The organism is Telmatospirillum siberiense (genome assembly GCF_002845745.1).
Lineage (GTDB): Bacteria > Pseudomonadota > Alphaproteobacteria > Rhodospirillales > Magnetospirillaceae > Telmatospirillum > Telmatospirillum siberiense.
On sequence record NZ_PIUM01000017.1, the window covers coordinates 1 to 56867 of the forward strand.

At 63.9% G+C, this 56867-nt stretch carries 55 protein-coding genes and 2 riboswitches (1 of these 57 running past the window's edge); of the genes, 24 read left to right on the top strand and 31 right to left on the bottom strand.

Features of this window, described 5'->3' with window-relative positions; translation table 11 throughout:
* The 4 genes from CWS72_RS14590 to queE form a co-directional block, all read right to left on the bottom strand.
* The coding region (locus CWS72_RS14590) for an outer membrane protein (protein WP_146002760.1) at positions 1–680 on the bottom strand (680 nt) is incomplete at its 3' end.
* Positions 681–952: 272 nt separating this feature from the next.
* Positions 953–3448: an ATP-dependent helicase HrpB gene (hrpB, locus tag CWS72_RS14595; RefSeq protein WP_241911734.1), complete on the bottom strand. Its 2496-nt coding sequence runs from the start codon at positions 3446–3448 to the stop codon at positions 953–955.
* Entirely contained in the window at positions 3421–3951 is a 531-nt protein-coding gene (locus CWS72_RS14600; protein WP_101251360.1) for a 6-carboxytetrahydropterin synthase, read from the bottom strand. Before CWS72_RS14600 ends, hrpB begins: the two co-directional genes overlap by 28 nt.
* 16 nt (positions 3952–3967) lie before the next feature.
* Positions 3968–4594: a 7-carboxy-7-deazaguanine synthase gene (gene queE / locus CWS72_RS14605; RefSeq protein ID WP_101251361.1), complete on the bottom strand. Its 627-nt coding sequence runs from the start codon at positions 4592–4594 to the stop codon at positions 3968–3970.
* 195 nt (positions 4595–4789) lie between these two features.
* Between queE and CWS72_RS14610 the strand changes: the two genes are divergently transcribed.
* Entirely contained in the window at positions 4790–5815 is a 1026-nt protein-coding gene (locus CWS72_RS14610) for a glycosyltransferase family 4 protein (protein WP_101251362.1), read from the top strand.
* Between the two features lie 283 nt (positions 5816–6098).
* Positions 6099–6857 carry a 2-dehydro-3-deoxy-D-gluconate 5-dehydrogenase KduD gene (gene kduD / locus CWS72_RS14615; protein WP_101251363.1) on the top strand — a complete coding sequence of 253 codons (759 nt, stop codon included), beginning with the start codon at positions 6099–6101 and terminating at the stop codon, positions 6855–6857.
* Positions 6858–6927: 70 nt separating this feature from the next.
* On the opposite strand, the gene CWS72_RS14620 is transcribed toward kduD, so the two are convergent.
* Positions 6928–7311 carry a cupin domain-containing protein gene (locus CWS72_RS14620; protein ID WP_101251364.1) on the bottom strand — a complete coding sequence of 128 codons (384 nt, stop codon included), beginning with the start codon at positions 7309–7311 and terminating at the stop codon, positions 6928–6930.
* A gap of 182 nt (positions 7312–7493) precedes the next feature.
* Positions 7494–8258 (bottom strand): FadR/GntR family transcriptional regulator, encoded by a 765-nt coding sequence (locus tag CWS72_RS14625; RefSeq protein ID WP_146002761.1) that lies wholly within the window; start codon positions 8256–8258, stop codon positions 7494–7496.
* Positions 8259–8534: 276 nt separating this feature from the next.
* Here CWS72_RS14625 and CWS72_RS14630 point away from each other — a divergent pair, with 276 nt between their 5' ends.
* Entirely contained in the window at positions 8535–9086 is a 552-nt protein-coding gene (locus CWS72_RS14630) for a hypothetical protein (protein ID WP_101251366.1), read from the top strand.
* A 164-nt stretch (positions 9087–9250) separates the two neighbouring features.
* On the opposite strand, the gene CWS72_RS14635 is transcribed toward CWS72_RS14630, so the two are convergent.
* The 3 genes from CWS72_RS14635 to CWS72_RS14645 all read right to left on the bottom strand — a co-directional run bounded on the left by CWS72_RS14635 (position 9251) and on the right by CWS72_RS14645 (position 12107).
* Positions 9251–10324 (bottom strand): OmpA family protein, encoded by a 1074-nt coding sequence (locus CWS72_RS14635; RefSeq protein WP_101251367.1) that lies wholly within the window; start codon positions 10322–10324, stop codon positions 9251–9253.
* Between the two features lie 272 nt (positions 10325–10596).
* The gene (gene pssA, locus CWS72_RS14640) at positions 10597–11409 is read right to left on the bottom strand and encodes a CDP-diacylglycerol--serine O-phosphatidyltransferase (RefSeq protein WP_101251368.1); all 813 of its coding nucleotides are present in this window, start codon (positions 11407–11409) and stop codon (positions 10597–10599) included.
* Positions 11406–12107 (bottom strand): phosphatidylserine decarboxylase, encoded by a 702-nt coding sequence (locus CWS72_RS14645; protein WP_101251369.1) that lies wholly within the window; start codon positions 12105–12107, stop codon positions 11406–11408. Before CWS72_RS14645 ends, pssA begins: the two co-directional genes overlap by 4 nt.
* Before the next feature lie 193 nt (positions 12108–12300).
* Here CWS72_RS14645 and CWS72_RS14650 point away from each other — a divergent pair, with 193 nt between their 5' ends.
* Positions 12301–12795 carry a hypothetical protein gene (locus tag CWS72_RS14650; protein WP_101251370.1) on the top strand — a complete coding sequence of 165 codons (495 nt, stop codon included), beginning with the start codon at positions 12301–12303 and terminating at the stop codon, positions 12793–12795.
* A gap of 17 nt (positions 12796–12812) precedes the next feature.
* Here CWS72_RS14650 and CWS72_RS14655 read toward each other — a convergent pair whose 3' ends face one another.
* Positions 12813–13766, bottom strand: a complete 954-nt coding sequence (locus tag CWS72_RS14655; RefSeq protein ID WP_101251371.1) for a LysM peptidoglycan-binding domain-containing protein — start codon at positions 13764–13766, stop codon at positions 12813–12815.
* Between the two features lie 328 nt (positions 13767–14094).
* Here CWS72_RS14655 and CWS72_RS14660 point away from each other — a divergent pair, with 328 nt between their 5' ends.
* The 4 genes from CWS72_RS14660 (at position 14095) to CWS72_RS14675 (ending at position 17888) form a co-directional block, all read left to right on the top strand.
* Positions 14095–14694 carry an LOG family protein gene (locus tag CWS72_RS14660; protein WP_101251372.1) on the top strand — a complete coding sequence of 200 codons (600 nt, stop codon included), beginning with the start codon at positions 14095–14097 and terminating at the stop codon, positions 14692–14694.
* Between the two features lie 220 nt (positions 14695–14914).
* Complete coding sequence (locus CWS72_RS14665; protein ID WP_101251373.1) at positions 14915–16135, top strand: NADP-dependent isocitrate dehydrogenase; 1221 nt, start codon at positions 14915–14917, stop codon at positions 16133–16135.
* Between the two features lie 477 nt (positions 16136–16612).
* On the top strand, positions 16613–17047 hold the full coding sequence (gene panD / locus CWS72_RS14670) for an aspartate 1-decarboxylase (RefSeq protein ID WP_101251374.1): 435 nt from the start codon (positions 16613–16615) through the stop codon (positions 17045–17047).
* Between the two features lie 25 nt (positions 17048–17072).
* Positions 17073–17888, top strand: a complete 816-nt coding sequence (locus CWS72_RS14675; RefSeq protein ID WP_101251375.1) for an alpha/beta hydrolase — start codon at positions 17073–17075, stop codon at positions 17886–17888.
* Positions 17889–17904: 16 nt separating this feature from the next.
* Here CWS72_RS14675 and CWS72_RS14680 read toward each other — a convergent pair whose 3' ends face one another.
* Positions 17905–18120 carry a SlyX family protein gene (locus CWS72_RS14680; protein WP_101251376.1) on the bottom strand — a complete coding sequence of 72 codons (216 nt, stop codon included), beginning with the start codon at positions 18118–18120 and terminating at the stop codon, positions 17905–17907.
* A gap of 150 nt (positions 18121–18270) precedes the next feature.
* On the opposite strand from CWS72_RS14680, the gene CWS72_RS14685 reads away from it, so the two are divergent.
* Positions 18271–19389, top strand: coding sequence for a tetratricopeptide repeat protein (locus tag CWS72_RS14685; RefSeq protein WP_101251377.1), 1119 nt, complete (start codon positions 18271–18273; stop codon positions 19387–19389).
* On the opposite strand, the gene CWS72_RS14690 is transcribed toward CWS72_RS14685, so the two are convergent.
* The 3 genes from CWS72_RS14690 to ubiA form a co-directional block, all read right to left on the bottom strand.
* Positions 19384–20274 carry a hypothetical protein gene (locus CWS72_RS14690; RefSeq protein WP_101251378.1) on the bottom strand — a complete coding sequence of 297 codons (891 nt, stop codon included), beginning with the start codon at positions 20272–20274 and terminating at the stop codon, positions 19384–19386. The genes CWS72_RS14685 and CWS72_RS14690 overlap by 6 nt on opposite strands.
* Before the next feature lie 252 nt (positions 20275–20526).
* Entirely contained in the window at positions 20527–21177 is a 651-nt protein-coding gene (locus CWS72_RS14695) for a class I SAM-dependent methyltransferase (protein WP_101251379.1), read from the bottom strand.
* Positions 21174–22088 (bottom strand): 4-hydroxybenzoate octaprenyltransferase, encoded by a 915-nt coding sequence (ubiA, locus tag CWS72_RS14700; protein WP_101251448.1) that lies wholly within the window; start codon positions 22086–22088, stop codon positions 21174–21176. Before ubiA ends, CWS72_RS14695 begins: the two co-directional genes overlap by 4 nt.
* Before the next feature lie 44 nt (positions 22089–22132).
* On the opposite strand from ubiA, the gene CWS72_RS14705 reads away from it, so the two are divergent.
* Both CWS72_RS14705 and CWS72_RS14710 read left to right on the top strand, forming a co-directional pair.
* Positions 22133–22915: a 16S rRNA (uracil(1498)-N(3))-methyltransferase gene (locus CWS72_RS14705; protein WP_101251380.1), complete on the top strand. Its 783-nt coding sequence runs from the start codon at positions 22133–22135 to the stop codon at positions 22913–22915.
* A gap of 9 nt (positions 22916–22924) precedes the next feature.
* Positions 22925–24289: a glutamate--cysteine ligase gene (locus CWS72_RS14710; protein ID WP_101251381.1), complete on the top strand. Its 1365-nt coding sequence runs from the start codon at positions 22925–22927 to the stop codon at positions 24287–24289.
* A 161-nt stretch (positions 24290–24450) separates the two neighbouring features.
* Here the strand turns inward: CWS72_RS14710 and tldD are convergent, their stop codons facing one another.
* Positions 24451–25884: a metalloprotease TldD gene (gene tldD / locus CWS72_RS14715; protein WP_101251382.1), complete on the bottom strand. Its 1434-nt coding sequence runs from the start codon at positions 25882–25884 to the stop codon at positions 24451–24453.
* A 56-nt stretch (positions 25885–25940) separates the two neighbouring features.
* Entirely contained in the window at positions 25941–26516 is a 576-nt protein-coding gene (locus tag CWS72_RS14720; RefSeq protein ID WP_101251383.1) for a YqgE/AlgH family protein, read from the bottom strand.
* A 152-nt stretch (positions 26517–26668) separates the two neighbouring features.
* Here CWS72_RS14720 and CWS72_RS14725 point away from each other — a divergent pair, with 152 nt between their 5' ends.
* Positions 26669–28741 (top strand): protein-disulfide reductase DsbD family protein, encoded by a 2073-nt coding sequence (locus tag CWS72_RS14725; protein ID WP_241911735.1) that lies wholly within the window; start codon positions 26669–26671, stop codon positions 28739–28741.
* Positions 28742–28928: 187 nt separating this feature from the next.
* The gene (locus CWS72_RS14730; RefSeq protein ID WP_199175697.1) at positions 28929–29450 is read left to right on the top strand and encodes an NUDIX hydrolase; all 522 of its coding nucleotides are present in this window, start codon (positions 28929–28931) and stop codon (positions 29448–29450) included.
* A gap of 4 nt (positions 29451–29454) precedes the next feature.
* Here CWS72_RS14730 and rnhA read toward each other — a convergent pair whose 3' ends face one another.
* Genes rnhA through ispH form a run of 3 tightly spaced genes read right to left on the bottom strand, consistent with a single transcriptional unit; the run spans position 29455 to position 31852 of the window.
* Positions 29455–29916: a ribonuclease HI gene (rnhA, locus tag CWS72_RS14735; RefSeq protein WP_101251385.1), complete on the bottom strand. Its 462-nt coding sequence runs from the start codon at positions 29914–29916 to the stop codon at positions 29455–29457.
* The gene (locus CWS72_RS14740) at positions 29917–30906 is read right to left on the bottom strand and encodes a homoserine kinase (protein WP_101251386.1); all 990 of its coding nucleotides are present in this window, start codon (positions 30904–30906) and stop codon (positions 29917–29919) included.
* 1 nt (position 30907) lies between these two features.
* A complete protein-coding gene (gene ispH / locus CWS72_RS14745) occupies positions 30908–31852 on the bottom strand; it encodes a 4-hydroxy-3-methylbut-2-enyl diphosphate reductase (RefSeq protein WP_101251450.1) in 945 nt (314 codons plus the stop codon).
* 373 nt (positions 31853–32225) lie between these two features.
* Between ispH and CWS72_RS14750 the strand changes: the two genes are divergently transcribed.
* The 9 genes from CWS72_RS14750 to CWS72_RS14790 all read left to right on the top strand — a co-directional run bounded on the left by CWS72_RS14750 (position 32226) and on the right by CWS72_RS14790 (position 43333).
* Entirely contained in the window at positions 32226–32765 is a 540-nt protein-coding gene (locus tag CWS72_RS14750) for a hypothetical protein (protein ID WP_101251387.1), read from the top strand.
* A 157-nt stretch (positions 32766–32922) separates the two neighbouring features.
* Positions 32923–33013, top strand: a riboswitch (glycine riboswitch).
* Between the two features lie 3 nt (positions 33014–33016).
* Positions 33017–33115, top strand: a riboswitch (glycine riboswitch).
* 57 nt (positions 33116–33172) lie between these two features.
* Positions 33173–34273 carry a glycine cleavage system aminomethyltransferase GcvT gene (gene gcvT, locus CWS72_RS14755; RefSeq protein ID WP_274540602.1) on the top strand — a complete coding sequence of 367 codons (1101 nt, stop codon included), beginning with the start codon at positions 33173–33175 and terminating at the stop codon, positions 34271–34273.
* A gap of 17 nt (positions 34274–34290) precedes the next feature.
* Positions 34291–34665, top strand: a complete 375-nt coding sequence (gene gcvH, locus CWS72_RS14760) for a glycine cleavage system protein GcvH (protein WP_101251388.1) — start codon at positions 34291–34293, stop codon at positions 34663–34665.
* A 7-nt stretch (positions 34666–34672) separates the two neighbouring features.
* Positions 34673–36019: an aminomethyl-transferring glycine dehydrogenase subunit GcvPA gene (gene gcvPA, locus CWS72_RS14765; RefSeq protein ID WP_101251389.1), complete on the top strand. Its 1347-nt coding sequence runs from the start codon at positions 34673–34675 to the stop codon at positions 36017–36019.
* Positions 36016–37506 (top strand): aminomethyl-transferring glycine dehydrogenase subunit GcvPB, encoded by a 1491-nt coding sequence (gcvPB, locus tag CWS72_RS14770; RefSeq protein WP_101251390.1) that lies wholly within the window; start codon positions 36016–36018, stop codon positions 37504–37506. The genes gcvPA and gcvPB overlap by 4 nt, the downstream gene beginning before the upstream one ends.
* Before the next feature lie 135 nt (positions 37507–37641).
* Complete coding sequence (locus CWS72_RS14775) at positions 37642–38640, top strand: ion transporter (RefSeq protein WP_241911736.1); 999 nt, start codon at positions 37642–37644, stop codon at positions 38638–38640.
* 4 nt (positions 38641–38644) lie between these two features.
* Positions 38645–40996, top strand: a complete 2352-nt coding sequence (locus tag CWS72_RS14780; protein ID WP_101251391.1) for a tetratricopeptide repeat protein — start codon at positions 38645–38647, stop codon at positions 40994–40996.
* Positions 40993–42057, top strand: a complete 1065-nt coding sequence (locus tag CWS72_RS14785; protein WP_101251392.1) for a phosphotransferase — start codon at positions 40993–40995, stop codon at positions 42055–42057. The genes CWS72_RS14780 and CWS72_RS14785 overlap by 4 nt, the downstream gene beginning before the upstream one ends.
* 4 nt (positions 42058–42061) lie before the next feature.
* Positions 42062–43333, top strand: coding sequence for an aspartate aminotransferase family protein (locus CWS72_RS14790; RefSeq protein ID WP_101251393.1), 1272 nt, complete (start codon positions 42062–42064; stop codon positions 43331–43333).
* Between the two features lie 279 nt (positions 43334–43612).
* Here CWS72_RS14790 and CWS72_RS14795 read toward each other — a convergent pair whose 3' ends face one another.
* From CWS72_RS14795 to CWS72_RS14830, 9 genes are all read right to left on the bottom strand, one after another.
* Entirely contained in the window at positions 43613–44155 is a 543-nt protein-coding gene (locus CWS72_RS14795) for a F0F1 ATP synthase subunit B family protein (protein WP_101251394.1), read from the bottom strand.
* Positions 44155–44646 carry a F0F1 ATP synthase subunit B family protein gene (locus tag CWS72_RS14800; RefSeq protein WP_101251395.1) on the bottom strand — a complete coding sequence of 164 codons (492 nt, stop codon included), beginning with the start codon at positions 44644–44646 and terminating at the stop codon, positions 44155–44157. The genes CWS72_RS14795 and CWS72_RS14800 overlap by 1 nt, the downstream gene beginning before the upstream one ends.
* A 97-nt stretch (positions 44647–44743) precedes the next feature.
* A complete protein-coding gene (locus CWS72_RS14805; RefSeq protein WP_101251396.1) occupies positions 44744–44968 on the bottom strand; it encodes a F0F1 ATP synthase subunit C in 225 nt (74 codons plus the stop codon).
* A gap of 74 nt (positions 44969–45042) precedes the next feature.
* Positions 45043–45765 (bottom strand): F0F1 ATP synthase subunit A, encoded by a 723-nt coding sequence (locus CWS72_RS14810; RefSeq protein WP_101251397.1) that lies wholly within the window; start codon positions 45763–45765, stop codon positions 45043–45045.
* A gap of 12 nt (positions 45766–45777) precedes the next feature.
* Entirely contained in the window at positions 45778–46140 is a 363-nt protein-coding gene (locus CWS72_RS14815) for an AtpZ/AtpI family protein (RefSeq protein ID WP_101251398.1), read from the bottom strand.
* A gap of 216 nt (positions 46141–46356) precedes the next feature.
* Positions 46357–49812, bottom strand: coding sequence for an AAA family ATPase (locus tag CWS72_RS14820; protein WP_101251399.1), 3456 nt, complete (start codon positions 49810–49812; stop codon positions 46357–46359).
* Positions 49809–49967 (bottom strand): hypothetical protein, encoded by a 159-nt coding sequence (locus CWS72_RS27820; RefSeq protein WP_158240665.1) that lies wholly within the window; start codon positions 49965–49967, stop codon positions 49809–49811. Before CWS72_RS27820 ends, CWS72_RS14820 begins: the two co-directional genes overlap by 4 nt.
* 13 nt (positions 49968–49980) lie before the next feature.
* The gene (locus CWS72_RS14825) at positions 49981–50577 is read right to left on the bottom strand and encodes a DsbA family protein (RefSeq protein ID WP_101251400.1); all 597 of its coding nucleotides are present in this window, start codon (positions 50575–50577) and stop codon (positions 49981–49983) included.
* A gap of 41 nt (positions 50578–50618) precedes the next feature.
* Positions 50619–51113 carry a DUF721 domain-containing protein gene (locus tag CWS72_RS14830; RefSeq protein ID WP_101251401.1) on the bottom strand — a complete coding sequence of 165 codons (495 nt, stop codon included), beginning with the start codon at positions 51111–51113 and terminating at the stop codon, positions 50619–50621.
* A gap of 196 nt (positions 51114–51309) precedes the next feature.
* Between CWS72_RS14830 and mutY the strand changes: the two genes are divergently transcribed.
* Entirely contained in the window at positions 51310–52371 is a 1062-nt protein-coding gene (gene mutY, locus CWS72_RS14835) for an A/G-specific adenine glycosylase (RefSeq protein WP_101251402.1), read from the top strand.
* 135 nt (positions 52372–52506) lie between these two features.
* A complete protein-coding gene (locus CWS72_RS14840) occupies positions 52507–53118 on the top strand; it encodes a hypothetical protein (protein ID WP_101251403.1) in 612 nt (203 codons plus the stop codon).
* Between the two features lie 540 nt (positions 53119–53658).
* Here the strand turns inward: CWS72_RS14840 and CWS72_RS14845 are convergent.
* The 3 genes in view from CWS72_RS14845 to CWS72_RS14855 are tightly spaced (at most 14 nt apart) and all read right to left on the bottom strand, a layout consistent with a single transcriptional unit that may run on beyond the window.
* Entirely contained in the window at positions 53659–55254 is a 1596-nt protein-coding gene (locus CWS72_RS14845) for an ABC transporter substrate-binding protein (protein ID WP_101251404.1), read from the bottom strand.
* A gap of 14 nt (positions 55255–55268) precedes the next feature.
* Positions 55269–56267, bottom strand: coding sequence for an ABC transporter ATP-binding protein (locus tag CWS72_RS14850; protein WP_101251405.1), 999 nt, complete (start codon positions 56265–56267; stop codon positions 55269–55271).
* Positions 56264–56867, bottom strand: the 3' portion of a protein-coding gene (locus CWS72_RS14855; RefSeq protein ID WP_101251406.1) for an ABC transporter ATP-binding protein. Its footprint extends 386 nt past the window's final position; only the last 604 of its 990 coding nucleotides appear in the window; its start codon lies off the right edge, out of view — the gene reads right to left on this strand; its stop codon occupies positions 56264–56266. The genes CWS72_RS14850 and CWS72_RS14855 overlap by 4 nt, the downstream gene beginning before the upstream one ends.

Genomic DNA, 56867 nt, shown 5'->3' on the forward strand with positions numbered 1-56867 from the left:
GCGGCGGGCGGCGGCGTGTAGGGGGCCGGGGCCTTCTCCGCTTCGGCGAACTTGTAGGTGAAGCCGACCAGAATGCTGTGTGAGGAATAGTCGCCCTTCGACTTGCCGGTCCCGTAGGATGCGTCTTCCTTCAGCGAATTCTCGGCCGTGCGGAGGTAGCGATAATCGGCCTTCAGGTCCAGATGATCGTTCAGCGCGTAGGAAACGCCGGCGATGCCCTGATAGGCCGGGGCAAAGTGATCCTTGTCCGAGAAGGTCGTGCCATTGGCGCGGATCTTGTCGGCGCTGACGTCGACACCGCCAAGGCCGGCACCGATGAAGGGCGTGAAGGCGGTTCCCGTGGCGACGTCGTAGTAGACGTTGGCCATCACGGACGCCGCATCCAGGCTGCCGCTGCCGTTGGTGGCGAACGGTTGCTTCACTTTGTCGACGCCATTGGAGCGCCATCCCAGTTCGCCTTCGACACGGACGGGGCCAAAGCCGTATCCGAGCTGACCCAGGATGGCATAGCCCGGATCCTGCGATTCCTTCCAGATCTTCGAGCCATCCTTGAATTTGGTGGTGGGGACGAGAGAGATACCCGTCTCGGCGCCAGCATACCAGCCGTTGGTTTCGGCTTCGGCGGCGGAGGCAATGCCGGCAATCAGGCCGACAGAGAGAATGCCAGTAACGATACGCATGATGTCGTTTTCCTTGTTTTTGGAAAAATCATGTGAAAAGGATCTAAATAGAGATTTTGGTGAATCAATGGCGGAAATGTGGCGTTGCTACAGTGGGGACTTTTTCCGGTAGGACATGTTGCATTTTTGCAACAATTATTTCAGATTATTTCCTGTTACCGAGTGAAATCATATCGGATTTGGTTGTGGTCGCTTTTCCCGCCGCCGCCATCGGCGGAACGCCACCCGCATTAGGATATAGTCACGGAAAATCAGCCCACAATATGACGGCGTCAGGTTCCCCGCGGCTTTGCCCGCGCCGTCGGTTCCGCCAGCATGGGGTCGTCGGGCCAGTAATGCTTGGGGTACTGGCCTTTCAGGTCGGCTTTGACCTGCTTGTAGGCGTTGGCCCAGAAGCTGGCCAGATCCTGCGTCACCTGGACGGGGCGCCTGGCCGGGGATAGGAGATGCAGGGTCAGTTTGAGTCTGCCGCCGGCGATGGCGGGCGTGTCGGCGAGCCCGAACATTTCCTGGAGGCGGACCGCCAGAACCGGTTGTTCCGCCGATTGGTAGTCGATGGGAACGCGGGAGCCGGAGGGGACGGTGAGATGGGTGGGGGCGTGCTGGTCGAGGCGTTGGCGGGCCTCCCAACTCAGCATGGCGTCGATGGCCGCCGTCATGTCGAGACGGGCCAGATGGGATTTCCGGCTGATGCCGTCGAGCCAAGGGGCGAGCCATGTTTCCAAATTGGCCAGCAGGGCTTCGTCGGAGCAGTCTGGCCATTCCGGCCCCTCGATCCGGTGCAGAAAATTGAGCCGCGCCCGCAATGTCTGCGTGGCGGCTGTCCAGGGCAGACAGCCCGGGCCCATATCCCGGATGCCTTCGAGCATGGCGGTGGTGATGGCGCCCGGTTCGGGATCGGACAGACGGCTGTCGTCGAGCGCCAATTCGCCGAACAGGCGTTGGCGGCGGGCCGCGACGATCTGTTCGCGGGCGTCCCAATGAACCGTTTCCCGTGTGACGATCTGTTCGGCGAAATGGGTTTCTATTTCGCTTTTGGTCAAGGGCGCGGCCAGGAAGATCCGGGCGTCGCGGCGATTGCCATCCAGTTCGGCGATGGACAGCGCCTCGCTGGCGGCCAAGGGGTCCGGTTGGGGAAAGAAGGCGCCGCGCCCGTTCGACAGGCGATAATGCAACCCATCGCCGCCACGGCACAGCGCGATACGGTCGGGATAGGCGAAGGCCAGCAGAAGCCCGGTATCCTCGACGCTGGTTTCCGCCGCCGGAAGTCCCAACTGCTTGCGCAACTGCCGGGCCGCCTCGCGGCATCGCTGCAAGGTGCCGCGATCGGCGGGCAGGCCGCGCGGATCGCGCAGGGCTTCCACGCGGATCCGCAAATCGGCGTCCCGGGCGCTTTTCAGGATGTCGCGTTCGGAGAGCAGGGCGGCCAGGTCGCAGCCCAGCGCGCCACATCCCAGATCCTTGGCCTTGATGGCCATATGCGCGAGGCGCGGGTGCAGCGGCAGGCGGGCCATCTCCCTGCCATGCGGGGTAATGCGGCCATCCGCGTCGAGGGCGCCGAGGCGGTGAAGCAACTCGCGCGCCTGGGTCACGGCGGCGGCCGGCGGCGGATCCAGCCAGGAAAGGGTGGATGGGTCCCGGGTTCCCCAGCGGGTCAGTTCCAGGATCAGCGGCGCCAGATCGGCCTCGCCGATTTCGGGCGTTGAGAAAGCCGGCAGTGCACGATGCGAGGCCTCGGTCCACAGGCGGTAGCAGACGCCCGGGCCCAGACGGCCGGCACGGCCGCGCCGCTGTTCCGCCGATGCCTTGGAGACCGGGACGGTGACCAGGCGGGCCATGCCGCCGTTGGGATCGAAGCGAGGCACGCGCATCAGGCCGCCGTCGATCACCACGCTGATCCCCTCGATGGTCAGGCTGGTTTCGGCGATGGCGGTGGCCAGCACGACCCGCCGGCGGCCCGGTTGCGGCATCAGCGCGAGATCCTGGGCATCCTGCGGCAGGTCGCCGTAGAGGGGGGCGATCAGGATGTCGTCCCGCTCGTCGGCCAGTCGCGTCTGGACACGGCGGATTTCTCCCTGACCGGGCAGGAAGACCAGCAGGTCTCCCTCGGGTTCCTCGGCGAGGGCCCGTCGGATCAGGGCGGTGACGGCGTCTTCGAAACGGTGCTGGGTTTCCTTGTCCAGCCAGCGGACATCGACGGGGAAGGTTCTTCCCTCGCTGGTGACGATCGCGGCGTCGCCCATGAGACGGGCCAGAGGCGCGCCGTCCAGGGTCGCCGACATCGCCAGCAGGCGCAGGTCCGGGCGGAGGCCGGCCTGGGCTTCCAGGCAAAGGGCCAATCCCATGTCGGCGTTGAGGCTGCGTTCGTGGAATTCGTCGAAGATGACCGCGCCGATACCGTCGAGGCTGGGATCGTCCTGGATCATCCGGGTCAGGATACCTTCGGTGACCACCTCGATGCGGGTTTTCGGGCCGATGCGGCTGTCCTGGCGGATGCGGTAGCCGACGGTATCGCCCAGGGGTTCGCCCAGCAGCGCCGCCATTCGCCGCGCGGCGGCGCGGGCGGCCAGCCGGCGTGGTTCCAGCATGACGATCTTATGGCGTCCCAGCCAGGCGGCATCCAGCAGGGCGAGGGGCACCAGCGTGGTCTTGCCGGCGCCGGGCGGTGCTTGCAGAACCGCGTTCGGCCCGGTCGTCAAGGCCGCCAGCAGGGAAGGCAGAACGGTTTCGACGGGAAGGTTCAGGGTTCCCGGTAGGCGGCCCGGCAATGGGGGGGCTCCCAGACGATGATTTCCTGAAGCTTGGCCACGCCGCCGCTTCGCGCCGTCACCACCGGTTTCAGTCGGTTGAACCAGTGGCGGCTCAATTGTTCCGCGGTCGGATTGACGTCGAGCACATAGAGCTTCGTCTCCATGCGCGTCTCCGTGGTCAGATGATGTCCGTCCTGGCGCACGGCCTGGCGAATGGCGCGGATCCATTCGATGGCGTCGGCGGTTTCCGGACAAAACATGTCCAGCAATTCGAAATCCTCGACATGGGCGAGGAAGCCGTGATCGCAGGGCGCGTCGATTTCAGCGGCCATCGCCTCTTTGAGAAAACCGAAATCGAACACCATGTCGGATTGTTCGCCGACATCCTGCAGATGATCGGCAAGGCAGGTTGCCTCGATGGTGTAGCGATGTCCGTGCAGATGCCTGCATTTTGAGCCATGGGTCATGACCCGATGGCCGGCGTCGATGGAGATCTGCCGCGAGACGGTGAAGGATGTCATTTTTTTGTGCTCGTCCTTAGCGAAGGCCCACGATCTTGTGCGTTTGCAGGCCGAGGTGCCATTTCGGATGTTCCAGGCAGTAATGTGCCGCCGCCTGAATGTTGGCGGCTTGGTCGGGGCCGTCCATCGGTTGCAGGGTGAAGTGGGTGAAGGCCAGGCCGGAGAACCGTTCCGGCATGGCGCTCTCCTGCGGGTAGACCAGTTTCATTTCGTCTCCCGAGGTCAGGCGCAAGGGGGCGCCGGCCTTGGGGCTGACGCACAGCCAGTCGATCCCCGAAGGGCGATCTTGCGTGCCGTTTGTCTCGACGCCGATTTCGAAACCTCTGCCATGCAGGGCGTCGCACAGCGCGGCATCGAGTTGCAGCAGGGGCTCGCCTCCGGTGCAGACGACATATGGCCGGCCGGCCGTCTTGTTCGGCCATAAATCCGCGATGGCGTCGGCCAGGGTGGCGGCATCGGTGAAACGTCCGGCGTCGGCGCCGACGAAGTCGGTGTCGCAAAAGCGGCAGGTGGCCGTGGCGCGATCCTCTTCCCGTCCGGACCACAGATTGCAGCCGGAGAAACGGCAAAACACCGCCGGGCGACCGGCGTGCGCGCCTTCGCCCTGCAATGTGTAGAATATTTCTTTGACGGAGTAGGTCATGGCCGACTGCCTAAAGGCAAGGACCATGACGCGTCAACCGGATTATGAACAACTCCCCGTTCCATCTGCGTCGCGACCATCCGGGAAGGTGGGAAGATCGGCGGATGTCGTTGTCATGGGCTTGTCACTTGCGCAGTCGGCGGCCAGCCGGTACCCCCATGGCTGGGGACGCTTTTCTGTAAGGATCGCCGCACCGTGCGCATCGCCATCGTCACCGACGCCTGGCACCCGCAGCCCAATGGGGTCGTGCGGGTGCTGTCCAGCCTTCATGAGCGCCTGCTGGCCGTTCGCCATGATCTTCTGGTCATCGCTCCCGATTCCTTTCGGACCTTTCCCTGTCCGACCTATCCCGAGATACCGCTGGCCGTCGGCGCCCGGTCGGGTGTCGCGGAACGTCTCGAGGCTTTTCGGCCGCAGGCGGTGCATATCGCCACCGAGGGGCCGCTGGGCTGGGCGGCGCGGCGCTATTGCCTGCGCCGAGGCTGGCCCTTCACCACCGCCTATCATACGAAGTTTCCTCAATATCTGCATGCCCGGACCAGGCTGCCGCTGTCCTGGTTCTATGGCCTGATGCGCTTTTTCCATGGCCCCTCCTCGGCCGCCATGGTGCCGTCCCATTCGGTCTACGAGGAACTGTCCCAGCAAGGTTTCCGGAATTTGCGGCAATGGTCGCATGGCGTCGATACGAAGATCTTCCGCCCGCAGGGCAAGGGCGCCTTCGATTTTCCCCGGCCCATCTATCTTTATGTCGGGCGGGTCACCATCGACAAGAATCTGCCGGCCTTTCTCGATCTGGATCTGGATGGGACCAAGGTGGTGGTCGGGTCCGGACCGCAACGCGACGCCCTGATCCGCCGTTATCCGGATGCGAAATTCATCGTCGCCCACGGTGATGCGCAGCTTTCCAGCTATTTCTCGGCCGGCGACGTCTTCGTCTTTCCCAGCCGCACCGATACCTTCGGGCTGGTCATGCTGGAAGCCCTGGCTTCGGGCGTGCCGGTCGCCGCCTTTCCGGTGGCCGGTCCGCGCGATGTGTTGTCAAAAGTCGCCCCCGGCCATCCGGTGGGGTTCCTCGACGAGGATCTGGCCTCGGCGGCCAGACGCGCCTTGTCTTTGTCCCCGGCCGATTGCCGGGCCTATGCCGAGCGGTTTTCCTGGGATCACGCGGTCGAGCAGTTTTTGGGGTATTTGGCGCCGATCGCGTTGTCCGAGCATCGTTGACGCGAGGACGTTCGCCGCAAAGATGGAGCGGGATTTTTCATCATCTTCATCCGAACGGCCCCGACGTACCGGCCTTGGTTGACTCGTTCATATATCTAATATACCAGTAAATCGGCCAAAAACGCCGGGTGAGGACGGCTGGGAAAGTTCAGTCCCTCGGCCTCCCCTATCGGCGTGATATCTTGGCCGACCGCTTCACTCGAAGACCGGCCGGTGGCGCAAGGAACCGCCGCGATGCGGCTGCCGCCGCCGGCCACCGTCTTCGCAAATGACAGGATGCAACATGCACAATCCTTTCGATCTCACGGGAAAAGTCGCCATCGTCACCGGAGCCAGCACCGGTATCGGCCAGGGAATCGCCATTGCGCTGGCCAAGGCCGGTGCCGACGTCGTGGGCGTCGCCCGGACCAGCGTCGAGGAAACCAGCCGCGAGGTCGTCGCGGCTGGACGCAAGTTCTTGCCGATCCAAGCCGATCTCGCGTCCACCGCGCCGATCCAGGACATCATCGACCAGACAGTGGCCTGGGGTGGCCGGGCCGATATCCTGGTCAACAACGCCGGCATCATCCGGCGGGCGGACGCCATCGATTTTTCGGAAAAGGATTGGGATGACGTTCTCAACGTCAATCTCAAGTCCGTCTTCTTCCTGTCGCAATCGTTCGCGCGTCAGCTTTTGAAACAGAAGAGCGGCGGCAAGATCATCAACATCGCATCGATGCTGTCCTTCCAGGGCGGAATCCGTATTCCATCCTATACGGCGAGCAAAAGCGGCGTCGCCGGCCTGACCCGATTGCTGGCCTGCGAATGGGCGTCGAAGGACATCAACGTCAACGCCATCGCGCCGGGCTATTTCGTCACCAACAACACCCAGCAGTTGCGTGACGACCCGGATCGCAGCGCCGCCATCCTGGGGCGCATCCCCGCCGGGCGGTGGGGTTCGCCGGAGGATCTCGGGGGCGCCGCCGTCTTTCTGTCTTCGTCCGCGTCGGATTACGTTCACGGCGTCGTTCTGCCGGTCGACGGCGGCTGGCTGGTGCGCTGAGCCTTGCGCCTCAGTCCTTCCCCTCGTCCCAACTCTTCTCCCGCGAGGGGAGAAGAGTTTCGAGCCCTACCTAACCCAGGAAATCCTCGCGGATCGGATTGAAGCTGTCGACGAGGCGGGCCGACGCCGACAAAAGCTGAATCGAATGAGGAACGTCGGGCGGAATGGCATAGAGGTCGCCCGCTGTCATGCGGACCGATTGCCGGCCTTCGCACAGGAACAGAATGTCGCCGGACGCGACATAGGTGGTCTGTTCATGGGGATGGCTATGCAGGGGGTCGGGTTCGGCCCAGGGGCCGTTGCCGAAATCGATGACCACGCTCATCAGATTTTTGGTGTGGATGATCCGTCTTTCGCAGCGGTCGCGGAAAACCTCTCCCGGAGTGGACGGACGTAAGAGGACCGAGACCTCTTTGGTACCGTCGATGACGTGGGACTGCTGCTGAGTGCTCATGCGAAACCTCGTGAATGATGAAGGTGGAACCTTATACCAACTCTCGGTGATCGGAACCGCTCACCGAGCCCTCAATCGCCGGGCGGGATACATCCGTATCCCTTGGCTTCGCGCCAACGATGGCGCGGGCCCTCAATGGGCCAGACCAAGTCTCGATGAGCCATCCTCATCGAGACTTGGTATTAGCTCGACGTCTGCGGTTGTCCGGAAAACGGCGGATAGTCGGCCATTTTACGATATTCGTTGAGAGCGCCTTCCAGGTGGGCGCGGGCGGCATCCCTGGCGCCGTCGGGATCCTGGCTCTCGATGGCCGCGTGGATTTGCCGATGCTGCTTTTGAATTTGGCTGAAATAATCGAGCCAGACGACCGGATCCTTGAGCGCCGGATTGATTTCCCGGCCGGGCCGCAAGGTGCTGCGCAGGAAGCGGATGAAACGCTCGAAATAAGGATTTCCCGTCGCCGCGGCGACGGACAAGTGGAATTCGTAATCTCCCTGGCCGACGCTGGTGCCTGTTCGCAGGTCGTCGTCGATCCGCACAAGGCAGTTGCCCATGCGTTCCAGAGTCCGCGCGGTTCTGTTCTCGGCGGCGATACCGGCCGCTTCGACCTCCACCGCCAGGCGAAGCTGCATCAGATAAAGCATCTGCGGAATCGAATGCATTTCATCCGGCGTAATGCGGAAAGGCGGCCCGAAGGGGTTTTCCGCGACAAAGGCGCCGGAGCCCTGCCGCGTCACGATCAGTCCCTCGGCCTTCAGCGACGCCAGCGCTTCACGAATGACGGTCCGGCTGACGGCGAAGCGGGCGATCAGTTCCTGTTCCGTGGGAAGCCGGTCCTTTGGTTGATAGATCCCTGCCCGGATGTCGGCGCTCAGCATTTCGACGACCTGGCTCGGTCGGGAGGCGGTCGGAACGAGCGGTGCGAGGAGATGAGGATATTTGGCCATGACCGTCTCTTGGAGCGGGACCAAGGACAAGTCAGGGGCTTGCCTCGTCTCCAGCCATAAATGTTATCGTACAACCATACCAAAGATGCCGATCCTTTGTCGCTAGTAAAGCGATGTCGGGCACCGGGAAGAGGGCTTGGCGAAGCCTGAGGGAAAAAAAGTCACCCCAGGGAGAGCGGATCGTTGCGCATGCATTGATCTTTGTCTGGAGAGAGGCGCAATATCGGGCCACTCCTAGCCTTTTCACAGACTGAATGGTGTATCTTGATAAAGCGTTTGAGTGCTTCCGTCCTGGTTATCTGCCTTGCCACCTTTGGCGTGGCGGAAGCCAGGACGACGGCCTGCTTCACGCCAGATGAAGCCAGGGCCGCACATCTTCGGATCATGCAGCAGGAATTCAATGTCGCGGCCTTGAATTGCCGTACCGTCGATCCGACCGACCCCACCTTTTCCGGCCGCTATAACGACTTCGTCGGCAAGTTCGGTGGCAAGCTGCAAGAGAATGCCGTCGCTCTGCGTCAGCATTTCAGCCGCGCCGGCGGCAACTTCGACGTTTGGATGACCATGGTCGCCAACGATGCCGGGCAACGCGTCATCACCGACGCCAGCTATTGCCAGCAGGCCTGGGACAACCTCGACAAGGTCCTGGCCATGGAGACGCAAGACGTCGAGGGATTTGCCGTAACGGCGGGAGTTTCCCACGCCAATGTACCGGCCTGCGCCCAGGCCTCGCCAAAGGTCCAAAAGGCGAAGGCGCCGAAGAGCAAGGCCAAGGCAAAGGACAAATCCGCCAGCAGCGGGTCTGCCGCCGTCGCCAAGGCGGAGTGACTATTTCCGTTTGACGCGGGCGGTCGCGGATCGCGTCGTTTCATACCGGCGGACAGGTCAAATCAACGGTTCGCCGGTTTCGAGCCGCTATGAAAAAAGCCGCAGCAGGTTTCCCTGCTGCGGCTTTTTCGCGTTCCGGGTCGAGCCCGGGACCTGGCCGTCCCTTACGGGAGGACGATCTGGACGCGGCGGTTCTGCGGCTCGCGGACGCCGTCCTTGGTCGGGACGAGCTGCTCGCTCTTGCCCTTGCCCACCACCGAGATCTCGTTGGCGGGGATGCCCTGCTTGACCAGGACAGCCTTGACGGCGCTGGCGCGACGGAGCGACAGGGCCTGGTTGTACTTGTCGGAGCCGACGGAGTCGGTGTGGCCGGTCAGAGCGATGCTGGTGGACTTGGCCGACTTCGCGGTCGTGGCGGCCTGGGCGATGATCTTGTTCGCTTCAGGCGTGATGTCGGACTTGTTGAAGTCGAAGAACACCAGATAGTTCTTGGCGATCGGCGCGGCCTGAACGGCCTTCGGAGCCGGAGCGGGGGCCGGAGCGGCAACCGGAGCGGGGGTCGGAGCGGCGACCGGCTTCGACGTCTCGCCAAACTTGTAGGTGAAGCCCACCAGGACGCTGTGCGCCTGATACTGCCCCTTGAGCTTGGTGTTGTCGCCAGCGAAGGCGTCTTCCTTCAGCGAGGTCGTCGTGGTCCGCAGGTAGCGATAGTCCGCCTTCAGGGACAGGTTGTTGTTCAGCGCGTAGGAGGCGCCGGCAATGCCCTGGTAACCGAAGACGAAGGAATCTTTGTTGCTGATGCCGGTCGTCGAGGTGCGCAGCTTGTCGGCGCTGACGTCAACGCCACCAACACCGGCACCGATGTAGGGGGTGATGGGGCTGGCGTTGTGCACGTCGTAATAGACGTTGGCGAACACCGAGGCGAGGTCGAGATTGCCCTTGGCCTTGTTCGAGGTGCCATCAGCCTTCAGCTTGTCGGCGCCGTTGGAACGCCAGCCGAGTTCACCCTCGGCGCGCAGCGGCCCGAACGCATAGCCCGCCTGACCCAGAATGGCATAGCCGGGATCGGTGGCGAGCTTTTCCGGATTCCTGGAGCCGTTGTTGGCCTTCAGCTTCAGCTGAGGGGCGATGTTGAGGCCCGTCTCCGCGCCGACATACCAGCCATCGGCATCGGCTTGAGCCGCAGCAGCGAAACCGGCCACCAAGCCGGCAGACAGAATGCCTGCAATGATACGCATAATTTTAGGCTTTCCTTTGTTGGGAAACGCAATGAGAGAATGGCGCTGTTTTAAACCAATGTATTGGTTAACTCAACGAAGAGGTGTCTTCCGGAAGATGAAGAAGCGGCCATTTTGAAACAGTGTTGCAATATTACAACAATTTCTGACCGCAGACGATGGTGTGTAGAGGTTCGCCTTCAAGTGTCGCAAGTCCCTCAGGGGGGTGAAATAGGCGACCAAATTGTGGCAAAAATATGGCGTGGCCACAGCCTCGTGATATTTATACCACGTTAACTTGTCGGTGGCGCGTCCCCGGTTGTGGTTTCCTTGGCGCGCAGCTCCGCCGCCTGGTTCTTCAATTTCCGGAAAGCCCGCGCACTGACGGGAATGCTGGCACCGTAGAATATGCCGACCAGAGTGATGGTGGTCCAGGGCTCGGTCACCAGGAATGCGGCCAGAATGCCGACCAGCAGCAGCATCGGCAGCACATATTCATGGGGCACGCGGAAGCGCTTGCCGGAATAGGTCGGGATCTTGCTCACCATCAGGAAGGAAACGGTGATCAGCACCACGGCATTGACCGACGGGCTGGCGAAGAAGCTTTCTCCATCCGATTGGAAGCTGATGACCATCGGCAGAAGGACGAGGCCGGCGGCGGCCGGGGCGGGAACCCCGGTGAAGAAGTTGTAGGCCCATGGCGGCAGATCTGGTTCGCCCAACATGGTGTTGAAGCGCGCCAGCCGCAGCGCGCAGCAGACGGAAAACAGCAGGACCAGCGCCCAGCCCAGGCCGCCAGCGCCTTGCATGGTCCAGAAATAAAGCAGCATTGACGGCGCCACGCCGAAGCTCACGAAGTCGGAGAGCGAATCGAGTTCCGCGCCGAATTTGCTGGTGCCGTGGAGCAGCCGGGCGATGCGCCCGTCCAGGCCGTCGAGCAGGCCGGCCAGCAGAATGGCGATGACCGCCTGGTCCCATTTGCCATGCAGGCCGAAGCGGATCGACGTCAGGCCGGCGCACAGGGCCAGCATGGTCAGGATGTTGGGAATCAGTTTATTGAAGGACAAGCCGTTGATGCGCGGCGGGCGGCGATGCGAAAACTTCACCGGGTTTCTCCCTGACGTTCGGGCTCGGTGCCGACGAGGTCAGCCAGCACCGTTTCTCCGGCAATCGCCGTTTGGCCGACGACGACCAGCGGCGCGACGCCGTCCGGCAGGTAGACGTCGAGGCGGCTGCCGAAACGGATCAGTCCGAAGCGTTCGCCGGTTCTGATTTCCTGGCCCTCAACGAGGTCGCAACGGATCCGTCTGGCGACGAGGCCGGCGATCTGCACGAAGGCGATGTCCCTGCCGTCGGCCAAGCCCAGGTGGACGGCCATCCGCTCATTGAAGACACTGGCTTTGTCGAGGGCGGCGTTGAAGAATTTTCCGGGTGAATAGACCCGCTTCACGACCCGGCCTCCGATCGGCGCGCGATTCACATGAACATTGAAGACATTCATGAAGATCGAGACGCGCGTCATCGGCGCATCGCCCATGGCCAACTCCAGCGGAGGAGGGGCGGGGACGATCATCTGGACGACGCCGTCGGCCGGGCTGATGACCAGGCCCTCGCGGGTCGGCGTGACGCGGGAAGGATTGCGGAAGAAATAGGCGCACCACAGAGTCAGCAGAACACCCAGCCAGCCCAGCGGCGTCCACAGCCAGAACAGCAAGAGGCTTCCTGCCGCGAAGAGGGGGATGAACCGCCATCCTTCGGGATGAATGGGGACTGCCAAGGTCGAGAGAACCGAACTTTCCTGCATCTGCACGCTGCTATCTCCTTGCGGAAAGCGTCATATTAACGGTTTGCGACGCGCTGGGTAATACCAAGTCTCGATCAGACCTGTTCATGGGAGCCTGGTATGCGCCGGCAGTCGCGTGATGTTTTTCCTGATCGTCAAGCCGTGCTACTCTCCGCGCCTCTGGAGAAGGTGACAAACGGCACGAAGGCGGCAGATGCAACATTCGTCCAATCTTATCCTTGGTGAACTGAAGCTCCCCTTTGACGAGGGGGGGGACGCCGAACTGATCGAACGCCGGGATTTCAAATTTCGTTTCGCTTACCGCGAGATTCCCTTTTTCGCTCATTTTCGCGCCGACGCATCCAGGATCGAAGTTTCCGGCGATGTCGGCCCGATGCCCTTCAGCGCCGAATCCTCTTTGGCGCGGATCGAGCTGCAGACGGTTCTTGATGCCGCCAACGCCCATCTTGGCGAAACGTTCCTCATTCGTGAAGGACGCATCGGTCTGGTGGGGGGGGCATCGGTATCCCTGCCTGTCACCGCGGTCGGACTGATCACCGCCCTTACCCTTCTCCTGATCAAGTTGCGCCCCTATCTGGAGACGATCGAGGTGTTTCTGCTGCCTCCGGGCGAAGCCCGGGCTTCGGGAGAAACAGCCCTGCGTCCAGGTTGGCGTGGGATTGGCGTCAAGCGTCATGCGCAACGCTAGGAAGGTGCCTTCTCGTTTCAGCGCGCCGTCGCCGGAATATTGAAGACCTGGCCGGGGTAGATGCGATTGGGATCGCCGATCTGGCCCTTGTTGGCCTCATAAATGATCATATAGTCGTAGCCGCTGCCGTAAGCCCGGCGGGCGATCCGCCAGAGGCTGTTGCCGTGTTCGACCGTCAGCTTTCCTTCGGACGGAATATTGCCGCTGGGGGAAAACGATACCTCGGCGCGCGCCGTCACTTTGCCGTCCGCGCCCAACTGGTCGATCCGCAGCGTATGTTCTCCCGAACGCAATTCCGCTTTCGCCGAAAATTGCCAATGCCCTTGGGCATCAGCCTGGGTCCGTCCCAGGGAGCGATCGTCGAGATAGACCTGCAGCGTCGTTTTCGGCGTGGCCTTGCCGGTCAAGGCAAGGCGTCCGCGCTCGTCGTATTTGATGCCGGCGACGGCCACGGTCGCTCCACCGTCCTTGGCTTCGGGACCCTGCAGAATCTCGATCGTGCCGTCCGGGTTGACCTTGACGGCCAGGGAGGCGTCCTTGTTTTTCGTGCGGTCCGGGACGACCAGAACCACCGGGCTGTCCGTCTCATGGACGCTTCCGTCGGGATTGGTGGCGCGCAGCGAGAGTTCCCGGCTGCCGGGGGGTAGGGGCTGGTCGGGAACGAAAACCCACTCGCCGCGGCTATCCGCGGTCACCCGCCCGATTTCCTTGCCGCCATCGAGGATCGCGACCTCGGCTTTCGGCGTGGCGCGGCCGGCGATAACGGTCTCGCCTTGCGGATTGATCCGGACGATGTCGAAGCTGGGCGTTCCCGAGGCCTGGGCAGGGACATCCCGCGCCGGCGCGTTGGCGGCGGTATTTGCCGGAGGTGTGGGTGCCAGTCCGTCACCCAGACCGGACCACAGACTCATGGCGATGGCAACGACAATGACAACGAAGCCCGCGAGGGCGATGATGACGGGCCGGGACAAGGCGCCTCGCTCGCTATGAAGGGGCGGTTGCGGCGTACCCTAATACGGCGGTGTCGGATAAGCAACCCGGCTCCCATCGAAAAGCTTTCCCTTGGATCCCATGAAAGTGTCAACATCGGGCGGTTCGGGCCGATGTTATAACCCGAGGGGCTTCGCCGCGAGTGGGCCGACTTATCCAGACGCTTGGTGCCCAAGCGTCTGGATAAGTCGGCCCACCAACGAATTGAATTGTGGTGAAAATCTGATGGATGGTGGTGGCGCCATCCGTCAGATTTTCACCACGGGGGCACGATCGCCTGGATATTTGCGTAATGTTTGGAGAATCTGAATGACCAAGGAGCCATCGTCTCAATTGAACGCCCTGTGCGTGTTCTGCGGATCTTCCCTGGGCGCCGAGCCCGCTTACCGCAGAGCCGCCGAGCAGTTGGGGCGACATTTGGCCGAGGCGGGGGTGACGTTGGTCTTCGGTGGCGGCCATGTCGGGTTGATGGGGGTCGTCGCCACGGCGGTATTGGAAGGCGGCGGGCGGGTTATCGGCATCATCCCGGATCATCTGGTGAAGGTGGAGTCTCCCTTCCGTGATATTTCCGAACTGATCGTCGTCGACAGCATGCACACGCGCAAACGCAAGATGTTCGACCTTGCCGATGCCTTCTGTGTCTTGCCCGGTGGTCTCGGGACGCTGGACGAGACTTTCGAAATTCTGACCTGGAAGCAGCTCCACCTGCACAACAAGCCGGTCATCCTCGCCAATGTCGACGGTTATTGGGACGCCTGGATGAATTTGTTCCGGGTCTCGGTGGACAAGGGATTCGTTCAACCCACGGCCGAGAAGCTGTTTTCCGTCGTCGATACGGTCGACGACGTCCTGCCCACCGCCCGGCGGGAGATCGGCGTCGGCTGGAGCGCCGAGACCAAACTGTTTTAGCGGGTCTTCGCTGATGTATCCGTAAGCCCCAGGGCCGTTCGCTTATGGCTTTCGGACGTGTGGCTTCCGGTCGTGGACGCGAGACCACCGGTGACAGTCGGAGCAATGCGCGGTAAGGTTCGCCGTCCGTCGCTTGAGCCATTTCTCCCGGCCGTTCATGTTTGGGGCGCACCCCAGCGGACATGAGGTATCGGTCCTTCTCAAGAGCAGGAAACCAGCGATGACGAAAATCAAAGTCGTCAATCCGATCGTCGAACTCGACGGCGACGAGATGACGCGAATCATTTGGAAATTCATCAAGGACAAGCTGATCCTTCCCTACCTCGACGTCGATTTGAAATATTTCGATCTCGGAGTTGAACATCGTGATCAGACCGACGATCGGGTGACCGTCGACGCCGCCAACGCCATCAAGCAATACGGCGTCGGCGTCAAATGCGCGACGATCACTCCCGACGAGGCCCGTGTCGCCGAGTTCAAGCTGAAGAAGATGTGGAAGTCGCCGAACGGCACCATCCGCAATATCCTGGATGGCACCGTTTTCCGCGAGCCGATCATCTGCCGGAACGTGCCGCGGCTGGTGCCGGGGTGGACCAAGCCCATCGTCATCGGCCGCCATGCCTTCGGCGATCAATACCGGGCCACCGACTTCAGGGTGCCGGGCGCCGGCAAGCTGACGATCAAATTCGTGCCGGCCGACGGCGGGGCGCCCATCGAGCATGAGGTGTTCGACTTTCCGTCCTCGGGCGTCGCCATGGGAATGTACAACCTCGACGAATCGATCCGCGGGTTCGCCCGGGCCTGCTTCAACTACGGCAAAGACAAGCGGTGGCCGGTCTATCTCTCGACCAAGAACACCATCCTCAAGGCCTATGACGGCCGTTTCAAGGATCTCTTCCAGGAGGTCTTCGATCAGGAATTCAAGGCCGATTTCGGCCAGCTCGGCATTACCTATGAACATCGCCTGATCGACGACATGGTGGCATCGGCCTTGAAGTGGTCCGGCGAGTTCGTCTGGGCCTGCAAGAACTACGACGGCGACGTCCAGTCCGATACGGTGGCCCAGGGGTTCGGGTCGCTGGGATTGATGACCTCGGTTCTGCTGTCGCCCGACGGACGGACCGTGGAGGCCGAGGCCGCGCACGGAACGGTGACCCGGCATTACCGCGAGCATCAGAAGGGCAAGGAGACGTCGACCAACCCGATCGCCTCGATCTTCGCCTGGACGCGCGGCCTTATCTATCGTGCCAAGTTCGACGGCACTCCGGATGTGGCTCGGTTCGCCGAAACGCTCGAAAGGGTCTGTGTTGAAACGGTCGAGGCCGGTTTCATGACCAAGGATCTGGCCATTCTCATCGGTCCGGATCAGCCTTGGTTGACGACGGGCAAGTTCCTGGACAAGCTGGACGAGAATCTGAAAAAGGCGACGGCCGCCGCCTGACGGCCCCCGTCATACCCGCGCTACAGCGGAAAAAGGTCTTCTCCCTCGCTCCTTGCGGGCTACGGCATTCACACATCTTTTTTTTGGTGGAGAAAAATCTGTCGTTTGCGAGCCAAAGACGAAGCAATCATTCAGTGGCACCGGCGTCCCTGCCGGTGTTCCGGCGGGAGCCGGAAAGGGTCCGCCTTCGGCGGATCACCGGCACGGAGGCCGGTGCCACTGTTTTATCCAAGGCTGGCAATGCACTGATAAAACTACGAAATTTGAGATATGTGAACCCGATAGCCCCTTGCGGGAGAGGGAGGGGGCCGCGATAGCGGGAGGGTGAGGGGATAAGTCGCCAAGCTTCAGGATTTTCCTCCGCCTGTCGGCGGAATCCCCCTCATCCCAACCCTTCTCCCACGAGGGGAGAAGGATTTATGCCCCTCTTGCGACTCAGTCCGCCAACTAATTGAGTTCCTTATATTTTCCAGAGCGATGATGGAAGCGACGCGCGATTACATGTATGGCAAAATTCACCGGTGCACGGTGACCGATGCCGAACTTCATTACGTCGGATCGATCACAGTCGATCCGGTGCTGCTTAAAGCCGCAGGCATCCTGCCGCATACCCGTGTCGACGTGGTCAATATCGCCAACGGGGCCAGGCTTTCCACCTATGTCATCGAAGGCCCGCCGGACAGCGGCGTGATCTGTCTGAACGGGGCCGCGGCCCATCATTTCTCGAAGGGCGACCTGGCGATCATCATGGCCTATGAGCAGGTCCCCGTCAGTCAGATACCGGGGCGGACCTCGCGGGCCGTCCATGTGGATGGACAAAACCGCATTCTTTCGGTTGACTCCCATGTGACGCCGCGCCTGGAGGATTTGGGGTTGCCCGAAAATAACCGTTACGCCCAGGTTTTCATCTGACGGAAGGCCGCCGGGGAGAGATGCCATGCGTCGGTTGCCATTGTCGTTGCTTACCGTCTTGGCACTGTTTGGCCGGATCGCCGATGTCCGGGCCGACGAGACATTGGTGCGTCTGCCCACGCGAACCGAGGTCACCCAGGGCTTCCTGTTGGAAATTCCGGCGCAACCGAAAGCCGCCGTCTTGTTATTTGCCGGTGCCGCCGGATATCTCGGGCTGGACTCGGCCGATGGTCGTCCCCGACTGGCCAACGGCAACAACTTCCTGGTTCGCTCGCGCCATCTCTTCGCCCAGGCGGGGTTGATCGTCGCCACCTTGGACGCCCCTTCCGACGAGGAGGGGGGCATGGATGCGGCCTTTCGTCTGAGTCCCGAACATGCCGAGGACGTCGCGGCGGTGGTCGCCTATTTGAAAAAGCAGGCGCCCGTGCCGGTTTGGCTGGTCGGAACCAGTCAAGGCACGCTGTCGGCGACCCGGACCGGCGCGCGACTGGGCCATGAGGTCGACGGCGTGGTGCTGACCTCGTCCATCAGCCGCCCGGGAGGCCGCCAATCCTACCATGGCGCGGTCGCGCCGCAGGGCGTTCTGACGCTGGGCCTGGAGGATCTCTCCGTTCCGGTGCTGGTCGTGGCCCATGGCCAGGACGCCTGCGCGGTAACGCCCCCCGACGACGCGCCCCGCCTCCTTGAACGCCTGGAGCATTCACCGCGTAAGGCGCTGAGGATTCTGCAAGGGGGCGATCCGCCGCGATCCGGCCCCTGCGACGCATTGTCGGCGCATGGCTACCTGGGCATCGAACCCGAGGCGGTCCAGGTCATCACCGACTTTATCCTGGGACGCTGAGGCACGCCCGAAACCTTTAATAATGCGGCGGCGGCTTGTCGTCCTGCGGCGATCTGTCCGCCCCCAGTTCGACGTCCTTCAGGCGATCTTGCAGGCGGCGTATTCGCGCGGTCAGCAGATCGATGGCGCGCTGCTGGTCGGTCAGCACGTCGGACATCTCGTCGGCCATCCTCTCATGATGGGCAAGCCTGCTTTCCAGGGCGATGAGACGGTCTTCGAGGGCGGAATCCATGAGCGGCGGGTGTCCTGATTTTGATGGAAAGCGCGGAAGTCTGCCCCCAAAGCGCCGGCGAAGGCAAGAGAAGGCATGGCACGGCAGCGGTTGACCTGCTGATTTCCCTTTGATTCAATGATATTTTCCCCTTGAAAGGGTGGCTTCCCGGTGACGACGCAGGTCAATGTCTTCCAGACTCCCGCCGATGTGGCGGTGGTGGTGCAGACCGTGCTGCGGCCCAGTTTGCTGCAAGCCGTCCGTTCGGTCTTCGCCCAGGATTTTGATGGACGGATCCATCTGCTGATCGGCGTCGACGTCCAGCGGGGCGAGGGGGCTCTCCTCGACCGGCTGGCCGGGGAATGTCCGTCCCATGTGATGATGACCATCCTGGACCCCGGCTATTCCACGTCGCGCCGGCATGGCGGGGGCTATCCCAACTATTACGGCGGAAGTCTCAGGACCGTTCTCAGCTATCTGGCCAACAGCCCGCTGGTTGCCTATCTGGACGACAACGACTGGTACGGCGGCAATCATCTTTCCCTGTTGTCATCGGCCATCAAAGGCAAGGATTGGGCCTGGTCCGGGCGCTGGCTGGTTCATCCGGAGACGCTTCTGCCCATTTGCCGCGATGAATGGGATTCGGTGGGCGGCCGTCCGGGGATCAACGACCGGTACGGTGGTTTCGTCCAGCCGAGCGGCCTGATGATGGACCGGGAGGCCTGCCATTTCGTCATGCCGTTCTGGTCGCTCGCCGCCTTTCCCGACGGTTCCGGTGAGGATCGCCTGATCTTCAACGAGCTGAACAGGAATTTGGCGGGCGGGGCGACGAACCAGCATAGCTGCTTCTGTACCTTGTCCGACCATGCTTTGCACGGGGAGCATCATCAGCGGGAATTTGCCAGGCGTGGTTTGGGCTGGGTTACCGACGCGGCGCAGATCGAGCGGATCTCGGTCCTGACGGAGAAAGCCCGGGCGGCGGCCGGGGCGGGGGATTGGGCCGCCGTCAAAAGCGCGGCGGCGTCGGTCTTGAAGATCCATCCCCATCATCCCGAGGCGCATTTTCTGATGGGACGGCAGAGCCGGGCCCTCGGGCGCAAGGATGAAGCCGTCAAATCCTTCACCACGGCCATCGCGATCGACGATTCCCGTCCCGAATGGCTCGATGCCCTGGCCGATCTTTTCGAGAGTTGCCACAAGCGGAAAAGCGCGGAGAAGTTGCGGGAAACGCGGCGGCGGCGTTTCCCATCCCATCCTGGTCGGCCGCCTGGGGATCGGGCAGGGTCATGATGCGGATCCGGTTTGCGGACGTGGCGTCGGGGTGATCGCGGCGTCGGGGACGGGGCCTGTCCCCCTGAGCTGGACGAAACGTTGCAGCAGATCGAACCAGAATGGAGCGCCGAACAGCAGGGAGATGGCCGTCATCAGCAGGCCGAAAACGGTATCGAAGGGCTTGTATCGCAAGGTATCGAAAATGTCTTTGGGCCAGCCGAAGGGAAAATTCGTATTGAGGAGATCGTGCAGGGCTTGGGGCGCAGGAGTGCCAGGCGTGACCATGTGGATCTGCTCAACCAACGTCGGTTGGAGCCAGAAGGCGCGTGTGATGTCGAAGGTGTTGGCGTTGAGGGCTGCCGTAATCGCCAGGCCGATCAGGAACGACACCAGTTGGATTTGCCGCTTGTAGTCGCCGCTCAGCCGGTCCATCGCCGCATCGAACCAAGTGGCGAGATGGGCGTGAAAACTTTCGAGGTCACCTCCTGTTCGTTCATAGAAGCCTTGGAGCAGGCTTCGCAACTGCGCATCAGGGATACCGGCGATGGCCGCCTTCAGGGTGAGATTGACCGTCGGATTGGTGGGCGGCCTCTGGATGACGTCGATCAGGGCCGCCGCGAACTGCGGCGCGGGAATATAGGACGGGCGCAGTGCATAACTGGTGGCCGTCGTGACATCGGTACCGGAGCCGCGCGGGTTGATTGCCGCGTGATTCAGGATATCGCGCGCCAGTCCCGTCAGGTTGGGATCGTTGAGAAGGGTCTTCAATCCCGCAAGCAGGGTGTTGGCCCGCCATTTGAAAATCGAGGCGATGGCTTCGGTGATGGCGCTGACGACCAGACTCAGCGTCGCGTAGGTCAGGGCCAGGCCGATGAAGACATTGACGATGTCGCCGAGAAGCATGGGGGCCTCCGTTCAACTGGCCCAGGCGATCAGCGGCTGACGGATGGAACCAGCCGGCCCGCCCGTCCGGTCCGAAGAGATCGATCCGCCCCACTTACCCCGGGCGCCCTCAATTTGTCGGCCACTCAGGCCCAAATTCCGGGTGGTTTCCCCGGATAGGAGGCATTGGAATCGGAGGACTTGTCCATAGGCCGGACGTCACAGGCGGAGTAAGGGGGGATGGGGCGGGGTTAGCCTATCCGAAAGATGTGCCTAACCGACCACCTTGTAGACCACGACGTCGCGGCTGGTCCGGTCCTCCAGCTCCAGGCTGCAGGCGATGGTGTATGCCGCCACCTTCATCAGCCCGGTGCGCGGCAGGTAACTTCGGCCGGGGTCGGCCATCAGAATGTCGCATCCGGCCGTCGCGCAACGGCGCATCCAGGCGAACACTTTTTCGGCCATGGGCCGCTCATAGCAGACATCGCCGGCCAGCACGACGTCCCATGGGCAATCGGGCCGCTCCAGAACGTCGTCGAGCAGAACCTCGACAGTGACGGCGTTGGCCGTGGCGTTGAGGCCGATGGCCTCGGCGGCGACGGCGTCGATTTCGGCGGCATGGGCGCTGCTCGCCCCGGCCATGACGGCGGCGATCGCCGTCATGCCGCAACCCGCGGCGAAGTCGAGAACGCGCTTTCCCCGGACCAGGTCGGGGGTGTCGAGCACATAGCGGGACAGCGCCTGTCCGCCGACCCAGGGGAAGGCCCAGTAAGGCGGCGGCAGGTTGTTGCCGTGCAGGAAGTCCTCGGTGGCCTGCCACAAAGGCGTGATTTCGGTGGCCAGATGCAGCCTGATTTCGGGACAGGCGGGCGGGCTCGCGAGTTCGGTATGGGCGCGAATGAAGGCCGGGCGGTCGGTCGTCACATTATTTTTCCGGTGACGATGGCGAGCATCATCAGCCAGCCGAAGACCCTGTTCGACTTGAATTTGTCGAGGCAATCCTGGGTATTGTCGATGTCGAGCGCGCGGATCTGCCAGAACAGTTGCCCGCCGGCCACGGCCAGCAGCGGATAGAACGGCCAGGAAAGGCCGGCCGCCCATCCCGTCGCGGCGAACAACGCCAGGGCCAGGCTGTAGAAGCCGACCAGCCAGGCGGGAGTGGCGGCCCCCAGGCGAAGCGCGGTGGACCGTATGCCGATCAAGGCGTCGTCCTGCTTGTCCTGATGGGCGTAGATGGTGTCGTAGCCCAGCGTCCAGAAAATACCACCGGCGTAAAGCAGAACGGGGGACCAATGCTCGCCGCCGCCGGCCGCCGCCCAGCCGAGCAGCGCGCCCCAGTTGAAGGTCAGCCCCAGCCACGCCTGCGGCCAGTAGGTGATGCGTTTCATGAAGGGATAGGTGAATACCAGCGCCAGGGAGGCGGCGCCCAGGATCACCGAGGTCCGGTTGAATTGCAGCAGGATGATCAGGCCGACGGCCAATTGCAGGGCGAGGAAGGCCGAGGCTTGCAAGGGGTTGACGGCGCCCGAGGGAATGGGGCGCGCGGCGGTACGCGCGACGCGGCCGTCGAAATCGCGGTCGACGATGTCGTTGAAGGTGCATCCGGCTCCGCGCATGACGACGGCGCCGATGCCGAACAGGACCAGCAGTCTGAGATCGGGCCAGGTGTCGGCCCCCAGGGCGATGCTCCACCATCCGGGCAGCAGCAGCAGCCAGGTGCCGATCGGCCGGTCGAGCCGCATCAGACGCAGGTAGGGGCGCAACGTCAGGGGCGAAAGGCGATCGATCCAATCGCCGACCGGAATGTCTCCGAGCACTGTAGAGCTTGTCTTCATGACGCTATACATTAGGGGCCCTTACGCAGACTGCAAAGGCCGGAATGGACATATCCCCCAAACTTCGCCTGTTCGTCGAGGGCCCCCTGGCCGAAGGGGAAAACCTCGATCTCGATCAGAAGCAGATCCACTACTTGTTGCATGTCATGCGGCTTCAGGCAGGAGGCGAGGTCGCCCTGTTCAACGGCCGCGACGGCGAATGGCTGGCGCGCGCCGGCGAGGTTTCGAAACGCGCTCTGGTGATGACCGTCGAACGCCGGTTGCGACCGCAGGCTGCGGAGCCCGATCTTTGGCTGGTGTTTGCCCCGGTCAAACGCGCGCGTATCGATTTCATCGTCGAGAAGGCGACGGAATTGGGGGTTTCCGTCCTGGCGCCGGTGTTTACCCGCCATACGGCGATGACCCGGGTCAATGAGGAACGCTTGCGCGCCATCGCCACGGAAGCCGCCGAACAGTGCGAAAGACTGAGCGTGCCGGAGGTGCGGCCCTCGGCGTCGCTCGATTCCGTGCTCGCCGCCTGGCCCGAAGGGCGGCGATTGATCCTGTTGGACGAGGGGGGCGGCGGAGCGCCCATCGCCAGTGCCCTGGCCGGCGGGAGTATTGGGCCGGCGGCGGTCCTGGTCGGACCGGAAGGCGGCTTCGCCAAATCCGAGCTTGACGCTTTGCGCGCGCTATCGTTTGCTACGCCCGTCGGCTTGGGTCCGCGGATTTTGCGGGCCGACACCGCCGTGATCGCTGCCCTTTCCTGTTTCCAGGCCCTTTGCGGCGATTGGCGAGCGCCATCCACCGTTTGTTCCACTCCCCCCCAAACTCTCTCAAAGGGATAAGCCAGCTCCATGTCCGCCCCCGCACAGCCAAGCGGCGAGCCCGTCACCAGCAAGGCGCAGCTTGTCGAATATGCGGCCGCCGGCTGCAAACCAGCCGAATCCTGGCGCATTGGCACCGAACACGAGAAATTCGCCTTCCGCTGCGACGATCTGCGGCCCTTGACCTATGAGGGGCCGCGCGGCATCCAGGCCGTCTTGCAGGGATTGGAAGCCTTTGGCTGGGAGCCGGTCGAGGAGGCCGGCCACGTCATCGCCCTTCTCAAGGACGGCGCCAGCGTCACCCTGGAGCCCGGCGGCCAGTTGGAATTGTCCGGCGCGCCGGTGGAGACCGTGCATCAGACCTGCCGCGAGGTGAACGAGCATCTGAAGCAGGTCAAGGAAATCGGGGGCCGGCTGAACGTCGGTTTCCTGGGCCTCGGCTTCAATCCCAAATGGGAGCGGAAAGACGTTCCCTGGATGCCCAAGGGCCGCTATGCCATCATGCGCCGTTACATGCCCCTCAAAGGGCAGCTCGGGCTCGATATGATGCTGCGCACCTGTACGGTCCAGGTGAATCTCGATTTCGCCTCGGAAGCCGACATGGTGAAGAAATTCCGTGTCTCGCTGGCCTTGCAGCCGTTGGCGACGGCGCTGTGGGCCAATTCCCCCTTTGTCGAGGGCAAGCCGTCCGGGCTTCTGTCCTATCGCAGCCACATATGGACCGACACCGACAGCGACCGGACGGGTATCCTGCCTTTCGTCTTCGAAGACGGCATGAGTTTCGAGCGTTATGTCGACTACGCCCTCGATGTGCCGATGTATTTCGTCTATCGGGACGGCGCCTATATCGACGTGGCCGGATCCTCCTTCAAGGATTTCATGGCCGGAAAGCTGGCGGCCCTGCCGGGTCAACTGCCGACGCTGGGCGATTGGGTCGATCATCTGACCACCATGTTTCCCGAAGTCCGCCTCAAGCGCTTTCTGGAAATGCGCGGGGCCGACGGTGGGCCTTGGCGGCGACTGTGTGCCCTGCCGGCGTTCTGGGTCGGCCTGCTCTATGATCAGACGGCGCTCGACGCGGCTTGGGACATGCTCAAGGACTGGACCATTGAGGAACATTCGGCTCTGCGCGATGCCGTGCCGACGAGCGGTCTGGCCACCAGGTTCCGTGGCGGTACCGTGCGCGACCTCGCCGTGCAGGCCCTGGCGATCGCCGAGGATGGCCTGAAACGCCGGGCCCGGCTCGATGCCTATGGCCGGGACGAAACGATCTTCCTGCAGACACTGAACGCCATCGCCCAGTCCGGTGTCACTCCCGCCGAGGATATGCTGCGGGATTTCCACGGGCGTTGGGCGGGGAACGTCGACGAGGCGTACCGCGACTATTGCTACTGAGGCCGGTTTCGGAGGCCGCGCGATCCGAAAGAGGGTAACCCCCGCCGTTTCAGGGCCTCATGGCTGGAGAAGATTGAACCACCAAGACGCCTTGGTGGTTCAAAACTTCAAAGGAGTCCCAATAATCCGGCGAGGTGGCGGAAGTAACGGGACAAGCCCCGTCACACCGCCGTGCCGCCGACCGTCAGACCGTCGATTTTCAGCGTCGGCTGACCGACGCCGACGGGAACGCTCTGGCCATCCTTGCCGCAGGTGCCGACGCCGTCGTCCAGGGCCAGATCATTGCCGATCATGGTGACCTTCGTCAGCACGTCGGGGCCATTGCCGATCAGCGTCGCGCCTTTCACCGCCGGTCCGATCCGGCCGTTCTCGATCAGATAGGCCTCGGTGGCCGAAAAGACGAATTTTCCGCTGGTGATGTCGACCTGACCGCCGCCGAAATTGACCGCGTAGATGCCCTTTTTCACCGAGCTCAGGATCTCTTCGGGCGAGTGCGCCCCGGCCAGCATGAAGGTGTTGGTCATGCGGGGCAGAGGCTGGCTGGCATAGGATTGCCGCCGGCCGTTGCCGGTCGGCCGGGTGTTCATCAGCCGGGCGTTCATCCGGTCGAACAGATAGCCTTTCAGAATTCCGTCCTCGATCAATACGGTGCGCGACGACGGGGTGCCTTCGTCATCGATGGAGATCGAGCCGCGGCGGTCGATCAGGGTGCCGTCATCGACCACGGTGACGCCGGGGGCCGCCACCCTTTGGCCGATCATGCCCGAGAAAGCCGAGGTCTGCTTGCGGTTGAAGTCGCCCTCCAGGCCGTGGCCGATGGCCTCGTGCAGCAATACGCCGGGCCAGCCGGGGCCCAGCACGACGGTCATATCGCCGGCCGGCGCCGGAATGGAATCCAGATTGACCAGGGCCTGGCGCAGCGCCTCGTCGACCGCGGGACGCCATTGTTCCGGTTGCATCAGCCCTTCGTAGGTCACCCGGCCGCCCATGCCGTGACTGCCGGTTTCCATGCGCTCGCCGTCGGCCACCATGACCGACACGTTGAAGCGGACCAGCGGGCGGATGTCCGATGAATGGGTGCCGTCGGCACGTACGATGCGCACCGCCTGCCAGGATCCGGCGATCGACGCCATGACCTGCTTTACCCGGGGGTCGAGACCGCGGGCGTAGGCGTCTATTTGTTCGAGCAGATCGACCTTGGCGGCAAAGGGGACCAGGGTCAGCGGATTGAGATCGGTATAGAGCTGGGCGTTGGTTCCCGAAGGGCCGATGGCCAGGCTGCCGCTATGGCCGGTCCGCACGGCCCGAACCGTTTCCCCGGCCCGCTTGAGGGCCGCTTCCGACAGTTCGCTGGCATGGGCGTAGCCGGTGGCTTCGCCGGATACGGCCCTGAGGCCGAAGCCCTGGGCGGTGTCGAAGCTCGCGCTTTTGATCCGACCGTCGTCGAGGCCGATGCTTTCCGACTGGCGGTATTCCAGGAACAGCTCGCCGTCGTCGCTGCCGGCGAGGTTGTCCTTGACGATGGCCTCGATCCGCTGGCGATCCAGTCCGGTTTTTTTGAAGAAGAGCTCATCGGTGGTGGCGCTGTGCGGCATGGGAACTCCTTGAAATCGGAACTTGGGGCCTGGGCGGTTTTTAAGGAACGAAAAGCTCAGGCGTGTCCGGCCTCGCCGGACAGCATGCCGAGATCGGCGCCGATGCGGCCGATGGCGCGTTCCCACTTGCGTTCGATCTCCACGCCGAACAGCAGATCCTCGTCGGCGGGGACGGTCAGCCAGGCGTTCTGCCGGATTTCGTCATCCAACTGACCGGCGCCCCAGCCGGCATATCCCAGCGCGAGCATGCTCTGGCGCGGACCGCGCCCCTCGGCGATGGCCTTCAACACATCGATGGTCGCGGTCAGGCCGACATGGTCGTCGACCATCAGCGTGGTGTCCTGGACATAGTCGTTGGAATGCAGTACGAAACCGCGGCCCGCCTCGACCGGTCCGCCGAAATGGACGCGGATCGGGTCGCAGACCGGCGTCGGTTCGATGTCGAGCTGCTGGAGCAGATCGGGAAAGCTTAAGGAATTGAACAGGCGGTTCACCACCAGGCCCATGGCCCCCTCGGCCGTGTGCGCGCAAAGATACACCAACGTCCGCGAGAAGCGCTGGTCTTGCATCCTCGGCATGGCGATCAACATCTGTCCGGCGAGATAGCCGATGGATTCATGTGCGTGTGGCATACCTGATGAGATATGCCGAAGGCGACCGGAACGCAAGGCTCGCCCCTCGATCAAAGGTACGGTTGTGATCGGCTTGGGATTGACAGCCGGCCGGCTGAGCGGGCACTGATGGGCGGAGCTTTGGAAAGCGTGGCGCTTTAGGGACAAAACAGATGGGCTTGGGCAGACGGCTTTTCGCGGCGATGACGGTCTTTCTGGGGCTGGGCTCCCTCGCCTGGGGCGCCCCGGCCTCCGCCTCCTCGGACTGGTCGCACAACGATCAGGGCGCGGTGCGCCTTATTTCCGCGGTGACCGCCGTCGGCGATTCCGGGCGTTTGCAACTGGGACTCGAATTCCACCTGAAGCCGGGCTGGAAAATATATTGGCGCTCGCCCGGCGATGCCGGCTTTCCTCCCTCCATCGACTGGAAAGGATCCGACAATCTGGCCGATGCCATGATCGCCTGGCCGGCGCCGCACCGGTTCAGCGTCTCGGGGCTTGAGACCATGGGATACAAGGACGAGGTGGTTCTGCCCATCGTCGTCCGGTTGAACGATCCGGCCCAGCCGGCGGCCCTGAAGGCTTCGGTCGACTATCTGACCTGCGATGTCCTGTGCGTTCCCGGCCACGCCGATCTGGCGCTCGAGCTGCCGGCCGGCGCGGCCGAGGCTTCGCCCCAGGCCCATCTGATCAGCCGCTTCCTGGCGCAAGTCCCTTCTGACGGCGCCTTGCAGGGACTGTCGCTGGTGACCGCCCAGGCCACCGAGGGCGGCGGGCTCAAGGTCGTGGTGACGGCCAATCCTCCGCTGTCCAATCCCGACCTTTTCATCGAGCGGGCCGATCAGATGTTGTTCGGCAAGCCGAGAATTCGCCTACAGCAGGGCGGAAAACGGGTCGTTTTCGAAACCTTCCCGGTTCCCAAGACGGGCGAGGGCGATCTTTTTGACAAGCCCTTGACCCTGACCGTGGTCGACGGCAGCCGTGGCATGGAGGTGGTGTCCGACGTCGCCCAGGCCGAGCCGGGGTCCAGGCTGTCCAAGATCGTCGGCATGCTGGGGGTCGCCTTCCTGGGCGGCTTCATCCTCAATCTGATGCCCTGCGTGCTGCCGGTGCTGTCCTTGAAGGTGCTGGGCCTGATCGGCCATGCCGGCGCCGAGCGGCGGGTCATTCGCGCCGGCTTCCTGGCGTCGGCGGCGGGCATCATGGTCTCCTTCGCCGGTCTCGCCGCGGCGGCCGTCGCCGTCCGCTCGGCCGGCGCGGCGGTCGGCTGGGGCATTCAATTCCAGCAGCCGTTGTTTCTGGTGGCGATGGTCGTGCTGATCACCCTGTTCGCGGCCAATCTGTTCGGTTTTTTTGAAATTCCCCTGCCGCAATGGGCGGCCGAGGCGGGGAAGGGGCGCGGCGATTCCCATGGCATGGCCGGTCATTTCGCTGCCGGCGCCTTCGCCACCTTGCTGGCCACCCCATGCTCGGCGCCATTCCTGGGCACGGCCGTCGGTTTCGCCCTGTCGCGCGGCACACCGGAAATCTTCGCCATTTTTCTGATGCTGGGCTTGGGGATGTCCTCCCCCTATCTGGTCATCGCCGCCTGGCCGCAGATCGCCCAGCGTCTGCCCCGGCCCGGCCGCTGGATGATCGTCCTGCGCCGCCTCCTGGGGGGCGTTCTGGTGGCGACCGCCGGCTGGCTGCTGGCCGTTCTGACCGCGGAAGCCGGAACATGGACGGGATCGGCGGTGGGGGGGCTGATGCTGGCGGTCTTGCTGATTCTCGGCTTCGGCAGGCGACTTCCGGCGATCGCCCGGGGGGCGGCGGTGGTCCTGCTCGGGTTCGGCGGGCTGGCCTTGGCGAATGGCGGACCCTCGCGGCCGATCCAGGGCGCGCCGTCCGAGATCAAAGGGCTCTGGGCGCCGTTCAGCAAGGAGGCCCTGGCCAAGTCCGTGGGCGAGGGAAAGGTGGTCTTCGTCGACGTCACCGCCGATTGGTGCATTACCTGCCAGGTCAACAAGGCGACGGTGGTTTATCGGGGCAAGGTGGCAGACAGCCTGCGTGCCCCGGATGTCGTCGCCCTTGAGGCCGACTGGACCCGTCCCGACGACGATATCGCGGCCTATCTGGCGGGATTTGGCCGTTACGGCATTCCCTTCAACGCGGTTTATGGTCCTGGCGCGCCGGACGGCATCGTGCTGCCGGAACTGCTGACCGACGAAGCCGTGCTCGATGCGCTGGAAAAAGCCAGAAGACCCTAGCAGGCTGCGGAGCGACCTTTTCGTCCCGGAGCCTTAAAAGCGGGCGAACTCGTGCACGCCTGATATTCAACCCATGAGAAAACAATATCGGTTCGATATCGTTTTTGGTTGATTGTTACCGTTTTATGACAATATGTAGTGGCCTGACGTCGCCGCCGGCATGGCTGGCCGAGCAGGAGTGTCATCGTTGAAAGGCAAGCCTTTCGTCAAGGATAAGCAAGGAAAAATCTCAAGACCCGGTCCGCGTGGCTCGCATCGGCAGGCGGGCGTCATTCCTTACGTCATCGAGCAGGGCGAGGTGAAGATCCTTCTGGTGACCTCGCGGGACACCGGACGTTGGGTCATTCCCAAAGGCAATATCGGCGGAGGGCGTTCGGCCGCCGAGGCGGCCGTCAAGGAGGCGGAGGAGGAGGCCGGTGTCAAAGGACGAATCTCCACCCCGCTGCCGCTCGGTTTCTTTCCGTATTTCAAGCGGCTGGCATCAGGCGAGGCGCGGGCCACCACCGTCGAGGTCTACCCCCTTCTGGTGACTGCGACGCTCGAAACCTGGCCCGAAAAGGATCAGCGCCGGCTGTGCTGGGTTTCGGCCTGGGAGGCCGCGAGAATGGTCGATGAACCCGGATTGGCCCGCATGATGATCAGACTGGTGGAAATCATCCAGGCGGAGCCACGGGAGGCTTCCGATCCGCTTCGCCCCGATCGGGAGTGACCTTTCAGGGCTGTTGGGCGCGCCGGGCCTCGGCCGCTTCCTTGAGACCCTTGCGGGCCAGGGCGTCGGCCCGTTCGTTTTCGGGATGTCCGGCGTGACCGCGGACCCAGGTCCAGGTCACTTTGTGGCCAGCCACCAAACCATCGAGGATGCGCCACAGGTCCTGGTTGGCCACCGGATTGGGGCTGTCCTCGGCCAGGCGGCCCTTTTTCCGCCAGGTGTGAATCCACTGGCTGATGCCCTTCTGGACATATTGGCTGTCGGTGTAGACGGTGAGGACGCAGGGGCGCTTGAGCGCCCGCAGACCTTCGATGACCGCCATCATCTCCATGCGGTTGTTGGTGGTCGGCGCCTCGCCGCCCGAAAGCTCCTTCTCGACGCCCTTGGCGCGAAGGATGGCGCCCCAGCCGCCCGGTCCGGGATTTCCGGAACAGGCGCCGTCGGTGAACAGTTCGACCTCCGTCACCTACTGTTTTCCCGCTGCCGGCGCGTCATGGTGAAGGCCGTAGGCCTCCGCCCCCTCGATGCTGGCGTGGAAACGCAGTTTGCGTTCGTATTCCAGCGGATCCTTCCGTTTGACGAAGGCGCCCGCCGGCGTGTTCAGCCAGTCGTAGAGCCGGGTCAGCAGGAAACGGATGGCCGATCCGCGCGCTAAAATCGGCAAGGCCCGGAATTCGGCGGCGGACAGCGGACGGACCTGCTGGTAGTTCCACAAAAGCAGATGGGCCTTGGTGATGTTGAAGCTGCCGTCGTCCTCGAAGCACCAGGCGTTCAGGCAGATGGCGATGTCATAGGCCAGAAAGTCGGTGCAGGCGAAATAGAAGTCGATCAGTCCCGAGACCTCGTCGCCCTGAAAGAACACATTATCGGGGAAAAGATCGGCATGGATGATGCCTATGGGCAGATCTTGCGGCCAATGGCGCTCCAGATGGTCGAGTTCGTGACGCAGAAAATCGGCGAGCCCCGGCTTGACCTCGTCGGTCCGGTGGGCCTCCTGCTCGAACAGGGGGCGCCAGGCCTTGGGGCCCAGCGAATTGGGCCGGCTGCCGGCGTAGCTGAGCCCCTTCTGATGCAGGTCGGCCATGGCGCGTCCCAAGGCGGCGCAATGTGCCGCGGTGATCCGCCGCGGCCACAGGCCTTTCAGGAAGGAGACGATGGCCGCGGGCCGGTCGCACAAATGGCGCAAGGCGATGCCGTCGCGCCCGGCGACGGGGGTCGGACATCGCAGGCCTTGCCGCGCCAGATGTTCCATCAGCCCGATAAAGAACGGCAGGTCGGTCGGATTGACCCGCTTTTCGTAAAGCGTGAGGATGTAGTTGCCGCGATCGGTCTGCAGCAGATAGTTGGAGTTCTCGACGCCTTCGGCGATGCCTTTGCAACTGACCACGGCGCCGATGTCATATTCTCCGACGAAGGCTCGCAGATCCTCGTCAGCCACCTCGGTATAGACGGCCATGTCAGGTGCAAAGCTCCGCCGGCAGTTTGAAGGTGACGGTTTCGCGGGTGACCGAAATTTCCTCGATGGTCACCTCGAAGCGCTGTCGGCAGGCTTCCAGCACTTCGTCGACCAGCACCTCGGGGGCCGAGGCCCCAGCCGAAACGCCGAGCCGGTTGATGCCGTCCAGCCAGGACCAGTCGATCTCGCTGGCCCGTTGCACCAGGTAGGAGCGATGGCAGCCGGAACTGGCGGCGACTTCCACCAGCCGACGTGAATTGGACGAATTGGGCGCGCCGATCACCATGACCGCGTCGCAGCGCGGCGCGATCGCCTTGATGGATTGCTGACGGTTGGTGGTGGCGTAGCAGATGTCTTCCTTGTGCGGCCCCTCGACATCGGGGAAGCGCCGCCGCAGCACGGCGACGATGCCCGCGGTGTCGTCGACCGACAGCGTGGTCTGGGTGATATAGGCGAGCGACTGTCCGGGTGTCGGCTGTACCGTTTCTGCCTGCTCCAGGGTTTCCACCAACAGGATGCTGCCGTCGGGAACCTGTCCCATGGTGCCGACAACCTCCGGATGGCCGGAATGCCCGATCATGATGATCTGCCGTCCGTCGAGGACATGGCGGGCCGCCTCGTGATGGACCTTGGTGACCAGGGGGCAGGTGGCGTCCAGATAGAACATGCCGCGTTTCTCGGCCGCCGCGGGAACCGTCTTCGGCACGCCGTGGGCGGAAAACACCACCGGCCGGTCGTCGGGAACGTCGTCCAATTCCTCGACGAAGACGGCGCCTTGCGCTTCGAGGGACTGCACCACATACCGGTTGTGGACGATCTCATGGCGGACATAGACGGGGCGCCCGTATCGTCGCAAAGCTTCCTCGACGATATGGATGGCGCGATTGACTCCGGCACAAAATCCGCGTGGATTGGCCAGAAGAATGGTAAGCGGGCGTTTGGTCATGATCCCCATGCAGCAGGGGTGGAACGACGGAACTCGATTACGGCAGCTTGTGTGCCGTCCCGTGGTTCACTACAGTCGCCAGCAATAGCAGAATTGCGTCGCGTGCAAAAGGTTAACTCATGCATGGGCGGGTCATCGAACGTGGGAACCTCCGTATGGCGCCGGTCGGCGTCCGGCGGAACTCCGCCGATTTACGACGCCGCCGGATCGCGGTCCCGCATGTTTTGCGAGAGAGAACCACGCATATGGGGTGCTCGCCCCACGTTTTCACCGCCGAGGAGGCTGGCGGCGTTTTTTGGGTCCGGCCTGATGAAAGAAGGGCTGCCCGGCGCGAACCTCTTCGGCAATGGCAGTCCTGGACGGAATTGACATTATGAATTTTGCCAAGCGCAGTATCGTCTTGTTTTCCTCTCTTCTCGCCTTGTCCGCCTGCAAGGCGTTCGACAAGGAAGAGCCGCCGCTGTGCCCTCGGGTTTCCGCCCTGGCCGATTCGGTTACCTTGACCAAATTCAAGCCCGGTCCGGGACGAGATCTCACCGACGTCGAGTTGAAGGCCGAGATGACCAGTTACCACGGGTCGTGCCATTACGACGCCGAGGCCAAGCAGATGCATGTCCTTTTGGAGGTCGGAATCGACGCCGAGCGCCGGCCGGGATTGGCCGGGCGCACCGCCCAGGTCGCCTATTACATCGCGGTTCCGACGTTCTATCCCGACCCGAAGGCCAAGCAGATTCTTCCGGTGACCCTGCAATTCGCCGACGATTCCAACCGTTTGCATTACACCGACAGCGAGGTCGATATCGCCATCCCGATGGCCAACTTCAAAGACCTGACGAAGTACGAAGTGTTCGTCGGTCTGCAATTGACGCCCGACGAGCTGGCCTTCAACCGTCAGCAAAAACGCGGCAGGTAACGACCTCTCGGAAGGGGGGCTTTGGGACTCCGGGGCGAAATAATCGCTTCGGGGTCCTTCGCGGCCGCTCCGCTTCCGGCGGAGCCGATCGTCGGCACCCCGTCATTCAGGGGCTTGCCCTTTCCCGCCGGCTAGGTAAACTGGCGCTCACATACAGATGATCCCCGTGGGAGAGATCGGCCGCGAGGCCGGCGCCGAAGGAGCAACCGCCCCTGGAAACTCTCAGGCAAAAGGACCGCGGGGGGATGACGCTCTGGAAAGCAGGCGACGGGTTTTAGCGTTTCCGTCGTCTCACCGAAGATGAAAGCTGGCCGTTTCCGCCGGTGAATCTTTCAGGTCACAGGACAGAGGGGGGCTGATCGCTTTCGATTTTGGAAGCGGTATGGCTCATCCAGGGAGGTCCTCGCGTGGTTCCAGATCATGCCCGAACGCCGCTTCATGCCTTGCATCTCGAACTCGGCGCCAAAATGGTGCCTTTCGCCGGCTATGACATGCCGGTCCAGTATCCGGAAGGCGTGCTGGCCGAACATCATCACACGCGTCAGGCCGCCGGCCTGTTCGACGTATCGCACATGGGCCAGGCGGTTATCCGCGGCGAGGCCCGCGTCGCGGCGCTGGAAGCGCTGCTGCCCGGCGATCTTCAGATCCTGGCCGAGGGACGCATCCGCTACAGTCAATTGACCAATGAGCTGGGCGGCATCCGGGACGACCTGATGATCACCAACGCCGGCGATCATCTTTTTCTGGTGGTCAACGCGGCGTGCAAGGTCGCGGATTTCGCCCATCTGCGTTCCGAACTGAAGGGCTGCGTCCTCAAGGAGTTGGAGGACCGCGCCCTGTTGGCCCTTCAGGGTCCCCAGGCGGCGGATGTTCTTGGCCGCCTGTCGCCGCCGGCCGCGGCCATGCCCTTCATGAGCTGTCTGGCGCAAGACATCGCCGGCGTGCCCTGTCTGGTCAGCCGGTCGGGCTACACCGGCGAGGATGGTTACGAAATCTCGCTGCCGGCGGATCGGGCCGAGGAATTCGCCCGCCGCCTGCTGGCCGAGCCGGAAGTGCGTCCGATCGGTCTGGGCGCCCGCGATTCCTTGCGCCTGGAGGCCGGGCTTTGCCTTTACGGTTCCGACATCGACGAGACGACGACGCCGGTCGAGGCGGCCCTGGTGTGGAGCATCTCCAAACGGCGGCGTGAGCAGGGGGGCTTCCCCGGAGCCGCGATCATCCAGCACCAGTTGCGCGAAGGGCCCGCCAGGCTTCGGGTCGGTATCCGCTCCCTGGACAAGGCGCCGGCCCGCGCCCATACGCAAATCGTCGACGGCGAGGGACGGGTGATCGGCGAGGTGACCAGCGGCGGTTTCGGCCCCTCGGTCGGTGGACCGGTGGCCATGGGCTATGTCCAGTCCGCGTTCGCGGTTCCCGGCACGTCCGTCAGTCTCATGGTGCGGGGCACCCCGCGCGAGGCCGTCGTCGCCGACATGCCGTTCGTTCCCCATCGTTATCGCAAGTCCTGACGGGTAGAGGATTCTTCATGAGCACATATTTCACCAAAGAGCACGAGTGGGTTCGCGTCACCGGCACGGAAGGCGTGGTCGGCATTACCGATTACGCCCAGCACGCCCTGGGCGATGTCGTGTTCGTCGAACTGCCCGAGGTAGGAAAGCTCTTGACGAAGGGCGGCGAGGCGGCTGTCGTCGAATCGGTCAAGGCGGCGTCCGAGGTGTTTTCCCCAGTCTCCGGCGAGGTTTTGACGATCAACGCGACCGTCGTCGATCAGCCGGCCCTGATCAACGATTCGCCCGAGGATGGCGCCTGGTTTTTCTCGGTTCGTCTGACCAACCCGGCGGAATTGGACGGCCTGATGGATCGCGCCGCCTACGACGCCTTCGTGAAAAGCCTGGAGTAGACGCCCGATGCGCTATCTGCCGCTCACCGAAGCCGACCGGCAAACCATGCTGGCGGCCATCGGCGTCGCCAAGGTCGATGATCTTTTCGCCGACGTGCCCGCGGCGGCGCGGCGGGAGGCTCCCGTCGATCTGCCGTTCAGCGCCGGGGAAATGGACGTCGAACGCCGGCTCTCCGCCTTGGCCGAAAAAAATCTTCCGGCCGGACGTGCCCCCTTCTTCATCGGGGCGGGGGCCTATCGCCACCATGTTCCGGCGGCGGTGGATGCGCTTATCCAGCGCGGGGAATTCCTGACCTCCTACACTCCCTACCAGCCGGAGGTCAGCCAGGGCACCTTGCAATATCTCTATGAATTCCAGACCCAGGTGGCCTTGATCACCGGCATGGATGTGGCCAACGCCTCGATGTATGACGGGGCTACCGCCACCGCCGAGGCCGCCGCCATGGCCTGTCGCGTCACCAAGCGCAAGACCATCCTCCTGTCCGGCAATCTGCACCCCCACTATCGCAGCGTGACGGCGACCTCCCTGCAATATAGCGGGCTGGTGGTCGAGGCGTTGGACCCCGATCCGCTGGACGTCGAGGATTTGCTGGGCCGCATCGGCCCCGACATCGCCTGCGTGGTGGTGCAGAACCCGGGATTCTTCGGACGGGTCAAGGATCTTTCGGCCCTGGCGGCGGCCTGTCATGCCGAAGGGGTACTGCTGGTGGTCGCCGTGACCGAGCCGGTTTCCCTGGGCCTGATCGCGCCGCCCGGCGCCATGGGCGCCGACATCGTCGTCGGCGAGGGGCAGAGCATCGGCAACGGCCTGAACTTCGGGGGCCCCGGCCTGGGTCTGTTCGCCACCGCCGAAAAATATCTGCGTCAGATGCCCGGGCGGTTGGCCGGCCAGACCGTCGACGTCGACGGACGCCGTGGCTGGGTTCTGACGCTGTCGACCCGCGAGCAGCATATCCGCCGGGAAAAGGCGACCAGCAACATCTGTACGAATTCCGGCCTGTGCGCCCTGGCCTTCACCATCCATCTGTCGCTGCTGGGCGAAACGGGATTCCGCCGCCTGGCCGAGATCAACCACGCCAAGGCGGTAACCCTGGCGGACAAGCTTCGCCGGGTGAAAGGGATCCGCGTGCTCAACCAGACCTTCTTCAACGAGTTCTCGGTGCTTCTGCCGAAGTCGGCCGCTCCGGTGGTCGAGACCTTGGCCGGGCGGGGCATCCTGGCCGGCGTACCGGCATCGCGCTTCTATCCGTCCTATCCCGAACTGGATGAGGTCCTGCTGCTGACCGCCACCGAGACGACGACCGAGGACGAGATGGATCGTCTCGTCCAGGCCCTCTCCGAGGTGCTGTCATGAGCGGCGATATCGGCGCAAGCCGTGGGATGTTCCTCGAAGAACCGTTGATTTTCGAACAGGATACGCCCGGACGGTGCGGTGTCGATCTGCCCGAGCCCGAACCGTTCGACGATCGTCTGGGGGGCGCGCGGCGGCAAGGGGCGATCGGATTGCCCGATCTCTCGGAGCCGGCGGTGGTGCGCCACTATACCCGGCTCAGCCAGAAGAATTTCGGCATCGACACGGTGTTTTATCCGCTGGGTTCCTGCACGATGAAACACAACCCCAGGCTGGGCGAGAAGATGGCGCGCCTGCCCGGCCTGTCGGACATCCATCCGTTCCAGCCGGAAAGCACCGTGCAGGGGGCGCTGGAACTGATCGACCTGACAGCGCATTGGCTGAAGACCCTGACCGGCATGCCGGCCATCGTCATGAGTCCGGCGGCCGGAGCGCATGGCGAGTTCTGCGGGCTGATGACCATCCGGACGGCGCTCGAGGATCGCGGTGAACGCCGGACCCGCGTGCTGGTGCCGGAATCGGCCCACGGGACCAACCCGGCCAGCGCCGCGGCTTGCGGATTTGCCGTCGATGCGATTCCCGCCACGGCGGAGGGACGGGTCGATCTGGCCGCCCTGAAGGCCAAGCTGGGCCTCGACGTGGCCGCCGTCATGCTGACCAACCCCAACACGTGCGGCCTGTTCGAGCGCGACATCCTGGAAATCGCCGAGGCCATTCACGCCGTCGGAGGTTATTTCTATTGCGACGGGGCCAACTACAACGCCATCGTCGGACGGGTGCGCATCGTCGATCTCGGGATCGACGTGATGCATATCAATCTGCATAAGACCTTCTCGACGCCGCATGGCGGCGGCGGTCCAGGCGCCGGTCCGACGGTGCTGTCGGCGGCGCTGGCGCCTTTCGCCCCCCTGCCGGCCGTCGTTCACGACGACAAGGGGTTTCGCCTGATCGAGCATGCCGCCGGGTCGGGAGCCAAGCCCTGCGGACGGATCAAGGGATATCACGGCCAGTTCGGCGTCTTCGTCCGGGCCTTGAGCTATATGATGTCCATGGGGGCCGACGGCCTGCGCCAGGCCTCTTCCGACGCCGTGCTTAACGCCAATTATCTATTGGCCGAATTGTCCGACGAGCTTAGCCCGTCCTTTGCCGGCCCTTGCATGCACGAGGCGCTGTTCGACGATCGGTTCCTCAAGGACAGCGGGGTGACCACGCTCGATTTCGCCAAGGCGCTGATCGACGAGGGCTTCCATCCGATGACCATGTATTTCCCGCTGGTGGTGCATGGCGCCCTGTTGATGGAACCGACCGAGACGGAGGGCAAGAACACGCTCGACCAGTTCATCGCCGTCGTGCGCGATCTGGCCCGGCGGGCCAAGGCGGGGGAAAGCGAAGCCTTCAAGGCGGCCCCGGTCCATACACCGCGCCGCCGCCTCGATGAAACCGCCGCCGCCCGCACGCCGATCTTGCGGTGGCGTCCGGTGGAGGCGTAAAGGACAGAGGGGGGGCGGGCTCTCAAGCGGCGTTGCCCCCCTCCCGATGCGGCGGTCCTTCGCCGCTCCAGCCCCATTCCGTTGACGGCTCCCCTGCTGTAGACTGCTGGAATCCATTGGGATTTTCGAAGGCGGATGATGACTCCTGCGGCAAGCGCCAATACCCCGCGCCGTGCGACGCGGTACCGGAAAGTCCGTCGGCGCGTTTATCATATGCTGGGGGGCGAGGGGCATAGCGATCCGTGGGTGAAGCTGGTCGACTACGCCCTGGTCAGCCTGATCACCGTCAATTGCATCTTCTCGGTGCTGGAATCCGTTGAGAACCTGGCCATCGTTCATGGTCATATCTTTCACGCCTTCGACCGTTTTTCCGTGGCGATCTTTTCCGTGGAATATGTGTTGCGGGTGTGGACTGCGGTGGAAATCAACCAGCCGCGCTTCCGCCATCCCTTTTTCGGCCGCCTGCATTTCATCTTCACGCCGATGGCCATCGTCGATCTGGTCGCCATCGTGCCGTTCTATCTGGGCTTCTTCTTCGACGTCGACCTGCGCGCCATGCGCGTCCTGCGTCTGCTGCGCGTCTTCAAGTTGAGCCGCTATTCCCAGGCGATGGGCATCATGGTCGATGTGCTGCGCCAGGAGGCCCGCTCCATCGGCGCCATGCTGTTCGTCTTCCTGGTCATCCTGGTGTTCGTTTCCAGCCTGATGTACATGCTGGAACATCCCGCCCAACCCCATGTTTTTGCCGATATCCCGTCGGCCATGTGGTGGGCGGTGGTGACCATGACCACGCTCGGCTACGGCGACATGATACCGGCAACCGCCCTCGGGCGGGTGGTGGGGGCATGCACCGCCGTCATCGGCGTCGGCATGATCGCCCTTCCCGCCGGTGTGCTGGCGTCGGGCTTCAGCGAGCAGTTGCGCCAGCGGCGCGAGGAATATCTGGAAACGGTGGACAAGGTGGTGCGCGACGGGCGGGTGACACGCCGCGAGAAACGGTTGCTCGAGGAAACCCGCGCGGCGCTCGGCCTCACTCCGGAGGAGGCCGCCCGCATCCTGGAATACGGCGTCAAGGGTGGGCAGTTGCACTGTCCGCATTGCGGCGAGCCGATTCACCGGAATCCGTTGGGATGAGCCGATGAACCGCAAGCAACGGCGCCTGGAGAAGAAGCACAATCCGGGCTTCGGCGCGCCGCCTGGGGCGGCGCCGGAGATTCAGGCGTTGCTGGACGCGGCGCTTCGCCATCATCAGGCCGGTTATCTGAACGAGGCCGACCGCCTCTATCGTCAGATCCTGGCGATCGATCCCCGCCATGCCGATGCGCTTCATCTTCTTGGCGTCCTTGCCCATCAGGTCGGCCGCAACGACGTCGCCGCCGATCTGATCGGCAAGGCCATCGCGCGGAACCCCAGCGCGCCGGCCTTTCACAATAATCTCGGGCTCGCCCTCAAGGCGCTCGATCGTCTCCCCGAGGCCGTGGCCTCCTACGGCAAGGCGATCGCCCGGAAGCCGGATTATGCCGAGGCGCACAGCAATCTGGGCATCGCCTTGCAGGACCTGGGACGTCCGGAGGAGGCGGTGGCTTCCTACGGGCGGGCCCTGGCCCATCGTCCCGACCTGGCCGAGGCGCATTACAATCTTGGCATCGCCCTCAAAAGCCTGGGGCGTCTGGAGGAGGCCGCCGACGCCTATGGCCGCGCGTTGGGGCATAAGCCGGATTACGTCGAGGCCCATTACAATCTGGGCCTGGTCCTCCAGGAGCAAGGCCGCCTTGAGGAGGCCGTTCTCTCCTATGGCCGCGCGGTGGAGCGCGACCCGAAGCACGCCGAGGCTCACGGCAATCTCGGGACGGTGCTCAAGGGCTTGGGACGGCTGGAGGAAGCGGTGCTCTCCTATGGCCGGGCCTTGGCGGCGAACCCCGATCTGGCCGAGGTGCACAACAATCTGGGCCTCGTTTTCCAGGCGCAGGGCAAATATGACGAGGCGGAGGAGGCCTTTCGCCGGGCCCTGACCGGAAACGCCGACGATGCCGGGGCGCTCTGCAATCTCGGCGCCCTTCTCAAGGGGCGGGACCGGTTGGAGGAGTCGTCGTCGTCGTTCGCACGGGCCCTGGAGCGCAATCCCCATCTGGCCGAGGCGCATAACGGCCTGGGCCTCGTCCTTCAGATGCAGGGCAAGCCGGCGGCGGCGGTGGCCTCTTTCCGCCGGGCCTTGGCCGAGAACCCCCGTTACGCCGAGGGGCACAGCAATCTGGGCGTCGTTCTTCAGGAATTGGGGCGTCTGGACGAAGCGATGGTGTCCTATGGCCGGGCCCTGGTTCTGCGGCCCGACCTGGCCGAGGCGCACAGCAATCTCGGTAACGCCTTCAAGGAGGCGGAGCGCCTGGAGGCGGCGGTGGCGGCCTATGGCCGGGCCCTGGCCGCGCGGCCGGATCTTCCCGATGCCCACGGCAATCTTGCCATCGCGCTCTATGCCCGGGGCGATCTCGACGAGGCGGCGCTCTCTTTTCGGAGAGCGCTGGCCATCCGGCCGGACGATGCCGAGACGCATAAGAATCTGGCGATGGCCTTGTTGGCGGGCGGCGATCTGGAGGCGGGCTGGAGGGAATTCGAATGGCGCTGGCAGACCGATCTGCTGGGGCCGGATCGCCGCGATTTTCCAAAGCCGCAATGGCGGGGCGAGGCCGAGGCCGGGCGGACCTTGCTGATCCACGCCGAACAGGGTTTCGGCGACAGCCTGCAGTTCTGCCGCTATGCGCCGCTGGCGGCCGCTCGTGGCTTGAAGGTGATTCTTGAGGTGCCGAAACCGCTGGTCCGGCTGCTGCGGAGTCTGCCGGGCATCGAAGTGGTGGCGGCCGGCGGTGATCTGCCGTCCTTTGATTTTCATTGTCCGATGCTCAGCATGCCCCTGGCGCTGGGCACGACGCTCGCCAGCATACCGGGCGCGATACCCTATCTGCGGGCCGAGGACGATCTTGTCGCCTTCTGGCGCTCCCGTCTCGCCGCGTTGCCCGGCGGGGGGGCGCGTGTCGGCGTGGTCTGGGCGGGAAGCGCCAGGTTCCATTCCCCCAAACTGATCGCCGTGGACCGCCGCCGCTCCCTCGATCCCGCGCGCTTGCGTCCGTTGTTCGACCTGCCCGGTATCCGCTTTTTCAGCTTGCAGAAGGATGGTCCCGGGGCTCCGTCCGACCTCGCCCTCACCGATTTCATGGGGGAGATGGAGGATTTCGCCGATACCGCCGCGCTGATCGCCAATCTGGATCTCGTCATTTCCGTCGACACGGCGGTCGCCCATCTGGCGGCGGCGCTGGGTAAGCCGGTCTGGTTGCTGGACCGATCCGATCCCTGCTGGCGTTGGTTGAGGAAGCGTGAGGACAGTCCCTGGTATCCCTCGCTCAGGCTGTTCCGGCAACCAATCGCCGGGGATTGGTCCTCGGTCATCGATCGGGTGAAGGTTGAACTCGCCCAGTTGCCAGGGATTTCTCCATGACACGAAATTCACCCCTCCTGTCCCAGGCGCGGCGCCTGTTCGAAACTCCGGTCCCCGACGTTTCCTCCGACGAGGCGGCGCGGATGGCCTGGGAATTCTACGGACTCAAAGGGTCCGTGGCACTTCTGTCCGGGGAACGGGACCGGAATTTCCTGATTCGGCCGGAAAGCGGCCCGTCCTGGGTTCTGAAATTCATCAATGACGCCGAACCGGACGCGGAAGCCGACATGCAGGCGGCGGCGCTCGATCATCTGGCCGGCGAACCGGACGGGGTGGCCGTGCCGCTCGGCAGGATGACATGCCTGGATGAACGGGTGTTTCATGCGACGACCACCGCCGGATTGCCCGTCCGGGGGCGTTGTTACAGTTATCTGGCGGGTGATTTGGCCTTGGCCCACGGCCTCAATGACGCTCTCCGCCGGTCGGTCGGGCGAACCGCGGCGCGGATCGCCAAGGCGCTTGCCGGATTTCACCATGCCAGCGCGGCCCGCTTGAATCTTTGGGATCTCTGCAACGTCGGAGAGCTTGCCGAACTGGCCGAAGAACTGGAGCCCTCGGCGGTGAGCGGCATGATCGGCGAATTCCTGCGCCACTTCGAAATGGTCACCAAGCCTCGCCTGGCCGGTTTGCGCCGGCAGGTCATCCATAACGATCTTTCGCGGAGCAACATGCTGATGGAGCCGGGCCAGCCGGATCGCATTTCCGGAGTGCTCGATTTCGGCGACATGATCGAGGCGCCGCTGCTCTGCGAACTGGCCATCGCGGCGTCTTATCAATTATCGGGCGACGATCCGCTGGCGGCGTTGCGGATGGTGGTGTCCGGCTTCGCCGAAGTGACGCCGCTGGAGGATCTGGAATACCGCCTGCTGCTGGATTTCATATTGGCGCGCCTGATCGATCGTATCCTGATCAGCGAATGGCGGGCCAGGCAGTTTCCCGAAAATGGCGCTTACATCCTGCGCAGCAACAGGGAAGCGCGGGATCTCATGGAAAAGCTGGTGCCGGTCTGGCGGATCGCCGATGACCGGGACTGGCAGGCGTTTTTTAAGAAGGAACTTTAGCGGGATGACCCAGTCGCTTTTGGACCGCCGCAGGGTGCTCGGTCCGGCCTATCGCCTGTTCTATGCCGAACCGCTCCATCTGGTGCGCGGCAAGGGCGTCGAGCTTTTCGACGCCGATGGCCGCCGATATCTGGATGCCTACAACAATGTGCCGGTTTTGGGCCATGCCCATCCGGCGGTGGTCGAAGCCCTCGCCCGGCAGGCCTCGCTGCTCAATACCCATACGCGCTATCTGCACGATGCCGTCCTGGATTATGCCGAGCGTCTGGTGGCGACCTTCCCCGATCCGCTCATCCGCGCCATGTTCACCTGCAGTGGAAGCGAGGCGAACGATCTGGCCCTGCGTATCGCCATGACGGCCACCGGAGGCAACGGCGTCATCGTGACGGCGAACGCCTATCATGGCGTGACGGCGTTGCTGGCCGCGATGTCGCCGTCCCTCGGACTGCCGACCGCGCCCACGGTGCGGACCGTGCCGCCGCCCGACAGCTATCGCGGGCAGGGCGATGTCGGTGCCGCCTTCGGGCGTTCCGTCGCCGCCGCCGTCGCCGACATGCGGCGGGCCGGGATCGGCGTGGCGGCTTTGCTGGTGGACACCACTTTCGCCAGCGACGGCCTTTTCTTCGATCCCGTCGATCATCTGGATGAGGCGGTGGCGGCGGTTCGCGCCGCCGGCGGATTGTTCATCGCCGACGAGGTCCAGGGCGGTTTCGGGCGCTCGGGCCGCATGTGGTCATTCCTGCGTCATTCCCTGGTGCCGGATCTGGTGACCCTGGGGAAACCCATGGGCAATGGCCATCCGATCGGCGGCGTGGTGACGCGCGGCGATCTGCTGGATATTTTCGGTGCCCGATCCCGCTATTTCAATACCTTCGGCGGCAATACGGTCTCGGCCGCGGTCGGGTTGGCGGTGCTGGAAACCATTCAGTCCGAGGATCTTCCCGGGCATGCCGCCCGGCTCGGGGAACAGTTGTCCGAGCGTCTCTCGTCGCTGCGCGGCCATCCCTCGGTCGGTGACATCCGGGGAACGGGCCTTTATCGCGGCATCGAGCTGGTGACGGATCGGGAAACCCGCGAGCCCGCCACCGATCTGGCGAAGGCCGTGACGGACGATATGGCGCGCAACGGCGTGCTGATCGGCGTCTGCGGCGGCGCTTCCAATGTGCTGAAGATCAGGCCGCCGCTGGCGTTCCAGGCGGCGCATGTGGAGGAACTCGTCGAAGCGCTGGATAAAAGCCTGTCGCGATGCGCCGGCGCCCAGAGCAGAGAGCGTTAAATCCGCATCACTCCGTTATTCCCGCTTTCGTGCCCTTGCATGCGCACATCTTTTTTCCTGTGGAGAAAAGTGTGTCGTTCGCCAGCCAGGGATGATGCAATCCTACGAGTGGCACCGGCCACCGTTTTATCCAAAGCGGGCAATGCACTGATAAGACGATGAAATTCAAGATATGGAATGCCTTGGCGCTTTCGCGGGCATGACGACTGGCCCTGACGAAAAACGCACCGTGGATTTCCACGGTGCGTTTTTCGCGGGGTCTTGATGGATGGAGTCGGCTCAGTGCAGCCTGTTCGGCAGATCCTTGATGGCCTGATCGATCAGGGCAGAGGCCTGATCGGACGACAGATTATCGGCGATCAGCTTGCGGGTGGCGCCGATGGCGATGTCCACCGCCTTGTTGCGCACCTCGCGCAGCGCCTCGGCCTCGGCCTGGATGATGCGTTCGACGGCCTGTTGTTCGCGGCGGCGCAGAAGCTCGTCTAGGTTGGCCTCCGCCTGGGCGGCCAACCGCTCGGCTTCGGCTTTCGCCTGGCCGATAATGGCCTCGGCCTCCTTCAGGGCGTCGCGCTGCTTCTTCTGGTAGGTGGCCAGCATCTCCTGGGCTTCCGTGCGCAGGCGTTCGGCTTCCTCCAGACGTGCCCGGATCTTCTCGCGCCGCAGATCGAGGGCGGCGGTGATGGCCCGGAAAACCGGACGGGCGACCAGGACGACGACGATCAGCCAGGTGATGGCGACCCAGGTTTCGGCTTCCGAGAAGACGCCGCCATGTTCGCCGTGATGCGCCGCGACTTCCGCCGCCTGTGCGATCGAGATGAACATCAGTGACCCTCCTCGAGAGCGGCGGCGACCGCCTGAGCGACCGTGGCATCCTCGTGGGTGACGCCGGTCAGCTTGGCGGCGGCCGTCTTGGCCGCCTCCGTGGCGATGTCGCGCACATGGGTCAGAGCCTGCTCCTTGGCGGCATTGATGCGCGCCTCGCCGGCCTTGACCTGTTGAGCCAGGCGCTCGCCCAGCAGCTTCTGACGTTCCTCGGCCTGCTTCGTCATTTCGTCGCCGGCCGACCGCAGGATCGCCTGGGCCTGGGCGCGCGATTCGGCAAGGGCCTTTTCATAGAGCGCGATCGCCGTTTCGGCTTCGGCTTTCAGTTGGGCGGCCTTGTCGAGATTGTCGTCGATCTTGCGCTGGCGTTCTTCCAGGACCGCGCCGATTTTCGGCATGGCCAACGTCGACATCAGCACGTAGAGCAGGGTAAAGGTGACGAACAGCCAGAAAAGCTGTGTCGAGAAGAAGGTTGGATCGAACTGAGGCATCGCTTTAAGGCTTCCTGTTCGCGAAGTGCGGCCATGAAACGGATCGCCGGAGCCCCCGTTCGAAAGGGGGCTCCGGAATATCCGCGGGCTGAACGCCTTAGACGAACAGCAGAATCAGGGCGACGACCAGGGCGAACAGCGCGATAGCTTCGGTCACCGCGAAGCCGATCCAGCCGTAAAGCTCGACGCTGGTCTTGGCGGCCGGATTGCGGCCGACGGTGGCGATCAGGCTGGCCCAAATGTTGCCCACGCCGATACCCGAGCCGATCATGCCGATGGCAGCCAGACCCGCACCAATCATCTTTGCAGCTTGAGGATCCATAGAACTTCCCTTTCTTGAAACGAAAAAACCACCAAATCCGATCTCGGCCCGCCGAGCGTCGCTAGATGCCCGCTTCAATGCATGTGGATGGCGTCATGCAGATAGATGCAGGAGAGAATGGCGAACACATAAGCCTGCAGAACGGCGATGCCGAACTCCAGAATGGTCACGCCGCCCAGGAAGGCCATGGGCACGATGCCGAAGACGCCCAGAGCCACCACGAACCCGGCCATCACCTTCAGGATGATATGGCCGACGGTCATGTTGGCGAACAGGCGGATGGCCAGGCTGAACGGACGCGAGCAATAGGAAATCAGTTCGATCGGCACCAGGATGACGGCGGTCGCCAAAGGCGCTCCATGCGGGAAGAACATCCGCAGATAGCCGAAGCCGTGGCGGGCGAAGCCGATGATGGTGACGCCGACGAAGACCACCACCGCCAGACCGAAGGTGACGATGATGTGGCTGGTATAGGTGAAGGTGTAGGGGATCATGCCGAGCAGATTGCCGAACAGCACGAACATGAACAGGCTGAAGATGAAGGGGAAATACTTGCGCCCTTCGCTGCCCACGTTGTCGCGGATCATATTGGCGACGAATTCGTAGAAGATCTCGGCCAGCGATTGCCATCGGCCGGGGACCAGCGCGCGACCGCGAACCGAAAGCGTGAGAAAGGCGGTGACCAGAACGATGGAGACCACCATGAAGAGTGCGGAATTGGTGAAGGAGAGGTTCACTCCACCGACTTCAAGAGGGACCAAAGGTTGAATCTTGAACTGTTCGACCGGATTAGCCACCGTCTGCCTCTCTTATGAATCGTTCGTTCGATCCCGTTCCTTGCGTCTTTGCGCTTCACCGAGCCCGACTGCGTCGTCTAAGCCTTTGGCGGCGCGATAGACGTTCATCGTACCGGCGGCCGCACCCAGAAACAGGAACACCACCATCAACCAAGGTCGAGTACCGAGCCAACCGTCGAGAACATACCCCAGAAGGGTGCCCACGGCGATACCCGCAACCAATTCGGTGGCGATGCGAAAGCCCAGGCCCATGCCTGTCATCCCGCCGCCACGCGACGTCTCCCTCCGGGTCTCGACCTCTCGCAGTCCGCGCGCTTTTCGCAGGCGGTCGTCGAAATCATCGAGCGGGCGGGGTTCCCTGGGTTCGTCCGACATTTTGGTCCGCTCCCGGCCCCCCGTTCGGCCGTGATAAGGCCAAAGGCGCGGGCACCATATGATTTGCTTTTCAGACTGTCAAGACCACAACCCATAGAGGGTCCAAGGCACGAAAAGCACCAAGGCGCGACGACATGAAATTGCATCGGCCATGGTTCGATTTCTTATTCGAATATTCCAATAAGTCATTGAAAAATATTAAGTTATATTTTTCCCTCAATTGGGCTCCCGCAGTGCCTCGGCGGTATGCAGATCCACCGACACGACCGTCGAGACTCCTCTCTCGGCCATGGTCACGCCGAACAGCCGGTCCATCCGGGCCATGGTCATGCGGTGATGGGTCACCACCATGAAGCGCGTCTTCGTGGTCTGGGCGATCTCGCCGACCATCGAGCAGAAGCGGTCGACGTTGGCGTCGTCGAGGGGCGCGTCCACCTCGTCGAGCACGCAGATGGGCGCGGGATTGGTCATGAAAACGGCGAACAGCAGCGCCAGGGCCGTCAGGGCCTGTTCGCCGCCAGACAGCAGGGACAGGACCTGCAGCCGCTTGCCGGGCGGGCTGGCCATGATTTCAAGTCCGGCTTGAAGGGGATCGTTCGATTCGGTCAGGGTGAGATGGGCCCGTCCGCCACCGAACAGGCGCACGAACATGCCCCGGAAATGCTGGTCGACCGCTTCGAAGGAGGCGAGCAGGCGTTCCCGCCCCTGGCGGTTGATATCGCTGATGCCCTGGCGCAGCTTGGCAATGGCCGCCACCAGATCGTCGCGCTCGGCGGTGAGCTCGGCGAGCCGTTGCTCAAGTTCCGCCGCTTCCTCCTCGGCCCGCAGGTTGACCGGTCCCATGTTTTCGCGTTCGCGGGTCAGCCGGTCCAGCTTGGCCTCCGCCTCGGCGACGTCGACGGGCTCGGTGCCGTCGATCTGTTCAGCGAGTTGGGTGGGGGTGAGGTCGAGTTTTTCGGCGATGCGCTCGGCGACCGCCTTGGCCTGCTGGGCGGCGGCGGCGATGGCGGCCTGGCGGCGGATGCGCTCCTCGCGGGCGGCGGCCAGGGCCTGTTCGGCCTCCTTGAGCATGCGCTCGGCGGCGGCCAGCAATTGTTCCCCGTCGACCAGGGCCGCCGCCGCCTGTCGGCGCTCCTCCTCGGCGGTCGCCATGTCGTCGAGCAGAGTCTGGCGTTTCTCGGCGATTTCCATGGGCAGGGCGGCCAGATGCTCCAGTTCGGAGAAGACCGTTTCCCTCCGTTCCTCGAGTTCCTCGCGATGGCGGCCGGCGGTCACCGACCGCTCGCCCCACGATGTTTCCTCGCTGGTGATGGCGTCCAACCGGCGGCGCCGGTCGCCGGCCTCGCGGAGCAGGCGGTCGAGAAAGCTGCGGGCTTCCACCAGATGGGTCCGCTTCTCGGCCAGATCGGCTCGCAGCGAGGCGACCCTGTCGCGTCCCTCGTTGTTGCCGGTGAAGCCGGCCACCACGGTCCGCGCCGTTTCTTCCGCCGCCCGTGCCTCGGCGAGATCGGCCTCGATCGCGGTTTCGCGTTCGGAGAGCGCGGTCAGCCTGGATTGGGCGGCCGCGGCCTTTTGGGCCAGCTTGGCGTGCGCCTCGCGCAGCTTGGCCGCGTCGCCTTCGGCCCGTTTCATGTCCTCGCGGACCTGCCGTTCGGCGGCGGCTTCCCGCTCGACCGCGGCGGCGGCCTCCGCCGTTCGGTTCTCGGCCTCGGCCACGCCCAATTCGGCGTCGTCGATCTGCAACGTCAATTCGCGCAGCCGGTTGCGTTGGCGCAGGCGGACGGCGGTCGGACTGGGGGCGCCGGCCTGCGCGGTGAAACCGTCCCAGCGCCAGAAGGCGCCGTCGGGGCTGACCAGGCGCTGTCCGGGAGCCAGATCGGCCTGCAGGGACGCGCCCTGGCCGGGATCGTTCACCACGCCGATCTGCCCGAGACGGCGGGCCAGGGCCGGCGGCGCGGTGACGTAGTGCGACAGGGGCGGGATGCCGGGGGGCAGGGCGGGCGGTGTCGCCAAGGGCGGCAAGGAGCGCCAGGAGAAGGGCGCTTCGGCCTCCAGGGGGGCGGTCAGATCCTCGCCGAGGGCGGCGCCCAGGGCGATTTCATAGCCGCTCACGGCATTGACGTCGTCCAGCACCGGGGCGTGATCGCCACCCGCCGCCTGGGCCACCAGTTCCTTGAGCGCGTCGGCCTCGGCCTGCAGTCTGGCCCGCGAGGAGGTCGCTTCCTGGAGGATATCCCTGGCTCTTTCACGGGCCGCCTGGGCGTCGTGGCGGCGCTGCTCCAGCCCTTCGGCCTGGGCGCGGCAGGTTTCCAGATATTCCAGCGCCTCCTCAAGGTCCATCTCGGCGGAGGTCAACTCGGCCTGATCGATGGCCTCGGCCTCGGCGGCCTGCCGCAGATCTATCATTTCCCGGGCCCGGCTTTCCAGCCGTTCGCGCCGGGCCTCGGCCTCGCCGACGGCGCGCAGGGCGGCGGCGCGGTCGGCATCGGCGGCGGCCACTTCCTCCATCACCTTGGCCAGTTCGGCTTCGATCGCCGAGGCTTCGGCCGTGATGGTCTCCACCTCGCCGGTGGCGTGCGTCTGTTGGTCGGCCTCGTCGGCGCAGGCCGAGACGAGGGCGTCCTTTTCGTCGGCCAGCCGTCCCAGCGCCTGTTCGGCGTCGGCGGCCCGCGCCGCTTCCCGGTGCAGATCGGTGGAGATCTGTTCCAGCCGGAGTTCGAGGTCGCGCTTGGCGGCGCCCAGGCGGCCCTCCTCGGCGTCGAGCTGCTCGCGGGCCAGGGAAAGCCGTTGCAGCTTGGCGGCCCGCTCGGCCTCGGCCTGACGCAGGGCGGGCAGGCCGACGGCGGCTTCCGTCTGCCGCGTCGCGGCCTCGGCGGCCAATCCGGTCAGGGTGGCGACCTGGCGCTCGACGTCATCGCCGCCGTCACGGGCGGCATCGAGATCTTGCATGGCGGCCGCCCACAGGGCGGCCAGCAGCCTGGCCTCGATGTCGCGGATCTGCTGCGACAGATTGCGGTAACGGGCCGCCTGGCGGGCCTGGCGCTTCAGCGCCTGAAGCTGGGTGTCATGGGTCGACAGCACGTCGACCAGCCGTTCGAGATTGGCCTCCGCGGCCTTGAGGCGGAGTTCGGCCTCGTGTCGGCGCGAATGCAGACCGCCAATGCCGGCGGCCTCTTCGAGCAGGCTGCGGCGATCCGACGGCTTGGCGTTGATGATGGCGCCGATCCGGCCCTGACTGACGATCGCCGTCGAGCGGGCTCCCGTCGCCGCGTCGGCGAACAGGATCTGCACGTCGCGGGCGCGCGCTTCCTTGCCGTTCACCTTATAAAGGGACCCCTGGCCGCGATCGATGCGGCGGGTCACCTCCAATTCCTCGAAATCGTTGAACTGAGCCGGCGCCGTCCGCGCTCGATTGTCGAGAACCAGGGTGACTTCCGCCAGATTGCGGGGCGGGCGGTTGGCGCTGCCGCCGAAGATGACGTCGTCCATCTCTCCGCCGCGCATCTGCTTGGCCGAGGTTTCTCCCATCACCCAGCGCAGCGCTTCGACCAGATTGGATTTGCCGCAGCCGTTGGGGCCGACCACCCCGGTCATGCCCGGGGCGATCACCACATCGATCGGATCGACGAACGATTTGAAGCCCGACAGCCGCAGGCGCTGGAAATGAATCACAGTGCTTGCACCACACCGCCCATGGGCGCCGGGACCAGGGCGCGGAAAGCCCTTTCCCGCGAGGGGCGGCGGGCCGCCCTGGCGTCCAGGGTATCCGGCCCGCCCCGCCGTGCGGAGGGAAGGGCCGGATTATGCTGGTGTGGAAGCTGCGTCACCAACCAGGACCGATTACTTGCCTTGCGCGCTCAGCAGCTTGGCGAACTCGTCATAGGACATGTCGCCCGAATAGAGTTTGCCGCCGATGATGAAGCTGGGCGTCGAATCGACCTTGTAGCGGCTCATCGCGTCTTCCTTGCGGGCGTTGATTTCGTTCAACAGGCCGCTGTCGGCGATGCATTTGTCGACCTGCTCCTCGCCCATGCCGCCCAGCTTGGCGATGGTCTTGATGGCGGTCAGCGGCGAGGGATTGCGGGCCCATTGCTCCTGGGTGCGGAAGAAGGTGTTGAGGAAGGCGAAATAACGATCGCCCGAGCAATGCGACACCATGGCGGTGGCCTGGGCCAGGGCATCCCACGGCAGGTCGCGGAAGATCAGCTTGGCCTTGCCGGTGTCGATCCATTCGGATTTTATCTTGGGAAAGGTTTCACTGTGGAACTTGGCGCAGTGCGGGCAGGTCAGCGAGGAATATTCGATGATGGTGATCGGCGCGTCGGCTTTGCCCATGACCTCGTCGATGGCCCAGGGCTTGTCCGCCGCATGGGCGGTCATCGTTCCACCCAGCACCAAGGCGGCCAGCATGATCACCGTCTGAACAAAATTCTTCACTCGGTCCTCCTCAATGAGAATGCGCGGGATATTAAGGCCCTTCAGCGTCTTACCGCAAGATGGCGCCCGAGGGCGGCCAGCACCGCCTTCAATTCCGGATCCTCGATCCCGCTCAGGCGTTGGGAAAGGCGCGCCTCATCCTCGGGCTCCAGGACCGGCGCGGCGGGCGTCCGGCGGACCGGGCGGCGGGCCACCGGACCCTGCGTGATGGCCAGCCGGGCGATCGCGCCATAGCCGAAATAGCCGTTGATTCGCTGCACGACCAGCGGCTCCTGATGCTGGAGTTGGGTGGCCAGGGCGCCCGAGCCGACGCGGACATGCAGCGTGCCGGCCGAACGTTGGCCGCGCGGAAAGACGATGCGCAGCGGCAGCGTCGCGTTTCCCAGCATGGAGCCGACGACGGTGGGCCATTCCGCGATCAGCGCGGCTTCGGTAAAGCCCCGCTTTCCCAGCGAACGCCGGGTGAGGCGCTGGGTGGTTTCGGCGATGGCGCGTGGGCCTGAGCTGCCGCGCCTGTCTTCTGGCTGGTCCGACATGGGCCTTCCGTCGAGGAGGTTTCAATCGGGGAAGGTAGCTTACTCTTGCCGCGAGTCCAGGGGGAAACGGCGTTTGATCGGGGTAATCGGGTGAACCCGACTACCCTGGGCGTTTGGTCCCGGAGGAAGCCGGAGGCGCAATAAATTCTCAAAGCCTCCGCTCGCGGACGGCGATCGCTGTGTTATCGTTCCGCTCATGCCGCACGCCACTCCCGCCGCCCTGTCGAAGCGCATCCTCGCCTGGTATGACCGAAACGCCCGCGTGCTGCCTTGGCGCGCCCCTCCCGGTCGAGTGGCGGACCCTTACCACGTCTGGCTCTCCGAGATCATGCTTCAGCAGACCACGGTGGTTGCCGTGGCGCCTTATTTCCTGACCTTCATCAAGCGCTGGCCGACGGTCAAGGATCTGGCCGCCGCCTCCCTCGACGACATCCTGACGGCATGGGCCGGACTGGGCTATTACGCCCGGGCCCGCAATCTGCACAAATGCGCCCAACTGGTCGCGGAATGGCGGGATGGGGTCTTTCCCGACGAGGAGGAGGCCTTGCGCGGGTTGCCGGGGATCGGCGACTATACCGCCGCCGCCATCGCCGCCATCGCCCACGGCCGCCCGGCCGTGGTCATGGACGGCAATATCGAGCGGGTGATCGCGCGGATGTTCGCCGTCACCGATCCCCTGCCGGCGGTGAAACCGAAATTGAAGGCCCTGGCGGCCGGTCTGACGCCCTCGTCGCGGCCGGGCGACTATGCCCAGGCGCTGATGGACCTGGGGGCCACGGTCTGCACGCCCCGGCAGCCGGCCTGCGTGCTTTGTCCGTGGCTTCAGGATTGCGACGCCAGCCATCAGGGCATCGCCGATGAACTGCCCGCCAAGCTGGCCAAGCCGGCCCGCCCGACCCGCCGAGGCCTCGCTTTCTGGACCTTGCGCAAGGATGGCGCCGTTCTGCTGCGCCGCCGGCCGGAAAGCGGTTTGCTGGGCGGCATGATGGAAATTCCGTCGACGCCCTGGCGGGCCGAACCGTGGGATCTGGCCGAGGCGCGGGACTCCGCTCCGGTCGCCGCCGAATGGCGGCCCCTGTCGGGCATGGTCACCCACACCTTCACCCATTTTCATCTTGAACTGCTGGTCGTGGCCGGAAGGGCCCGCACGCCGGAACTGGCCAAAGGGTTGTGGTGCCCGCTGGATGGTCTTGGGGATCAGGCTTTGCCGACGGTCATGCGAAAAGTGGTTCGCCATGCGTTGGCCAAGGCGTATTAAGGGCCCGTTGACTAACGGGCCCTTAAGCCCGAGCGGCGTTTGAGCCCGCCGTAGCGGAGCAGGCGTCATATGGAATCTTAAGGGTTGGAGCGATTATTTCGCGACAGGCCTTAAGAACGCCAAAAGGGGATCCTCATGCGTTTCGTACTTTCCGCCGTCTTGGGCGTTCTTTTTTGTTCTTCATTTTCCCTGGCCGGAGCGGAGCCGCCGCCGGCCAGCGAGCAGCTTTATATTCTGCCGCCGAAGGGCTGGACGGTCGGTTTCCACGAAGCCAAGGGCAACGTCGACGTCACCGAGGTGTTGCCGCCCGGGCAGACGTTGAAGAACTGGACCGAGATGCTGACCGTGCAGATGATCGGCGGCATGGGGGGCAAAGCGGCCCAGGACGTGCTGAAGGATCAGTTGGAAATCGTCAAGAATGCTTGCGAGGACATTGGCGCCGGGCAGGTCAGCCTGGCGGTGGAGAACGGCTTCGAAACGGCCATGCGAGCCGTCGCCTGTCCCAAGTCCAAGCAATGGGGCGACGGCGAGCTCAGCCTTTACAAGGTGATCAGCGGGCGCGACCGCGCCTATGTGATCTGGCGTTCCTGGCGCGGCCCCTCGTTCAGCAAGGACCATCTGCCGGTGCCCGCCGAGATGACGACCGAATGGCTGGCCTTCATGCGTCAGGTCATGCTGTGCGACACGGCGGATCCCAAGCACGCCTGCCCCAGCCAATCCGGCAAGGGCGCCCCGGCCGCGAAATAGAGCGTTCATCCCGGACGACGGGGCTACGGCATTCGCACATCTTTTTTTCGGTGGAGAAAAATCTGTCGTCCGCGAGCCAAAGACGAAGCTATTCCTCAGTGGCACCGGCCTCCGTGCCCATAGGCGCCCGGATAAACCCTCGCCCCTTGGGGGATCGATGCCGTCCGGACGTCCACTGGACGTCCGGCGCGAACGCGCCAGTGGCGCGTTCGTCGGTAATCGATGGTGGCCGCTTTAGCGGCCGGGTAAGGGGGACTTAGCGTCCGCGCGACATAAAGACTTGTTTGTTTCTGCACACTTTTTCCGCGCTCCCGCGCGTAAGTCCCCTCACCCAACTCGCTTCGCTCGTCCCCTCTCCCGCAAAGCGGGCGAGGGGATATTTTTCCTATCCTGGCGCCTATGGGCCTCCGTTTTATCCAAGGCTGGCAATGCACTGATAAGACGACAAAATTAGCGATGCGTGAATCCGCCAGGCCGACGGGGGATGCTGCGGCGGTGGGACCGGCCTTCCATGCCGGTCCCGTGACATGAAGCGCGCCGCTACGCTTTTTTCAGGTTGGTGAAAAGGGCGAAGCCGTTCAGCATCCCCGTCAGGTTTCGCCGATAGGCGGTTGGCTGGAAATATTGTCCGGCCGGCACGAAGGGGACGTCCTGGACGGCCTGCAGCTGAATTTCGCCGGCCACTTTCTTCTGCTCTTCGAGGGTCTTGGCATCCAGCCAGCGTTCACGCAGGGATTCCAATGCCGGAGAAGAGGGCCAGCCCGGCGAGGCCTTCTCGCCGTTCGCCCGCAAGGCGGAATTGGTGGCCGGCGTCGCCATGTCGAGCCCGGACCAATAAGTGACGAAACAGCTCCAGCCCCCCTCGTCGACGGACCGCCGGTTGGTGCGGCGCTGAATCACGGTCCCCCAGTCTGAGGCCACGAAATCGAGGTTGATGCCCAGGTTCCGGAACATTTCGGCGACGACTTCGCAAACGGCGCTGATCCGCGGCACGTCCTGCGCGGCCAGCATGACGACGCGCTCGCCCTTGTAGCCGGCGGCGGCGAGCTCTTTCTTGAGGGCATCCGTATTTTTGGGGCCGGCGATGGCGGCCAGGCCCTCACCGCTCCTCATCGGCGAGGTCGCGCTATAGAATCCGAAATTGGCGCTCCACAGGTCCTTCTCGCTGCCGGCGACGGCGGTCATGCAGTCCACCTGGTTGACCGCCTTGAGGATGATCCGCCGGATGGCCGGATTGTTGAACGGCGCCTGGGTGTGATTCATCGCCAGCTGGGCGACCATGCCGTTGTGATCCTTGATTTCGACCGTGATGTCCTTGCTTTTGCGCAGCGTGGGCAGCAGGTCGATCATCGGGGCCTCGACCCAGTCCACCGAACCGGTCTGCAAGGCGGCGACGGCGGTGGCGGCGTCGGGGATCACCTGGAATTCGACGCGATCGAAATAGGTCACCTTCGGACCGGCGGTGAAACTGGCCGCGCCGGAGCCGCGGGGGGCATAGCCCTCGTGGCGGGCGTAGACATGGCGCGCGCCCGCCACCCGTTCCTCGGTCAGATAGCGGAAGGGGCCGCTGCCGACCACCTCCGTGATCTGTTTGAAGGGATCGGTCATCGCCAGGCGTTCCGGCATCATCGCCGCCACCATGGCGCTGGGACGGGCCAAGGCGTCGGGCAGCATGGGGAAGGGCTTTTTCAGCCGAAAGACAATGGTGCGATCGTCTTTTGCCGTGATTTCGTCGGTGGCGGCCATCAAGGCCTGCCCGAAGGCGTCGCGCACGCCCCAACGCTTGATGGAGGCGACGCAATCGCGGGCCAGAACCTTGCTGCCGTCGTGGAAGAGCAGACCGGAGCGCAAGGTGAGCGTCCATAGCTTACCGTCGTTCTCGACGGTGAATCCCTCGACCATCTGCGGCTGGGCGGTCAAATTGTCGTCCAGTCCGAACAGGGTGTCGAACACCAGCAGGGCGTGGGTGCGGGTGGTGTAGGCGGTGGTCCAGACGGGATCGACGATCGCGATGTCGGCATAAGGGACGAAGCGCAGGATGCGCGTGCTGTCCGCCCGGGCGAGACGCGGGATCGAAAAGGCGGCGGTGCCGCCGGCGGCGACGGCGGACATTTTCAGAAACTGACGTCGATCCATTGTTTTTCCCTTCTTCAAACGGTGGCATCCCGGGTCATGGCGGAAATGTCGTCCAGATGGCAGGCCGCCCAATGACCGGGGGCGATCTGACGGAGATCCGGTTCGATCCGCCGGCATGTTTCCCCGGCCAGCGGGCATCTGCCGTGAAAGCGGCACCCCGGCGGCGGGTCGATGGGACTGGGAACGTCGCCGACCAGGGTCACCCGCCGGCGACGGGTTTCCGGATCGGGTGTCGGCAAGGCCGACATCAGGGCGACCGTATAAGGATGCCGGGGATCGCCGAAAATTTGCCGGCGTTCGCCGATCTCGACGATCTTGCCGAGATACATGACGGCGATCCGCTGCGTCATATGTTCGACGATCGCCAGGTCATGGCTGATGAAGAGCAGGGCCAGCCCCAGGTCCCGTTGCAGATCCTGGAGCAGGTTGACGACCTGCGCCTTGACCGAGACGTCGAGCGCCGAGACCGCTTCGTCGCAGATGATCAGATCCGGTTTCGCGGCCAGGGCGCGGGCGATGCCGATGCGCTGACGCTGGCCTCCGGAAAATTCGTGAGGCAGGCGTCCCAGCGAATCGCGGGGCAGTTGCACCATATCCATCAATTCACCGAGTCGCCTCTCCAGATCCTGTCCCGTCGCCAGGCGGAAATTGCGGATCGGCTCGGCCAGGATGTCGCGGACCCGCATGCGCGGATTGAGGCTGGAAAACGGGTCCTGGAAGACGACCTGGATGCGTCGGCGCACGGGATGCAGGCTGGCTTGCGAAATGTCGTCGATGCGCCGGCCATCCAGAACGATCTGGCCCATGGTGATGTCGACCAGACGCAGGATGGCGCGGCCCACGGTGGACTTCCCGCAGCCCGATTCGCCGACCAGCGACAGGGTTTCCCCGCGATCGACATGGAAGGACAGGCCGTCCACCGCATGGACCACCGACTTGGGGCGACCCGACAGGGTGCGGCCCACGGGGTAATGCTTGACCAGGTCGTTGACTTGCAGAAGCGGATTGCTCATGACGGCGCCTCCTCCCTGAGCGCCTGGTGGCAGGCGGCGAAATGGCCCGGGGCCTTGGTTTCGAGCCCGGGGGCGATGGTCCGGCAGATCTCGTCGGCCTGTGAACATCGGCCGGCGAACACGCAACCGGTAATGCGGTTCTTGAGGCTTGGCACCTGGCCGGGGATTTCCGCCAACCGCTCCTGGCGGCCGGTGAGCGACGATCCCAACCGGGGAATCGCACCCAGCAATCCCCGGGTATAGGGGTGGCGGGGCGTCTTGAACAACTGGGCGACCGGAGCCTCCTCCACCTTGCGTCCGGCATACATGACCATGACCCGTTCGGCCATTTCGGCGACCACTCCGAGGTCGTGGGTGATCAACACGATGGCCGCTCCCACGCGTTGCTTCAGGTCGCGCATGAGGTCAAGGATTTGCGCCTGGATGGTCACGTCCAGCGCGGTGGTCGGTTCGTCGGCGATCAAAAGCCTGGGGTTGCAGGCGAGGGCGATGGCGATCATCACCCTTTGGCGCATTCCTCCCGACAATTCGTGGGGATAGCAGGCAATCCGCCGGGCAGGCTCGGAAATCCCGACAAGGGTCAGCATTTCGATGGCCTTG

Coding starts and splice junctions, on each gene's coding strand:
- CWS72_RS14600 (WP_101251360.1), bottom strand. CDS start 3,951: ATGACATCCTTCACCGTCTCGCGGCAGATCTCCATCGACGCCGGCCAT.
- queE (WP_101251361.1), bottom strand. CDS start 4,594: ATGACCTACTCCGTCAAAGAAATATTCTACACATTGCAGGGCGAAGGC.
- kduD (WP_101251363.1), top strand. CDS start 6,099: ATGCACAATCCTTTCGATCTCACGGGAAAAGTCGCCATCGTCACCGGA.
- CWS72_RS14620 (WP_101251364.1), bottom strand. CDS start 7,311: ATGAGCACTCAGCAGCAGTCCCACGTCATCGACGGTACCAAAGAGGTC.
- CWS72_RS14625 (WP_146002761.1), bottom strand. CDS start 8,258: ATGGCCAAATATCCTCATCTCCTCGCACCGCTCGTTCCGACCGCCTCC.
- CWS72_RS14635 (WP_101251367.1), bottom strand. CDS start 10,324: ATGCGTATCATTGCAGGCATTCTGTCTGCCGGCTTGGTGGCCGGTTTC.
- CWS72_RS14645 (WP_101251369.1), bottom strand. CDS start 12,107: ATGCAGGAAAGTTCGGTTCTCTCGACCTTGGCAGTCCCCATTCATCCC.
- CWS72_RS14650 (WP_101251370.1), top strand. CDS start 12,301: ATGCAACATTCGTCCAATCTTATCCTTGGTGAACTGAAGCTCCCCTTT.
- CWS72_RS14660 (WP_101251372.1), top strand. CDS start 14,095: ATGACCAAGGAGCCATCGTCTCAATTGAACGCCCTGTGCGTGTTCTGC.
- CWS72_RS14665 (WP_101251373.1), top strand. CDS start 14,915: ATGACGAAAATCAAAGTCGTCAATCCGATCGTCGAACTCGACGGCGAC.
- panD (WP_101251374.1), top strand. CDS start 16,613: ATGATGGAAGCGACGCGCGATTACATGTATGGCAAAATTCACCGGTGC.
- CWS72_RS14675 (WP_101251375.1), top strand. CDS start 17,073: ATGCGTCGGTTGCCATTGTCGTTGCTTACCGTCTTGGCACTGTTTGGC.
- CWS72_RS14680 (WP_101251376.1), bottom strand. CDS start 18,120: ATGGATTCCGCCCTCGAAGACCGTCTCATCGCCCTGGAAAGCAGGCTT.
- CWS72_RS14690 (WP_101251378.1), bottom strand. CDS start 20,274: ATGCTTCTCGGCGACATCGTCAATGTCTTCATCGGCCTGGCCCTGACC.
- ubiA (WP_101251448.1), bottom strand. CDS start 22,088: ATGAAGACAAGCTCTACAGTGCTCGGAGACATTCCGGTCGGCGATTGG.
- CWS72_RS14705 (WP_101251380.1), top strand. CDS start 22,133: ATGGACATATCCCCCAAACTTCGCCTGTTCGTCGAGGGCCCCCTGGCC.
- CWS72_RS14710 (WP_101251381.1), top strand. CDS start 22,925: ATGTCCGCCCCCGCACAGCCAAGCGGCGAGCCCGTCACCAGCAAGGCG.
- tldD (WP_101251382.1), bottom strand. CDS start 25,884: ATGCCGCACAGCGCCACCACCGATGAGCTCTTCTTCAAAAAAACCGGA.
- CWS72_RS14720 (WP_101251383.1), bottom strand. CDS start 26,516: ATGCCACACGCACATGAATCCATCGGCTATCTCGCCGGACAGATGTTG.
- CWS72_RS14725 (WP_241911735.1), top strand. CDS start 26,669: ATGGGCTTGGGCAGACGGCTTTTCGCGGCGATGACGGTCTTTCTGGGG.
- CWS72_RS14740 (WP_101251386.1), bottom strand. CDS start 30,906: ATGGCCGTCTATACCGAGGTGGCTGACGAGGATCTGCGAGCCTTCGTC.
- ispH (WP_101251450.1), bottom strand. CDS start 31,852: ATGACCAAACGCCCGCTTACCATTCTTCTGGCCAATCCACGCGGATTT.
- CWS72_RS14750 (WP_101251387.1), top strand. CDS start 32,226: ATGAATTTTGCCAAGCGCAGTATCGTCTTGTTTTCCTCTCTTCTCGCC.
- gcvH (WP_101251388.1), top strand. CDS start 34,291: ATGAGCACATATTTCACCAAAGAGCACGAGTGGGTTCGCGTCACCGGC.
- gcvPA (WP_101251389.1), top strand. CDS start 34,673: ATGCGCTATCTGCCGCTCACCGAAGCCGACCGGCAAACCATGCTGGCG.
- gcvPB (WP_101251390.1), top strand. CDS start 36,016: ATGAGCGGCGATATCGGCGCAAGCCGTGGGATGTTCCTCGAAGAACCG.
- CWS72_RS14775 (WP_241911736.1), top strand. CDS start 37,642: ATGATGACTCCTGCGGCAAGCGCCAATACCCCGCGCCGTGCGACGCGG.
- CWS72_RS14780 (WP_101251391.1), top strand. CDS start 38,645: ATGAACCGCAAGCAACGGCGCCTGGAGAAGAAGCACAATCCGGGCTTC.
- CWS72_RS14785 (WP_101251392.1), top strand. CDS start 40,993: ATGACACGAAATTCACCCCTCCTGTCCCAGGCGCGGCGCCTGTTCGAA.
- CWS72_RS14790 (WP_101251393.1), top strand. CDS start 42,062: ATGACCCAGTCGCTTTTGGACCGCCGCAGGGTGCTCGGTCCGGCCTAT.
- CWS72_RS14795 (WP_101251394.1), bottom strand. CDS start 44,155: ATGTTCATCTCGATCGCACAGGCGGCGGAAGTCGCGGCGCATCACGGC.
- CWS72_RS14800 (WP_101251395.1), bottom strand. CDS start 44,646: ATGCCTCAGTTCGATCCAACCTTCTTCTCGACACAGCTTTTCTGGCTG.
- CWS72_RS14805 (WP_101251396.1), bottom strand. CDS start 44,968: ATGGATCCTCAAGCTGCAAAGATGATTGGTGCGGGTCTGGCTGCCATC.
- CWS72_RS14815 (WP_101251398.1), bottom strand. CDS start 46,140: ATGTCGGACGAACCCAGGGAACCCCGCCCGCTCGATGATTTCGACGAC.
- CWS72_RS14830 (WP_101251401.1), bottom strand. CDS start 51,113: ATGTCGGACCAGCCAGAAGACAGGCGCGGCAGCTCAGGCCCACGCGCC.
- mutY (WP_101251402.1), top strand. CDS start 51,310: ATGCCGCACGCCACTCCCGCCGCCCTGTCGAAGCGCATCCTCGCCTGG.
- CWS72_RS14840 (WP_101251403.1), top strand. CDS start 52,507: ATGCGTTTCGTACTTTCCGCCGTCTTGGGCGTTCTTTTTTGTTCTTCA.
- CWS72_RS14845 (WP_101251404.1), bottom strand. CDS start 55,254: ATGGATCGACGTCAGTTTCTGAAAATGTCCGCCGTCGCCGCCGGCGGC.
- CWS72_RS14850 (WP_101251405.1), bottom strand. CDS start 56,267: ATGAGCAATCCGCTTCTGCAAGTCAACGACCTGGTCAAGCATTACCCC.